The following is a 56,760-nucleotide window of genomic DNA, read 5'->3' as shown; positions in this document are numbered from 1 at the left end:
GGCCAACAGGCCGCCGACCGCCCAGCCGGCCGGTCCGACAGCCGTCGAGAGCGCGGCGGCAGTCCCGCCCAAGAGGGCGCCCAAGGCCGAGACGGCCAGAGTGCCGAACTTTGACAGCGGCGACAGAGCCTGCTGAACTAACTTGCCGGCCAGAGACTGGAGCCCCGCCCCGGCGCCTGCCCCGCCCAAGTCGATCGGCTTGTCAAGTCGGGGCGACGAGACGACGCCGTTTTCGGCGAACCACTCTTTGAGGAGCAGCGACAGCACGTTGGCCGCCTCGCCGGTCCATCGGCCCAGCGCCGCGTGGGCCATTTCGTCGGCCTGCCCGCGGAGGCCCTCCACCCGATCGTTCAGTTTTTTCTCAAGCTCCGCCAGCGGTCCGCCTTCCGTTCGGTACTCTTCGACCGCCGGACGGACCGCTTCGCGGATCATCAGACCGGACAGGCTGGCTCCCAGCTGATGAGACGCCTCCTGCCGAACCTGCGCCAGCGGGCCGCGAAGGGTGCGGCTGACGAAGGCCGCCGATCCGGCGGTAAGCTGACGGCGGCTCGACTCGTGCCGGGCTGTGAGGGCCGGAAGCAGGGACAGCCCGCGGGCGACGGCCCCGCCGGGCCGATCGCTGCGCAGCACTCGAGCGCTCGGGAAGCGAACTCGCACAGCGTCGTCCACGAACGGCCACTGGCTGGAACCGCCCGAAAGGAGCACCAGTTCCGGCTCGTCGGCGCCGTCGAGCAGCGCTTCAAACCGGCCGATCAAGTCGCACTCGCCGGCGCTCCCAGGACAACCGGGCACATCCCCAACAAGTGGCCCGGAAGCGGTAAACCGACGGCACCGGCCGATAAACTCGTCCCAGTCGAGCGACGGGATCGCCCCGTACTCGCCGGCCGAGCCGCTCCACCGTCTGGTCCTGTCGTCGGCCATCGCGGCAGAGAACCGCTCTTTCAGGATTTTGCTCCAGTACAGCCGGACGAACTCGAACGCGCCGCCGGCTTCCCACCGCTCGAACGCGCCTTCCGTCCGCTCGGCCAGCAAGCTGAAGAACAGGTCGTCGAACAGCCGGCCGCCTAAAAGCCAGTCCCCCCACGCCTTCTTCACCTGCAGGCCGCAGACCGACGCCATGTCGCACGTGCCGCCGCCGAAGTCGACGACCAGCACGTTTCTCCGCACCTCTGACGGGCTCAAGGCGCCGGCGGCCAAAGCCTCGGCCAGCGCGGCCAGCGGCTCTTCAAGCAGCGTGATCTCGCCAAATCCAGCGCTTCTGGCGACGTCTCTCAGCTCGCCGCGCCAGCTCTCCGACGCCTGACAGGGAAAGCCGAAAAAGACCTGCCGCCCCTCCGGGTCAATGTCCAAGTGCCGCTTCCGACCGCCGCTCAACAAGCCTTTCAGGAAATCGACCGCCCATTTTTTCACGTCGGCGCTTCGGTCGAGCTCGGGCTTGAACCGGCTGTGAAGTTCCCAGCGCTTTCGTTGGAGAGGCGACGCCTCGGCCCAGCCGAACGTGGCGGCCTCACCGATGACCGGATCTTCGCCGGGCCGGTACAAAATCGCCGTGTCCAAGCTACCCCGCTCGCCCCACAGCTCCACCGCGGACGGGCTCAGCTCGCTGTCCGGACACTTGCTGATGTACGTGTTGCTCGTGCCTAAATCGACTGCCAGCACGCCCCGCGTCATCGTTTCACCTTCCTCACCAGCCCGCGGCGAACGGCGCCGGACGGCTCCGTTTCGGGCGGACGCTCCTCTTTGACCCAATCGCCCGGCTCAACCAGTCCGAACGTCTCGTACAGATCTTCGCTCCCCGCTTCCCAGCAGAACGTTTTCGGACCGTCGAGCCCTTGAACGCCCTCGCTCCGCGCGGCGTCAAGCAGCGCGCCGACCGCCGCGTCCCGGTCCTGAGAGGAACTCCGGCTCAGGTCCCGAATCGACGACGTCAACTTCCCCGGTATGGTCTGGAAAACGCCCGCCAGTTCAGCGCTCATGATCGCTGTCAGCTCAGCGCGGATTGCCAGACAAATTCGCTGAACCGCGTCTTCCTCGTCGAACCGAACCATCGGGCGAGTGACCCAGAGCCGAGCGCCGCTGAAGGCCGCAAAAGCCGCCCTCATCAGCCGGCCCCGCCACGGCAGGACAACCGACGCGGCGCTGAGCGCGGCCGCGGCTTTGATTGATTTGCGGCTTCCCTCGGCGTGAGCCAGACAAACCCACGTGCCGAACGCGCCTCCTAAAACGGCTGCCGGCACGGCGAGAATCGACAAGTCGGCGCCGATTACCCGCCCCACGACGGAGAGCCCGCCCCGAAACGCCATGCTGCCCAAAACAGCCGACAGCGCGCCGCCGATTGGAGAGATGCCGCCGATCACTCGGTCTTCGCCCGGATCGACGGCCCGGAGCCCCCGCGCCATGGCGCCCCGCTGGGCCGGATCTTGGAGACGGCCCATCACCTCAGCCCGACAGGCCCGCCACGCGGCCCGCAGCCGGCCGTTCCCGTCCGGCGACTCCTGAAGGGCCTGACGGGCCAGCTCTTCAATATTCAGATCGGGCAGTTCTACCATATTCATCGCTCCTCACTTGACAGGAAGGGCGGCGGAAGGTCAGACTTCCGCCGCCCCGTCGCCTCCAGTTCGTGCCGGACTGCGGCCCGCTATATATCGCTTCTCCAAGACCTGAATCCGGTCCCTAGGACTTCGGCAGCTTCTGACAGCCTCATGAACGCCGTCGGGTCGTTCTGTTTGAGGAACTGCTTGAGGGCAAACGCCTGACGGTTGGACAGCAAGCTGATCATGACGGCCCGAGGCCGGCCGTCAAAGCCGCCCTTGCCCTCGAAAATCGTCACGCCTCGGTGCATGGTCTCAACGATGTATTTCCGCACCATTTCCACGTGCTGCGTGACGATCATGGCCTCCTTGCGGACGCCGAACGCCCGAAGGTCCGAGTTGGTCACCTGAGAGGACACATAGACCATCACCAGACCGTACAGGACCTTCTGTATCGGCACTTCGAAGATGAACAGCCCTAAAATGGCTATGTTGATGATCATGGAAATGCTGCCCACTTCTATGCCGGTTTTCCGCTTGACCGCCACAGTCACGATATCCATCCCGCCGGTGGACGCGCCGGTCGAAAACACCATGGCGAACGCCATGCCCTGAGTGACCCCGGCGGTGAGCACGAGAAGCATCGGGTCGTCGATGGCCAGCGGCGGAATCAGCGCCGTCAGCTCAAATGAAACGGAGATGAGCAGCGTCGCGTACACAGACCAAAAGAGAAAACGCTTGGAAAGAGCCTTCCACGCGTAGGCAAAGAGCGCCAAGTTCATCAGCGCCGTCGTGAGTCCGAGCGACCAGCCCCACCGATATTTTAAAAACAGGGCAATCCCGGTGACGCCTGTACTCGGCAGCTTCGCGGGAACCACAAAAAACGTCACTGACAGGGCAAAAAGAAGGCTGCCGAACGTGACGATGAAGAACGTCCGAAGTTCTTCCTTCAGCGTCTCGTTGGGCCATCCCTGCGCCACGCGTTGAAACACGTTCAAAAAAACCACTCCCGTCTCGGCAGGCAGCGGCCAGCCGTATTCAGCGTATAATATTATTTTTATCATACTCTGCCAAATCTGGCCTGTACAGGTTACAAAGCCCCTCTTGTCAGACGGCTGAGAATCTGATATAGTTTCTGTTCGTAAATTGGGGTTGTAGCTCAGTTGGTTAGAGCGTCGGCCTGTCACGCCGAAGGTCGCGAGTTCGAGTCTCGTCAGCCCCGCCACGCGGAAGTAGCTCAGGGGTAGAGCACGACCTTGCCAAGGTCGGGGTCGCGGGTTCAAATCCCGTCTTCCGCTCCATTCGTTCCCTTCCCGCTGCCGGACGGCAGCGGGTTTTTTATGTCGAAGAACGGCCGTCGAACAATTATGAGACAGCGCGGCGGTGTACAATAACGAAAGAGGGCGCTAGCCGGGGGAAGCCGGCGCGTCGGGAGGATAAGACGATGAGCGACCGCATTCAGGGGCTTGAGCTCAGCTACGACGAGTGGCTGACTCTGATTCAGGAGCAGTTCGGCGCCAAAAAATTTGTGGCCGACCAGATCTGCCAGTGGATTTACCAGAAAAAAGTTTTCGACTGGAACGGCATGACGAACCTGTCAAAGGACCTGCGCGCGGCGCTGGCCGAACGGGTTTCGATCGTCCCGCCGGTTCTGGTGGAACGTCAGATTTCCGCCGACGGGACGAAAAAATACCTGTGGGAGCTGTCAGACGGCGCGCGGGTCGAGTCGGTGCTGATGGATCACGGCAACCACCTGACCGCCTGTCTGTCCAGCCAGGTCGGCTGCCCCCTGAAGTGCGCCTTCTGCGCCACCGGACGAGACGGCTTTGAGCGCAACATGACGGCTGGAGAAATCGTCGGGCACTTCTTAGCCATGGAAGCCGACTTGGGCAAACCGATCGGCAACGTGGTGTTCATGGGCATGGGGGAGCCGCTGCTCAACTTCGTCAACGTCGAACGGGCGATTCGCTGCCTGCTGGAGCCCAAAATGCGCGGCATGGGAGTGCGGCACGTTACCATTTCAACAGCCGGCGTCGCCGACGGCATCAGGAAACTTGCCGACAGCGGGCTGGGCGTTTACCTGTGCCTGTCGCTGCACGCGCCAAACGACGAGCTGAGAAGCCGACTGATGCCGATCAACGAGCGGTACCCTCTGCCGCAGGTGCTGGACGCGCTCAAGTACTGGCAGGGGAAGACCGGCGTCCGGCTGACCGTCGAATACGTCCTCATCAAGGGAGTGACGGACCTGCCCGAATTGGCGTACGAGCTGCCGACGCTTTTCTCAGACCTGCAGACGTACGTGAACCTTATCCCCTACAACCCGGTGATCCCTAGCTTCTCCCGGCCTTCGGCCAGCCGAATTGAGCCGTTCGCCAAGATTCTCCGGGAGCTGGGCATGGAAGTCGAGGTCCGTCGGGAAAAAGGGACCGATATCGACGCGGCCTGCGGTCAGCTGAGGGCAAAGAAGGATCGCCCTGGCGAACGCGAAACGCGCAAAAGATAACGGCAGACGCAAAAGCGGCGGTTTGGGACGAACGTCCCAGACCGCCGCTTTTTTCGGCCTTTATTTTCGCCCGCCGAGGCGGAACGTGACGGGAATCCGCACGACGCCGGCCACTTCCGGCCTGAAACGCCACCGCCCCAAAGCCTCGCAGGCCGCCCGGTCGAGACGAGGCGAACCGGAGCTGCGCTCCAGCGCCACCGACGTGACCTCGCCGGACTGAACCGACAGCAGCACCCGGGCTGTGCCTTCCTCGCCCCAGAGGCGGGAAATCAGCGGGTAGTCGGGCGTCGTCTTGACGACGACCATGCCGGCATTGTACCCCTCGGCCGCGCCGGAGACCTGCGGCGACACGACCATGGAAATGGAAATGGCGAGCGGCCGACCCCGGCCGCCGCGCCCCGCCGCCGTACTCTCCTTTTCGTCCTCGTCCTGGGGCGAAGGAGCCGACTCCTCGAGCGCCGTTTCACCAGCCGATCCGGACGGCGCGGACATCCAAAGTCCCAGACAGCCCAGCGCAGCCCCATGAAGGCACAGGGAAACGGCGACGGCGACCAGCCAGTCCCGCCTCATGACCCAAAGCCGCGCAGCGCCAGAGCCACCGACGTCACGCCGGCTCGGCGGAGCATCTCAAGGAGCTCGGCGACCTGCCGGTACGGCAGGTTCTCGTCCGCGGCGACGAGCAGGTCTCCCGCGTCTTTCGGACGCGATGCCGCCTGAGCCACGGCGCCTTCCAGCGTCGTCTTTGAACCGTCGTAGAGAACCGTCCCGTCCTGCCGCACCGTGAGGACGACCGACGGCTTATCCGGCGCGGCGCCTGCCCCTTCGGGCAGTTCGACGGCCACCTGTCCGGGAATCATCGCCGTCGACAGGGCAAAAAAGAGGATCAGAATGAACAGGACGTCGATCAGCGACGTCAGGTCGGCCTCCGGCGCGGTCCGGCGGTTAATCCTCATGGGAGCCTCGGCCGGCCATGTGACAGCGAAGCAGCAGGTCGCTGGTCCGCGACAGGGTCTCCTCAAGCCTGTCCACCCGGGAACTGCACCAGCTGTGGGCTAAAAGGGCCGGAATGGCGATGATCAGACCGGCGACGGTCGTGAAAAGCGCCTTGTAAATGCCGCCCGCCAACGCGGTCATCGGCGACGAGGAGACTTCCGGCAGGGCCTGAAAAATATCCACCATGCCAACCACCGTGCCCAGAAGCCCGAGCAGCGGCGCGACCCGAGCCGTGACTGACAAAAAGCCGAGCCCCCAGCTCCAGCGAAACGCCTCCCGGCGAATTTCCTGCTGGAGCAGATCCCGAAGGTCTGCGCCGGACAGCTTCCAGTGGGACAGACCGGCGCGAAGCACCCGGCGCAGCGACGTGTCCGGCCCGTCGGAAACGGAGGCCAACGCCTCAGCCGGCCGGCCAGCGGCCAGCATGTCGGCCGCAATCCCTTCCGCCTCTTCCGGGTCCTCCCAGGCGCGGCGGGCAAACAGAAGTCTCTGGACGAAGACGGCAGCGGCGGCCAGGGACAGGACCAGAAGGATCAGCATGATCGGGCCGCCCAGCATGAAAGTCTTATACGCTTGAATCACAGGAACAACTCCTCTCGTTTGTCAAAACGGCAACGTCTGAGCCGTCAGCTTATGATAATCTCCCGCCGGCCGAAACGCCATAAAAAAGCGGAGCCTCTTAGGGCTCCGCTCTCCGCTCCTTTTTTTCGCTTAGCAGGCCAACTCGACGATGGCCGCCGCGATGATTTTAGTCGTCAGGATGATTCGGTCGATCTCCCAGCACTCGTCGATCTCGTGAATGTGCTGATTTTCGTCCTGGAAGCAGATGCCGAACGCCAACATGTTGGGAATTTCCTTCGCGTACGTTCCGCCGCCGATGGAGAACGGCCGGTCGTCCATGCGCCCCGTCTCCTGCCGGTAGGCTTTCATCAGGCTCACGACCAGCGGATCGTCCTCGGGCTTGTAAAGCGGCGTCGCGCAGCTGATCGTCTCAATGACGAACCCGGCATCGGCCGCGGCCTGACGGAAATCCGCCTCGGTCTTGGCTGGATCTAGCGTGACCGGGTACCGATAGTTCAAGCTGAACTTGACCCGGTCGCCGTCCATCTTCATGAGTCCCCAGCACATGGACGTGAAGCCCGACACGTCGTCGTAGCGAAGCAGTCCCAAGTTTTCGCCCCGGCTCTGAGCTCCCACCAGCCGGTCGAATTTCTCCAGCGCCTTCGCCTGCTCGCCGTCGGTCAGAACGAGGCGCAGGAGCGCGACCAGATGAGCGACCGCGTTGGAGCCGTACTGCGGCTTGGACCCGTGGAACGCCAGACCTTTCATGGACAGGCGGAACTTTCCGCCGCCCAGCTCTTCCATCTCAAGCGCCGCGTCCTTGGGCGCGGCAAATTCGGCCACGGCCCGGCGAAGCCGAGGCAAAGCGGCGTCGGCAACTTCCAGATCAACTGTCGCCTTGTCGGGAACGGCGTTGCTGGCCACGCCGCCGTCGAAGGCGACGATCTTCACGTCCCCCGAGGGAGCGAATGGCGCGCTCAGGTGGGCGGTAATGATCCCCTTTTCGCCGTTGATCAGCGGGTACTCGGCATCAGGCGTGAAGCCGCATACCGGCAGCTCCTGTCCCGATTCGACGTAGTGAGCCACCGCGGCCGAGCCCATTTCCTCGTTGGTCCCTACCATGACCCGGACGCGCCGGCGAAGCTTGACGCCCGCTTCCTTCAGGGCCGCCAAGGCGTACAGCGAGCACACGGCCGGGCCCTTGTCGTCGGCCACGCCGCGGCCGTATAGGAAACCGTCCTTAATCATGCCCTCGAAGGGATCGCAGCTCCAGCCTTCGCCGACCGGCACGACGTCCACGTGAGCCAGAATAGTCACCAGCTCCTGAGAAGCGTCGCCTTCCTCGGCCCAGCCGACCTGATTTTCAAAGACGCCGGTGGAAAATCCCATCCGGTCGGAAATCTCGATGAACTTCTCAAGAGCCGCCTTCGGCCCGGGGCCGAACGGCGCGTCCGGCAGAGGCGCCTCGCCGCCGACGCTTTTCACCGCCACCAGTTCGCGAATTGTGGAAATGATCTCGTCCCGTTTTCCGTCAATGACCTTGCGTACCTGCTCCATCATCGTTGCGTTCGCTCCTTTCGCGCGGCCCCCAGACCGCCGTAACTGACTGTCTGATTGTACTCGATAAACCGCCGGCCGTGCAGGTTTTTCTATGATTCGTTTTTTCGGCTTATTTTTCTCATAGGCCGCGACGTTTCGTCAGCAGTGCGGCCCTCAACGCCGTTCGATAAAAAGGCTATAATAATAAAATCTCTCTGAGGAGGTTTTTCATGACCCGACGAGTTGTCCTCGCCTTCGGCACGCGGCCTGAGGCAATCAAAATGGCGCCGGTATACCGCGCCCTGTCCGAGACGGGCGGGCTTGAGCCGCTCGTGCTCCTGACCGGCCAGCACCGCACCCAGCTGGCTCAAGCGCTCCAAATTTTCGACGTCCCGGCGGCCCGCAACTTGGACGTGATGACCGACCGGCAGACGCTGCCCGAGCTGGCGGCCCGGATGCTGCCTGCGGCAGCCCACGCTTTGACCGAGATGAAGCCCGACTACGTGCTGGTTCACGGCGACACCATCACCACCTTCGTGGCGGCTTGGGCGGCGTTTTTGTGCGGTTTCCCGGTCGGGCACGTGGAAGCGGGGCTGCGGAGCTTCTCCTTGGCCGAGCCGTTTCCCGAAGAGGCCAATCGGCTGCTCACCGACGACCTCAGCGACCTGATGTTCGCCCCCACGGAGGGCGCTCAGGCCAACCTGCTGGCCGAAGGGCGAAAGGCGTCGAACATTCTGGTGACCGGACAGACCGCCGTGGACGCGATTTTGTACGCCGCCCAAAAGGGGAGGTGGCCCGACGGGGTTCCGGCCAAAAAGCCGCTCGTGACGGTCACGCTCCACCGGCGGGAGAACTGGCCCGTCATGGCTAACCTAGGGAAAGCGGTCGCCCGGTTGGCCCGCGCGTTTTCCGACTGGCACTTCGTCGTGCCGCTGCACCTGAACCCGATCGTCCGCGACGCCCTGCGTCCCCAGCTCGCAGGCCTTTCAAACGTCACCTTGACCGACCCGCTGGACTACGGCGCGATGGCGAAGCTCATGAGCGAAAGCCGACTGCTCCTCACCGACTCGGGCGGCCTGCAGGAAGAGGGCGCCTCTCTCGGCGTCCCTGTGGCGGTGGTCCGCAACGTGACAGAGCGCCCAGAAGGCGTTGCCTCCGGCTCGGTGGTCCTAGTGACGAACGACCCGAACGCCGTCTTTGAAAAAACATCGGCCCTGATGAGCGATAACGCTCGGCTGAAAGCCATGAGCGCCGCGCCCAACCCGTACGGGGACGGGCACGCCTCCCGTCGAATCGCCGAGGCCCTGACCGCCCGGCTGTCCTAAAAAAACAAAGAACCCCGGCTTCTCCATAGAGAAGCCGGGGTTCTTTTTTATATGACCCGGAAGCCGCCCTCGAGGGACAGCCGCTTCATGGCCGCCACGCCGGCGACCGAGTTGCCCCGCTCGTCCAGCGACGGGCCGTAGACTGCCAGCCCCGCCCGGCCCGGCTCGGCGTGTCGATGCCGCCGCCCACGCCGCTCTTGGCCGGAATCCCCACGTCCACGGCGAACTCCCCCGAACCGTCGTACATGCCGCAGGTCATCATGAGCGCCCGAACGGTTCGGACAACGGTCGGGCTGACTACATCCCGCCCGGTCAGAGGGTTGCGGCCGTCGCAGGCCAGAGTCGCTCCCAAGACGGAAAGCTGCTTGGCTGTGGTGCCGATAGAACACATTCGGAAGTACACGTCCAGCGTGTCTTCCACGTCCCCTTCCAAACTGCCGACGCTGCGGAGAAAATACGCCAAAGCCCGGTTTCTGTCGCTGGTAAACTTCTCCGACAGGTAGACCCGCTCGACCACATCGGCGGTCTTCTGCACCGAAAGGGCGGCGCACAGCTCCAGAACGGCCCCGATTTTTGCCCCTACCCCCTCCTGTGGAAGGAGGGAGACCACCACGATGGCTCCCGAGTTGATCATCGGGTTGTGAGACCGGTGCGGGCTGTCCATTTCCAGCCGCATGATCGAGTTGAACGGATCCGCGATGGCGCTCCTGCCGACTCGGTCAAACACGTCGTCGAAGCCCCGAAGCTGAGGGGCCAGCGCCAAGCTCACCACTTTAGCGATCGATTCAAGACAGAACGTCTCGTCCGCGTCCCCGCTCGCCCACTGTTTCCCGTTCTTGTCGGTCACCGCCGCCCCGAAGGACTTCGGGTTCGCCTTCGCCAGTTCGGGAATGTAATCGGCCACGTGTCCGGCCTCGCTCAGCGGCGCGCACTCCTTGACGATTTGATCCAATAGCTGCTGCATGACAGACCTCCCCCGCGCAGCCTGCCGCGGATAAAAATCCGAGGGCCCCTTCCGGAGCCCTCGTGGAATTAGAAACGGACGTTATTCAGGAAGCTCGACCTTGATGGTCGTGATCTTCATCTGAGAACGGTCAATGTACGGGTCAAGCTCGCCGAGGCTCCGGCGTCTGTCGTAGTCCTTTTTCACAGCCGAGGCGATGCCGGCCAAAAGGATCACGCCAATCAGGTTGAGCATGGCCATGATGCCGTTGAAGAAGTCAGCCATGTCCCAAACGATCGGCACGCTGTGAGTAGCGCCGAAGTAAATCATGCCGAGCACGCAGAGCCGGAAGACCGTGACGCAGCCCTTGTTCTCGCCGAACAGGTACATGATGTTGCTCTCGCCGTAATAGTAGTTGCCCAGAATGGACGTCCAAGCGAAGAAGCACAGCGCGATCGCGACGAAGCTCACGCCCCACTGGCCGACTTCGCCCATAATAGCCATCTGAGTGGCCTCGACGCCGGTCTTGCCGCTGGTCAGAACGTCCGGGTTCAGCAGCAGAATGACGGCGGTGCAGGAGCAGATGATGATCGTATCGACGAATACGCCCATCATGGCCGCGTAGCCCTGACGGCCCGGGTGCCGCACGTCGGCCACAGCGTTAGCGTTAGGCGTCGAACCCATACCGGCCTCGTTGGAGAACAGGCCGCGGGCGATGCCGAATCGGGCTGCCTGAGCGACGGTGAATCCTAGGACGCCACCGGCAACCTGCTGAGCGCCAAAGGCGCACTTGAACACGCCGGCGATAACGCCCGGCAGCTCGGGAAGGTGAGTGAGAACGATGTAAACGGCCCCGAGGATGTACAGAATGGCCATGAACGGGACGACGATCTCGGCCACCTTGGCAATCCGGCGAAGTCCGCCGAAGATAACGATAGCCGTCAGGATAATAACGCCGATGCCGACTTTCTGCGTGTCAAAGCCCCAAGCGCCCTTGAGGCCGCTGACGATGGAGTTGGACTGAACGGCGTTGAAGATGAGCGGCATGGCGATGATGATAGAGATGGAGAACAACACGGCCAGCCACTTCTGTCCCAAACCGCGCTCCAAGTAGTACGCCGGGCCGCCGCGGTACAGACCGTCGGTGCCTTTGACCCGGTACACCTGCCCGAGGATGGCTTCGCCGTAAATGGTGGCCATGCCGACCAGAGCGGTTACCCACATCCAGAAGACCGCTCCGGGACCTCCGGAGACGATCGCCGTCGCCACGCCAGCCACGTTGCCCGTGCCGACCTGAGCCGCCAAGCTGGTGCAGAGAGCCTGGAAGGAGGTAATGCCGCCCTCTTCGCTCTTGCGCCCTTTGAGCGTCACGTGCCACATGTGCTTGAAGCCGGTAATCTGGGGGAACCCAAGTCTCAGGGTGTAGTAAATCCCCGTCCCGATGAGCAGATATGTCATCAAGTTTCCCCAAAGGATCGAGTTGCCGATGTTGATCCAATCGTGTAGAGTCGCGATGAAACCTGTCTCCATGGTTCTGCTGCCTCCTCTTCATTTGAAATGTCAGGTCTTCGCCTTGTTTTTAGCGTAGCCTGCGCTCCCGAAGAAACCTGATATTCTAAAGTGTACGAGAGCTATTTTCCTATTTCAAGTAGCAAAAGACTGGCGCGATCTTTTCCCTTCCCTTCAGCTTTTCTGTTCATTGATGCTTCGGCGAAGCCGGCCGCCTCTCTACAAAGGAACACCCTTGGCTGTACAATAAGGAAAATCTGACGATCGCCGGAGGGACGAACCATGCCGAACGAGACGAACATGCCCCAGTTGGCTGGGGACAAAAACGCCGAACGGGCGCGCATGGGAACGACCCCGGAGTTGCGGTTGATCTTCCAGTTCTCCGCGCCGGCCATGATGGGTTTTCTGTCCAACGCCCTGTACAACATCGTCGACCGAATGTTCATCGGCCACTGGGTGGGCTCTCCCGGCCTGGCGGCCCTGTCGGTCGCGTTTCCCATCGCCCTGTTTCAGGGCGCCTTGGCCACGCTGATCTGCGCGGGCGGCACGTCCCTTCTGTCCCGAAAGCTCGGTGCCGGCGACTTGGAAGAAGCAAAGCAGGCCATGGGCAACATGATGACCCTCTCGGCCGCGACCACGCTCCTTTTGTGTTTTGGCATAGAGTTTTTCCTCGACCCGGTCGTGAAGCTCTGCGGCGCCACGCCCGACATCTTGGACCTGTCCAAGACGTACCTGCGGATCGTCCTTTGGGGCATGGCGCTCCAGTTCGGGACAATCGTCCAGAACGAGACCATCCGGGCCTTGGGACGCCCGCGGCGGGCGATGGAGTCGGTGATCATCGGCACGATGAGCAACGTGGCTCTGGACTGGCTGTTCATCGCCGTCTTCAACTGGGGCGTCGCCGGCGCCGCCGTCGCGACGGTTATCGGCCAGGGACTGTCCCTCGCGTGGGTATCGATTGACCTGTGGGGCAAGCGTGCCCCGATGAACCTCGAGCCGTCCTGCTGGCGGATCCGCTGGGCCATGGTCCGGCAGATCGCCGCCGTCGGGTTTTCTCCCTTCATTGGCACGCTGTTTTTCAGCATCCTGATGGTGCTGTTCAATTTGGTTCTCTCCGAGTACGGCGGCTCGCTGGCCCTGTCCGCCCAAGGAATTTTCTTCTCGCTGGACAGCCTGCTGTTCCTGCCGGTCATGGGACTCGGCGACGGCGTTCTGCCGCTGGTCGGCTTCAACTACGGCGCGGGGAACCTGCGGCGGGTCAAGCGGCTGGTGTCCATCGCCCTCTGGTCGTCGGGAATTTTTCTGACAGTCACCACGGTCATCACCGAAATTTGGGCCGAGAGCATGGTAGCCATGTTCTCTTCCGGCAACCCAGCTCTGACGGCCGCGGCCGCTCGGGCGATGCGGATCGGCTATTCGGCCATGCCTCTGGCGGCCGTCTCCATCACCGCGTCCTACGTCCTTCAGGGACTGGGGAGGGCAAAAGAGTCGCTGATCCTCACCCTAGGACGTCAGCTGATCATTCTGCCGCCGGTGCTGATTTTGCCGCGCTTTTTGGGCACCGACGGGCTGTGGGTCAGCTTTCCAATCACCGATATTCTCGGCGGCGTGATCGCCGCTTGGCTGCTTCATGGCGAATCAAAGCGCTGGGTCGAGCCTGCTCCTCGACCTGCCTCACAGGAGGAATGACGTTGAAGTTTTCTACCTTTTTAACCGCCTGCGCCGCCGCGGTCCTCTTTGCCGGGCCAGGCCTGTCGTCGCCCAGAAAGGATCCGGGAGACTCTCCGACTCCGCCCGTTTCGGTTTCCGAGGCGGCGAAGGCGTTCCGCGACGAAAAATTCGACGTGGCGTTTGATCTGTTCAAGAAACTGGCGGAGCAAAATGACCGGGCCGCGTGGGCCGCGCTCGGATACATGTACGACAAGGGGCTTGGAACGGGGAAAAAACCGGACGAAGCGGCGAAATGGTACAAAAAGGCGGCCCACGCGGGCAGCGCGGAGGCGGCCTACAACCTGTCGATCATGTTCCGGGCCGATCCGGCCCGGGATCCGGATAAGACGTGGCGGACGTACCTCAAAAAAAGCGCCGATGGGGGTATCGAGCGGGCCGCGCGGGACCTGTACGAGCTGTACAAGTCGGAAAACCGCCTGCTGGACGCTGAGGCGACGTTCCAAAGCGCCCTGAAACAGAAGATGGCTTGGGCTATGCTCCAGCGGGCGTTGGAAATTTACGATCGAACGGACAAGGCCTCCCGGGACGAGTACGCCCGCCTGATCGCCGCCGCCGCCGAAAAGGGCGACAACACGGCCCGGTACCTTCTGGCAGCAGACGCTGAAGAGCGGGGCGACACGGCTCAGGCCGAGACGCTGTACAAGCAGGCCGCCGACGAAGGCTCGCTGCCCTCGCTCATGGCGCTGGGGATTTTGAAGATGCAGAAGGACGCGCGCGCCGAGGGGCTTCGGCTGCTGAGCCAAGCGGCTGCCGGCGGGTACACGCCGGCGAAGAAGTTCCTCGCCCAGATCTACGAAAACGGGGGCGGCATGGGATTCACCCCTGAGCCGAAGAAAGCGTTCCAGCTTTACACGTCGGCAGCAACCTCGGGCGACAGCGAGGCGTACATCGACTTGGGCCGGCTGTACGAAACCGGCGTCGGAGTTGAGAAAAACAAGGCCAAAGCGGCCGAGATGTACAAGAAAGCGGCTTCTTTCGGGCTGCCTGAAGGAATGTACAACATGGGCCGAATCGCCATCATCGGCAAGGGCGTCGCCCAAGACCGCAAGGCCGGAGTCCAATGGCTTGAAAAAGCCGCCGCGGCTGGCAGCACAAACGCCCAACGGGACCTAGGGGTTCTCTGCGCTCGGGGTGACTGGGTTCCCAAGAACTTGGCGAAGGCGAAAAAACTGCTGAAGGAAGCATCCGCCTCTGGGGATACCGAGGCAACCCTCGCTTTGGCTAAGATCCTGATGGACGAAGGGGACAAGTCGTCCAACCAAGCCGTGGCCCTTTTAAAGGGCGCCGCGGGAGACGGCAGCGCGCAGGCCCAGCTTCTTCTCGGCCAGCTGTTCGAGTCGTCGTCCACCGGCAGCGATGACTCGATGGATCAGGCTCTCGTCTGGTACAAAAAGGCGGCCGCACAGGACTACCCGCCGGCCCTGTGCGCCTTGGCCCTCTTTTATCTGGAAAACCACGAGCACGCCGACCCGGCGGTCATTCAAAATCTCCTGACCAGATCCGCCCGCCTGGGGTACGCACCCGCCGGGTACAAGCTGAGCCAGTTCATTCAGCAGGGAGTGTTCGGCGAGCCCGACATGGAAAAGGCGTGGAAAGCCTGCAAAGCCTCCGCTCAGGCCGGAAACTCGGCAGCCCAGTGCCTGCTCGGAACCATGTACTTGGAAGGCGCCGGCGGACGGCGTCCCGATCCGGCTCAAGCGTTCGAGTGGTATTCCAAGGCCGCGGAAAGCGGCAACACCGTGGCGCAGTGCAACTTGGCGAAGCTGTATGCCACCGGCACGGGAACCGCCATGGACCTGAAAACCGCCGCCGAATGGTACCAGCGGGCGGCCTCCGGAGGCTCGCCGCAGGGCCAGTACAACTTGGGCCGAATGCTCCTCATCGGGCTGGGACAGTGGAAGAACGTCCCCGAGGCTCTCAAGCTGCTCCAGTCCGCGGCCGACCAGAGCTACGCGCCGGCGCTCAATCAGCTGGGCGTTCTCTACAGCCAAGGCGCCGAAGGCCTGCCCCATCAGCCGGAGAAGGCTTTGGAGTACTTCCTCCCGGCGGCGTCTCAGGGCTACCGCATCGCCCAGTACAATCTCGGCGTGCTGTGCGCCTCCGGCGACTTAGGTGATAAGAACAAGGCCGCCCGCCGGTGGTTCCGCAAAGCGATGAATCAGGACCACCCCGAAGCGGCCCGTCAGCTGGGCGTACTGTACGAGCACGGACTTGGCGGCCTAGTTAACCTGCCTCTGGCCCTTTTGTGCTATCAGATCGCCCAGCGGCTCGGCAGCGCCGGCGCAGCCGACGACGTTCGGCGGCTGGAAGGGAGCGTGCCGACGGCCGATCGGCTGTATAAAATGCCAGAAGACGGAGGCTCCTTCGAGCCCTCAGAAGACGAGGTCCAGCAAGACGAACCCGACCTGCCGAACGAAACGGGGGAGGATTCGCCCGCCCCTTCAAAGTGAGCTCCCGCCCTCTGAATGATATAATCGAAGCCGAACGCGGTATTTAAACCGAGTATCAAAAAGGGAGATGAGGGTGTGAAGAAGCTCGCGGCGCTATTTTTCCTGACGGCTTTGGCGGTTCCGGCATTTGCCGCCGATTTCCCCACGTCAACGATTCGTTTCAGCCACAATCAGCCCGTCGGCAGCCCGGAGGACATGGGCGCTCAGAAGTTCAAAGAGCTGGTTGAGAAGGGGTCGGGCGGAGCGATCACGGTCGAGATTTTCCCTCACGGACAGATGGGGTCCATGCGGGAACAGACCGAGATGGTTCAGATGGGCACCCTGGAAATGTCCCTTCAGCCGTCAGCCGTGCTGACCCCGTTCGTCGAAGAGCTGAAGCTGATCGACTTCCCGTTCCTGTGGCCCAGCAACGAGGCCCTGTATCGGGTCATGGACGGCCCGGTGGGACAGGAGCTCTTCGACTGCGCGCTGGACAAAGGGTTCCACGTGGCCGGGCTGTGGTCTGGCGGCTTCAAGCAGTTCACCACCAAGAAAATTAAGATCGAGCACCCGAGCGACTTCAAGGGGCTCAAGATGCGCGTCATGCCCAGCCCGCTGCTGATCGCCCAGTACAAGTCCTGGGGCGCCAACCCGGTGCCGATCGAGTACGCCGAGCTCTACAACGCGCTCCAGCAGGACATCGTCGACGGAGAGGAAAACCCGATTCAGTCCATCGCCCTCAACAAGTTCTACGAGGTCCAGGGCCACCTGATCCTGAGCAACCACGGGTTCTTCCCCTACATTCTGGTCACCAACCGGGCGTGGTTCGACGGCCTAGACGACACGACGCGGAAGCTGGTCGTCGACGCCGAGCGTCAGGCCAGAGACTATGAGCGAGCTCTCCAGAAGGAGACGGAAAACGGCTACCTAGACATGATCCGCCAAAAGAGCAACATCGAAATTTCGTCCCTGTCGGAAGAGGGCCGCAAGGAGTTTGCCGAGGCCAGCCGAGCCGTTCACAGCGAGTTCGCCTCTACGCCTAAGCAGAAAGAGCTCTTGGAGAAGATCTACGCCGCGCTGGAAGAGAAATAACCTCTCGTTCGTATGGCCCCCGGCTTCGCCTGGGGGCCTTTTCTTAAACCTTTAAAGGAACGGTGAGATCGCGTTATGTCGTTTTTGGAACGGTTTGAACGGCTTTTCTGCTCCTTGGCGCTGCTCGTCACGGCTCTCGTCCTGTTCATCAACGTGGCGCTCCGGTACCTGTTCAACAGCAGCACGAGCTGGGCTGAAGAGCTCATTCGCTACCTGATGGTCTGGATAACCTTTATCGGCGCGTCGCTCTGCGTCCGGCAAAGCGCCCATATCCGAATGGACTTTCTGCTGGGACGCTTTTCCGAGCGGACGAAAAGAGCGGTCGGCCGGGTCGTCTTCGGCCTGTCGGCCCTTTTCTGCCTCGCGCTGACGTGGTACGGCGTTCGGCTCACCGCGTTCAGCTACCGAATGGGACAGACGTCTCCTGCGCTGGGAATTCCGATTTGGGCTGTTTACCTGTGCGTCCCGGTCGGCAGCTTCATGGCGGCGTGGCAGTTCGCCCGGCTCGCGCTGGGCCTTCGGGAGGACCGAGCATGACCGCGTTCCTGATGCCCCTGCTCATCACGGCCCTTCTCGGCAGCGTGCCGATCTTCGTCGCGCTGGGCGGCGCCGTGCTGTGCAGCATGCTCCTTTTTACGCCTCTTGACCCGATGGTGCTCGTCCAGCGGGCGTTCGCCGGCATCGACAAGTTCGCCCTCATGTCCATGCCCTTTTTCATCTTCGCAGCCAACGTGATGGACCGGGGCGGCCTGTCGACCCGAATCCTGAAATGGACGAAAAGCCTCGTCGGCGCCCGGTCCGGCGGTCTGGCCTACACGACCCAGTTCACCTGCATGGTGTTCGGTTCGCTCTGCGGCTCGAGCCCGGCAACCGTGGTCGCCATGGGCCGGCTTCTCTACCCGGAACTGAGAGCCGAAGGGTACGGCCAGTCGTTCGCCGCCGGCCTCGTGACGTCCGCCGGATCGGTGTCGCTGATCATCCCGCCGTCGATCACCCTGATCATGTACGCGGCCGTCACCGGCGTCTCGGTGGGCAGCCTCTTCATGGCCGGAATCAGCGCCGGGATCGTCTACGGGCTGGCCAACGTCGTCTACATTTGGTTTTACCTGCGCCGCCACCCGGCCAAGACGTCCGCCCCGTCGACGTGGGCTCAGGTGTGGCGTCAGACCGTCGAGTCGGCTTGGTCGCTGCTGACGCCGGTCATCATTCTGGGCGGCATTTACTGCGGCGTGTTCACCCCGACGGAAGCGGCCGGTGTCTCGGTCGTCTACTGTCTGTTCGTCGGCATGTTCATCTACCGGGAGATCAACCTCAAGGACCTGATGGACGTGTGTCTCCGCTCGGCAGTGACCTGCGCCCAGGTGCTGATTCTGGTGGCAATGGCTCAGAGCTTCGGCTGGTTTTTGACCGTGGCGCGGATTCCCCAGACCGTCACGGCGGCGGTCATCTCCAGCGTCAAGTCGCCGCTGGTCTTCATCGCGCTGGTGAACGCCATTCTGCTGATCGTCGGCATGTTCATGGAAGGGCTGGCGGCGATCGTCATCCTCGGACCGCTCTTTTTTACCATCGGCACGTCCTTGGGCATCGACCCGCTCCACCTGGGCATCATCATGGTTTCCAACTTGGCCCTTGGGAACTTCACCCCCCCGTTCGGCCTGAACCTGTTCGTGGCCAGCTCGGTCACCGGCCTGTCGCTGAGCGAGGTCATCGGCGCGTCGGCCAAGTTCATTCTGGTGGCCATTGGCGGCCTGCTGGTCATCTCCTACTGCCCGCCGCTTTCCACGTTCTTGGCCGGCTGGGTCTACGGCTCCTGATATGAACGCCGGACTTCAATTCGCCCGCCGGCTGGTGGAAGAGGTCGCCCAAATCGGCCGAACCGATCAGGGCGTGACCCGGCTGGGCTTTTCGCCTGCCGACCGGCAGGCCCGGGAGCTCTTAATCGAACGAATGACGTCCGTCGGCGCGTCGGTCCGCGCCGACTCGGTAGGGAACCTGTGGTTCAGCCTGCCGGGGACGAACCCAAACCACCCGGGGATCCTGATGGGCTCTCACCTCGACTCGGTCCCTCAGGGCGGCGACTTCGACGGCGTGCTGGGCGTGGCATGCGCCGCGGCCGTGATGGACCAAGCGTCGCGCCGCGAGCCTTTAACGAGGTCGCTGAACTGCGTCGTCTTCGCCTGCGAGGAGTCAAGCCGATTTCGGCTCTCCTGCGTCGGCAGCCGGGCCGTGGCCGGCCAGCTGTCCCTGTCCCAGATGATTCGCTTTAAGGACTCGGGCGGCGTCTCCCTGCTGAACGCCATTCGCGGCTTTGGCTGCGAGCCGGTGACGCTCGACAGGGATCTGCTCGTCCCCGGCTCGTACGAAGCGTTTTTAGAGCTGCACATCGAGCAGGGCCCCGCCCTCGACTCGTCAGACGACCAGCTGGGCGTGGTGGAGGCCATCGCCGCGCCGACCCGATTTTCCGTCACGATTTTCGGCCGAGCGGACCACTCGGGAGCGTGCCCGATGGAGCTTCGGCACGACGCTCTGGCCGCCGCTTCGGAGGTCGTTCTGGTGGTGGAGCGGGTCGGCCGGGCCTATTCGCCGCGCCGAGTCGTCGCCGCCGTGACAACCTGCCGGGTGTTTCCCAACGCCATCAACGTGGTGCCGGGACGGGTCGAACTGGCCGTCGACCTGCGGGGGATCGACCGGCGGGCCATCGACGAGGCCTATCAGGCGATCGTTCAGGAAATCGACCGGGTCGCGGGCGAGCGGCAGATCCGAATCGACCGGGAGCTTCTCGGCTCGTCCGAGCCGGTCGTCTTGGACGCCCTGCTGGTTCACCGGCTGAAGGCGTTCGCCCAGAACAAAGGCTACAAGGTCCGCGTCATGCCCAGCGGCGCGGGACACGATTCGATGTACGTGGCCCCGCTCATTCCGACGGCGATGATCTTCGTCCCCTGCCGGGACGGCCGAAGCCACTGTCCGGAAGAATCGATCGACTGGGACCGGGTCGAGCCGGGCTACGACGTCCTCGAGTCGGCTGCCCTGACGCTGGCCGCCAGACCGTAACGAAAGACAAAAGAAGCGGCGCGGGAGTTTGAGAACTCCCGCGCCGCTTCTTTTGCGCCTATTCGCTCGGATAAGCGACGACCCACGGCTGGAGCCGCTCGTGGGGCTCCATGACGAAGATGTCGTACCACGTGTGAAAGAACTTCTCCAAGTGCTCCACCACAAAGCCGTCCTGACAGTGGTCGGCCGTGTCGTGCGGGTCAACCAAGATCAGGACGTCGTCGGCCAAAGTTTCGGTTCCCATGGTGTCGTACCCCACGATCAGGCGCCAGTGACCGCCCCAGTCGATGTTCTCCACCATCATCGGCCAGTTGTGGCGCAGACACCACCGACAGAACCGGGAAAAGTGCCGTTCCGACGGGAATGACGCGTAGGGCGACAGAAGCCACGGCCGCGTCAGCTCCTCGGCATCGAACGGCTTCGTGTACTCCACGTTGCTGGACACTTTCCAGCCCAAATCCAGAAAGAACCTCGCCAGGTCGCTCACCGGCACGGGCCGCCGGGTCTCCGGCGGCAAGCCGTGATACGACGCCATGACGTCGGCGATCTCCAGTTCCTCCCAGTCGGACCGGCCGAAGTGCTCCAGTACCATGAGAGCCACTGCCGACGCGCAGCTGTACGGCCGGGTCTGCTGGTACGTCCGAAAGCGCGGCAGAATGGTCAACCGATCCGTGCTGACCGCGTTGAAAAAGTCCAGATGACAGAAGTACGGCGACCCCTCGGCGTCGCCCGCCCCCGGATCGGCCGCCGCGTCCGACTCAAGCCGGTACCCTTCGGGAACTGGAATATGCCGCTGCTCGTCAGCCCAGTTTTCCACCCTCGTCGCCTCTTTCCGTCCAGAAAGCTTCACTCGTCCCCGCGTCGGCAGGCCCCGTACCCTATCAGAGCCGCCACGAGGACGGCGGCGAGCAGGCCGCCCATGACGCGCTCGCCGCGCCAAAAAGCGTCGGCAACCGCCAGCGCCAAGACGACCAGCGCCACCCGGCGATACCATCGGCGCGCCGTGCTTTCGCCGCGCCGGCCGCTTTTTATTTCCTCTCCCTGCCCGTCAAAATCGGTCATCCTTTTCTCCTTTGCCGCCGGCCTTTCGCCTCAAGGCCCGGCCGAACGCTCCCTATTATAGCGAACCGTCGTCCCCGAGCGCCTCACTCTTTCTGAGCCGGGCCGTCGTACTCGTCAATCACCAGCGCCAAGTAAAGCTCCAGCATGGCGCGGAAGTCCCGGGTCTTTCGGCCGGTCAGCCGCTCGATCTTCTCCTGCCGGTACAGCAGCGTGTTGCGGTGCACCGCCAAGCGCTTGGACGCGTCAACCAACGAAAAACCGCTGTCGCACCAGACCCGCACCGTGTTTTTCAGGTCCTCCCAGTCGGACTGAGCCCGAAGGGGCGACGTGATCGGCGCGGCAAACCGGGAGCGGTTGCGCCGGTCGACTAGCGACAAAAGCTCTTCGATGCGGAACTCGTTGATCCGATACACCCCCGGGCCGCGGCGGAGCTTTTTGCCCATCGCCAGAGCCCGGCCGGCGTCCCGGTACGACTGGGCCACAGCCCGAATCCCCCGAGCCGGGTTGCCGAACCCTATGGCTATCTTATGTCCGCGGCTTCCCAGCCGATCTACAAGCTGACGCCCTCGGTTCACCGCTTCCTCGATGGCTTCCTCGTCCGGCTCGGACCCCAGCGGCCAGAAGACCGCGAACCGACCGGCCACCGTGCCGGTGCACAGGGCCCGCCGGTCGCCGAACGCCGCCCGAATCTCGACCAACACGTCAGCCTTGAGACGATAAATCTCCTGCTCGGCGACCTCCCGCCCCATGCCGGTCGCGCCGGCGGCGATGCGCCCCAGCTGGTACAGCTCGGCCGACAGCGGCAGGTAATACCACCGCGCGTCGATGCCGTACGACCCAGCCCGGGCGGCCAACGCTTCCTCGTCCCCGTCTCCCTTGGCGAACGAGACCATTTCCTGCACCAGATCCTGTAGGGAACTCTCCCGGTTCACCGTCAGGGCGAACCGCTCCTGCTCCCGCAGGAGAATTTCTATCTGCTTTCGCACGATCAAGGCGAACGGCTGAACCGCCTCCGGCTCGCCGGTAATCGCCATGGTCCCTACCACCGTTCCGTTGAGCGAGGCGATCGGGTGCGTCACCCCCGGCAGCGTGCCGGACATCGTTGCAGCCACTTCGGCGCTGGTGGCCGACGAATGGCCGGTCCGAATGACCTCGTCGGACGCCTCGTGGTGGCAGCCAAGGCGTTCCGCACGACTCGCGCCGATAATGATCCCTTTCATATCGGTAATGATGACGTCATACCCTACGATTCCAGCTGTCGACCGTGCTATTTCCTGTGCACAGCCAGACAGGACTTTCTCGCTCTCGCTTTTCCAACTGGCCACAGCAGCGCCCTCCCCTTTCGATAGGCCTTTAAAATACAGCGTTTTATTTTCTATCTCAAAAGATTTTGCAGTTTTTTTAATAGTATCCCCCGAGGGGGAACTGGGCAAGAGTCACTTTTTTGTGCAAAAAATACATTTTTCAGCGGAGCTTTTACTGCACTTCTGTTTCTTTAGACCGATGAAGCATCGCTCACCTTTTTTTATACTAGTCAAAACGCAGAAGAAATGTTGCGTAAGCTGTTTATTTTCATTCTTATAAGTTATAAGAAGGAGGCGCGAGACATGAGACTGGAACTTCGGAAGGCTAAGATCTCCGGTCTGCAGTGGGGGAGCCCGACGCGCGTCGAAGACCACGTCCTGTACGTGGACAAGGCCGCGCTGCTCGAAGCTCTTGCCGACGATCGGATTACGAAGTGGGACGCCGATCTGGCCCGTCCCGGCGAATCGGTCCGGATTATTCCTGTCAAGGACGTGATCGAACCGCGGGTCAAGCTGGAGGGCGGAGAAAGCTATTACGCTTCGGTGATCGGGCCAAATGAAACGGTCGGGAACGGCGTCACTCTCGCTCTGGACGGCGCAGCCGTCGTGACGGTCGGTCCCATCATGGCGTTCCAGGAGGGCTTCATCGACATGACCGGCCCGGCGGCCAAGTTCAGCCCGTTCGCCGGACTGTACAACGTGGTCCTGCTGGCCGCGCCGGTCGAAAACCTCGAAAAGCACCAGTATGAGGAAGCCATGCGGGTCGCCGGACTGAAGGCGGCCGAGTGGATCGCCGAGCAGTGCAAGGGCGCGGCGGTGGACGAGACAGAGGTGTACGAGAAGGGCACAGTGGCCGAAGAGCTAGCCAAGTACCCGGATCTTCCGCCGGTCGTTCACCTGTGCATGTGCATCACTCAAGGGCTGCTGCACGACACCTACGTGTACGGCGTGGACCTGAAGCACTGCCTGCCGACGCTGCTCCACCCGAACGAGGTGCTGGACGGCGCCATGGTGTCGGGCAACTGCGTGTCCGCCTGCGACAAGACGACGACGTGGCACCACGTTCACGACCCGGTGATCTCCCAGCTGTACAAGGCTCACGGCAAGACGATCAACTTCTTGGGCATGATCCCCACTCAGGAGTCGGTCGTTCTGGCCGGCAAGGAGCGGGCCTCGTCCTTTAACGCCCGCTTGGCCAAGGAGCTGGGCGCCAAGGGCGTCATCATCACCGAGGAAGGCTACGGCAACCCTGACACGGACCTGTGCATGAACGTGGACAAATGCGAGGCTCTGGGCATGCGCACGGTGGTCATCGCCGACGAGGCGTCGGGAACCGACGGCGCGAGCCAAGGCCTGGCCGACGCGACGCCCAACCTGACGGCGTTCGTCTCCTGCGGCAACGTGAACGAGATGATCGAAGTTCCGGCCATGGACAAGGTCATCGGCTACATCGAGTCGATCGCCCACGTTTCCGGCGGCGCGGCCGAAAGCCTGCGTCCCGACGGATCCATGTACGTGGAGCTTCAGTCGATCATCGCCTCCACCGTGGAGACGGGCTACAACAGATCCGGTTCTCTGTGGGTCTAAGGGCGAAGCGAGGAGGTTTCAGCCATGACATTCCGTATCGTCCACTATATTAACCAGTTCTACGCCGGCATCGGCGGAGAGGAAATGGCGCACGTCGCCCCCGAGTTCCGCCAGGGCAAGGTCGGCCCCGGCGCGGCCCTTCAGGCCGCCTTCGGCGCCGAAGCCGAGATCGTCGGCACGGTGATCTGCGGCGACAACTACTTTAACGAGCACAACGACGAGGCAAAGGCGACGATCCTCAAGATGGTCTCCGACTGCAAGCCCGACGCCCTCGTGGCGGGCCCCGGCTTCTTCGCCGGCCGTTACGGCATGGCCTGCGGCGATGTCTGCGTGACCGTGAAGGAAAAACTGGGCATCCCGGCCGTCACGGCCCTGTACCCGGAAAACCCCGGCGCCGAGTCGTTCAGCAAACAGGTGTACATCGTCAAGGCCGCCGACAGCGCCCGGGGCATGAAGGAAGCCGCCCAGGGCATCGCCCGGTTGACCCTCAAGCTGCTCAAGAAAGAGACTCTCGGCCCGGCCGCCGAAGAAGGGTACATCCATCAGGGCCGCCGCCGGGTGTTCTTCCACGAGAAGAACGGCGCCACCCGCGGGCTTGAAATGCTTCTGGCGAAAATCGAAGGCCGGCCGTTCCAGACCGAGTACGAGATGCCCACGTTCAAGAAGATCCCGCCCTGCCCGCCGGTCAAAGACATTACCAAGGCGACGATCGCCCTCATCACCTCCGGCGGCATCGTCCCGAAGGGCAACCCGGACAAGATCCGCGTGTCCTCCGCCGAGAGCTTCGGCCGGTACGATATTTCCGGCTTGGACGACCTGACGAGCGAGAACTACGAGTCCATTCACGGCGGCTACGACACCGTCTGGGCCAACGCCGACCCGGACGTGGTCCTTCCGCTCGACGTGATGAGAGAGCTGGAAAAAGAGGGCAAGATCGGCAAGCTGTACAAGTACGTGTACTGCACCACCGGCACCGGCACGGCCGTCGCCTGGGCTGAGAAGTTCGGGCAGGAGATCGGCCCGGAGCTGAAAGCCGCAGGGGTCGACGCCGCCATTCTGACCTCCACCTGAGGATCCTGCACTCGATGCGGCGCATCGATGTCACGCGAAATCGAAAAGGCAGCAGGGATCCCGGTGGTTCAGATCGCCACGATCGTCCCGATTATGAAGACCGTCGGCAGCAACCGAATCGTCCCCGGCATCGCCATTCCTCACCCGGTAGGCTCGCCGGAAATCAGCCCGGAAGCCGACAAGAAGACCCGTCGCCGTCTGCTTGAAAAAGCACTCGAAGCGATGACGACGCCGATCTCGCAACAGACGATTTTTAAAGCGTAACGCCTCAAGCCCAACCGGAAGCGGGGCCAGCCCCCTTCGGCTCCGCTTCCTTCTCCTCCCTCTGAAAGGACTGAAACGCCGTGATCCTGATTCTTACAAACAACCCGGACGCCGCGGAGGCCGCGCTTGCCCCGACGGAGCTGGTAAAAGGCACCCCGCTGGACGTGCTGACCCGGGCTCGCGAACTGATCGATCAGGGATACTTCCTCGTCACAGCCCCACTGGCGGCCAACAACCGGCTCAACAGAAGCCCGTACCGGTCGGTGATCCTGTCCCGGGAAAAGAGCTGGTCGGGAGACGACGCGGCGCTGCTTGACATGGGCATCAGCCATATGGCTCTTCAGGGCTTTTCAGCCGTGAAGGACGCCGATTCGGACTACCGCTGGATGGACCTTTCCCACCTGAAGACGGCGCTCGAAGAGTCGGCGGCGTTGGGCGAGCGGTAGGCTTGAAAGGCTTTTTTCTATCCTCGACTTGTGAAAATATCCACATCTAGCTTCAGAAAGACAGAAAAACGTCGCTTCACGCGCTTCTTTCCCGCCATTTCGCTCTGGTTGGCCTAGACCGACGGGGCGAACAATCGATTTCACAGAAAGGATGTTTTGCATGTCGGACACCAAGCGAGAAAGTTGGGGCAGTCGAATTGGTTTCATCTTCGCCGCGGCAGGATTTGCCATCGGCTTAGGAAACATCTGGCGCTTCCCGTATCTGGTCGGGACGTACGGCGGCGGCGCGTTCGTTCTGGTATACGTGATCATCTGCGCGTTGATCGGTTGGCCTCTGCTCACCGCCGAGTTCGCCCTCGGCCGGCGGACTAAGCTCACGCCGATCCTCGCGATGCGCAAGCTGGAAGGCGGCAAACCGACCCTGTGGTCACTGATCGGCTGGGTTGGCTGCATCGCCTGCGTGATCCTGTTGTCGTACTATCTGGTCATCATCGGCTGGATGGTTCGCTACTCCGTTCTGGCCGTGTGCGGCAAGTTCACCGGCGTTCAGCCTGCCGACACGAAGGCGATTTTCAACGCCTTCATGGCTAACCCGCTGGAGCTGGCGTTCTACACCCTGATCGTCATCGCCGTGTTGGGCATCACCATCGCCCGCGGGCTGAAAAAAGGCGTCGAGGCGGTCTGCACGTGGCTGCTCCCGATTCTGGCCGTCCTGATCGTCATTTTGGCGATCCGCTCGCTCACCATGACGCCGCAGGTCGAAGGCGGACGCACGGCGCTTGACGCCATCAAGTGGTACCTGACGCCCGACTTCTCCAAGCTGTCCGGCAAGGCTATTCTTGCCGCTCTGGGTCAGTCGTTCTTCTCCATCGGTATCGGCATTGCCACGGCCATCGTCTACGGATCGTACCTGCACGACGACAGCGATATTCCGCAGGACAGCATTATGATCATCACCTTGGATACCGGCTTCGCCCTTCTGGCCGGCGTCGTCATTTTCCCCGCCCTCTTCTGCTACGGCATGGACGTGGGCAGCGGCCCGAGCCTTCTGATGGAAACCATGCCGGTGATCTTCGGCCAGATGGCCGGCGGCACCCTGTGGGGCGCCCTGTTCTTCTTCCTCGTCGCCGTCGCCGGCTTTACCTCGGCGATCGGCTACCTTGAGGCCCCTGTGGCGAGCTTTGCCGAGTATTTCCACGTGGACCGCAAGAAGATGACCTGGATCGTTTTGGCGATCATCTTCGTCCTGTCGATCCCGTCGATCCTCTCCCAGAGCGTCTGGGGCGGCGTGAAGCTGCACGGCAAGATCATTTTCGACTTCGCCGACTGGCTGTCCGGCGACATCATGATGCCGGTTGACGCGCTGCTGATCTCCCTGTACGTGGCGTTCGTCTGGAAGTTCCGCGAATACCAGCTGGAAGCCAACCAGGGCGCGAAGACGTTCGCCCGGGTGCCGAGCATCCTTCAGCCTTGGATGTACGTCCTGCCCTTCGTGCTGGCGTTCATCCTCTACCGGGGCATCTAAGGCGCTGCAAAAAAAAGGCCGAACCGCGTCCTGCGGTTCGGCCTTTTTATATTGATTACCGGTCCGTCAGCCGGGCCAGCTGGTCCGTCTTTTCGGCGAAGACGGCCAGAGCGCGGTCGACCGCGTCCCGCTCCATGTCCACGCCGGCGCGGCGGAGAAGCGTTACCGGGTCGGCGCTGCAGCCGCCGCGAAGTAGGGTGAAGTAGTCTTCCGCCCCATGAGGGTCGTGAAGGATCCGATCAGCCAAGGCGACGGCGGCGGCCATGCCTGTGGCGTACTGGTACACGTAGAAGCTGCCGTAAAAATGAGGGATACGGCTCCACTCGACCGACAGGCCCTCGGTGCTCCCGACTTCCGCGCCGTAGTAGGCCGTGTTCAGTTCCGTCCAGATTGAGCCCAGCAGTTCGGGCGTGAGGGCCTGACCGGCCGCGTCGGCGTCGTGGGCCCGCTCCTCGAACTCGGCGAACAGCGCTTGACGGTAGATCGTCTGGCGCATGGCTTCCAGCTGGTTGGACAGCAGGAAGACCTGCTCGGACGGGTCGGACGTGCGAGCCAGCATGTGCTCGCACAGCAGCGTCTCGTTGACCGTGCTGGCCACTTCGGCCACGAAGATGACGTAATCGGAGTAGACCTGCGGCTGACTTTTGTGGGAGAACCAGCTGTGCATCGAGTGGCCCGCCTCGTGGGCCAAGGTGCTCACGTCCCGGAAAGTTCCGCCGTAGTTGAGCAGCATGAACGGGTGGCAGCCCCAGCTGCCCCAGCTGTACGCGCCGCTTCGCTTACCCTTGTTCTCGTACCGGTCGATCCACCGGTCGGTCAGGGCGGTGTGCAGCGCCGCGCCGTACTCGGGCCCAAGGGGCGCCAGAGCCTCTTCGACGAGGCTGACCGCCTGATCGAAGCTCCACTCTCTGGCGAGCGTCCCCTCGACCGGCGCGTACAGGTCCCACATCCGAATCGGCTCGACGCCCAGCAGGCGCTTTTTCAGGCTCACGTACCCGGCGAGCGCCGGCAGGCCGCGATGAACCGCGTCAATCAGTCCCCGGTAGACCGTCACCGGGACTTCTGAGTCGAACAGCGCCGCTTCCAGCGGGCTTTTGTACCGCCGGAGCCGGGCAAAGACCCGATCGGACTTGACGTGAGACCCGTAAGCCGCCGCCAAGGCGTTGCCGTACTTGGCGAAGGTGCCGTGCAGGCCGGTGAACGCCGCCTGGCGGACGGACCGCGACGGCGACTGAATGTACCGGCCGTAGCTTTCTTGGGTGAGCGCGGCCGTCCGGCCTTCCTCGTCCTGAACCGAAGGGAACGTCAAGTCCGCGTCGGTCAGCTGGGAAAAAATTTCTTCCGGGCCGCCGGCCACCTCGCCCATCGCCGCCAGAATGGCCTCCTGCTCGGACGGCAGGACGTGGCTTTCCGCCCGCCAGAGCCGGAGGAACGACAGCCGATAGACCGACAGCTCGGGCTCGTCCAGCCACCGTTCGACCTGCTCTCTAGGAGCGGCCAGCATCTCGGGTTCGAGGAACGAAGTGGCCTCGGCGGCCCGGACAGCCAACGCGGTCGCCTTCTGGGACAGGTCCTTCCCTTTCGGGTCCGACATGTCCTCGTGGCTGCGGCAATGAGCGTACTGGTACACCCGGGCCAGCAGGCCGTCCATTTCCTCTTCCAGCTTCAGCGTCTCAAGCAGCGATCGGGACGACTCCATCACCCGGCCACGCCGGGCCGCCAGCTCTTTTGAAAGCTCTTCGACCCGGGCGGCCGCTTTTTCCCAGTCGGCCGGAGCCGCAAACAGGTCTTCCAGCCGCCAACAAAATTCCTGCGGCACGTCGCTTCGCCGGTCAAACGCCGGCGCGATCTTCTTTTTGCTATCCTCCATACGTCTCGCCTCCCCGGGCGGCACGGCCGCCCGACGGGTTTCATCATGCCAGCCGCGGGGGGCCCTGTCAATCTGGGTGAAACTGCCGGGCTGAGGCCTGAGTGTGGTAAGATAAAAAAAAGCACCGCAGGGCGGCGCTCTCTCTGGCCTGAAAAGCTTTTCCGCCTGAACGCGATGCCAAAGGAGACATAAAACACATGGCCAATAAAGCAGGAGACCCCGAAAAAACTTCCCCAAATCAGCAGTCAAACGTCTCGACGTGGCTTTACGCCGCCGCTGCCGTCGTCATCACAGTCCTAGTCATATACTTTATCTGCTCCGTCGTGATCAAGCTGGCGACGAGCCGTCTGGTGCGGACAATCGTTCTGGTTCTTTTGCTGTGCTTCTTCGCTTGGTGGGTCTGGGGCGTCTACCAAAAGTCAAAGGACGGCTCCGCCGATTCGTAGCCCCTCTCGGCCGGTTTTGTTCCGACCGCTCGGCTCTTCGGACAAAAAAGCGCCTTCGCCCGCTGGGCGAAGGCGCTTTATTTTAGTCTGCCTGAACCGTTAAAACAGGTCGACCACAACCGTTCCGACCAGCACGCCGACGACTCCGACCCACTGCCTGACGCTCAGTCGGTCGCCGAACAGCAGGCGGGCCAACAGGACGGCCCACAGGGGCGTGGTGGCTCCCAGAGCCGACGCGACGGCGGCCGAAACGGTCCTCATCGCCAGGTTGACCAGATAATTGCCCAGTCCCAGCGAGCAGACGCCGGACGTCACGAGCAAGGCGGCGTCCGCGGGCCTGACCGGCTCGGCCCTAACCTGCCGACGCCCTAAAACTAGCCACAGAGACGTCGTCACCGCTCCGACTACCAGCGACTTCCAGAAGATCAGGGCCGTTGATGTGATCACCCCCGTCGCCATGGCCAGCCGGCTGGTCGCCAAGCTCACTCCGGACATGGCAGCACAGGTCAGGGCGCAGATGAACCCGCGGCGAGAAAAACCGACGGCTCCCTGAGTTCTCAAGAACCACAGCCCGGCGATCACTAGGGCCGTGCCGACGGCCGTCCCGACCGTGACCCGCTCGCCCATGAAGAGGAACGCCGCCAGACCGGCGAATATCGGATAGGTGGAGGACACCGCAGCCGCCAGCCCGGGGCCTAAATCCCGAACAGCCACCACGTAGAGCCACTCGCCGCCGCCCATGCTGAGAATCGTGACGGCCACGGAGAACCACAGCTCCCACCGCGACAGAAGGAGCGGGGAATCGGTCAACAGGGCCGAGACGACGCCGAAGAGCACAAATCCCGCGCCCCGAAGGGCCACCATGGCCAAAGACGGCAGCCGGGACTGACACGCCCGGAACACCAGCGGAGACGAAGCCCATATCAGCGCCGCCATCAAGCAATACGACAGGTTCAACGAAGACACGCCCGTCCCCTCCTAATTCTCCGCCGTCGGGGCGAAGCCGATACGTTCAATATATCACGGCTCGGGCGATGAACCGGCCCTGAGCGTCCAAGCCGCCGTTGATAGTTTTCGATATTGTTCATTGACTTTCGCCGAGGGGCGGCCCGTTGACGGCGGCCAAACCGTCCTTTATGCTGGCACTATCCCAAAGGAACCAGAGGAGACGTGCCATGGAACTTCACGAAAAGGACGTTATCAGCGCGATTTTAGGTCGGCGGAGCTGCCGAGCCTTTGACGGGGCTCCCGTCTCGGAAGAGGAGATTCAGACCCTTCTTGCCTGCGGCTGTGCGGCCCCCAGCGCGAAGAACCTGAAAAGCTGTCATTTCGTCACGGTGGAGGACAAACCGACCCTAACGGCCCTTCAGGAGGCCTACGGCCCGGGAATTGCCGTGGCCGACGCCTCTTTGGCCGTGGCGGTCTGCGTCGACGTGCCGGACTACGAGAGCCGATCCGGGTTCCGGGACGGCACGTGGATGGAAGACGGCGCGGCGGCCATGCAGAACCTGCTTCTGGCGGCCCGCGCGCTCGGGCTTGAGGGCGTCTGGCTTCAGGTTGCCAACCGGTCGCCCCGGGAAGAGCGAATAACGCCGATTCTCCGGCTCCCCGACGGCGTCCGAGTGCTGGCGGTAGCCGTTTTAGGGCGCTGCGCGGCCGGGAAAGCCCGGACCGGCGCCGACGAGTCGCGGGTTCACCGCGGCCCCGGAAGCTGGATTAAAGGGTAATTCCCGCCGGCCTAAGAAACCCGCGAAGGACCTGACAGAAGGCACGTTATCCACAGAAATCTTGTGGATAACGTGCCTTTGCTGTGGATATTTCTCCTCGTTCCTCGGTAAAACGCTTGGCTGCGGGACCCATTTTCCAGCCCGATGTGAATAACTTCTCCCCGTCAGCTCCCGTCAGTTCTTCCGGCCCCAACCGAGCCCCAGCTCAGCCATGACGCGGATCCCCAGCGGAATGACCTCCGGATCGACCCGAAATTCGGGGCTGTGGTGCGGGTGCTTCGTCCCCATGCCCAAGAAGCAGAAGTTGGCCGGGATCTTTTGGCCGTAGTAGCTGAAGTCCTCCGAGCCGAGGATAATCGGCGTCTCACTCAAGCGATCGCCCAGCCCGGCGTCGGTCAGGCAGGAGACGAAGAACCGGCAGGCGTCCGGGTCGTTGACCGTCACAGGGTAAATCGGCGTCCACTTCAGCTGAACCTTGCAGCGGTACGCTTCCGCTAAGCCGTTCAAGATCCGGCGGAACTTCTCTTCCATCGCTTCCCGCAGCTCCCGGGTCGTGGTCCTCACGTTGCCGGCCATGAAGCAGTCCTGCGGGATAATATTGATCGCCGTGCCGCCGTTCAGACGGCCGATGCTCACGACCGCCGCTTCCCGTGGGTCAATCTCCCGGCTCACGATGGACTGAAGCGCGCCGATCATCGCGCCGGCTGCCACAGTCGGGTCAATTGCCGTCTGCGGCTCGCTGCCGTGGCCGCCCTTGCCCGTGACCGTGACCTCCCAGATATCGGCCGACGCCATGATCGCGCCGCTCCGCCAGCCGATCGTCCCCATCGGCAGGAGCGCCCAGACGTGAAGCCCGAAGATCGCGCTCACGCCGTCCAGCGCGCCGGCCTGGATCATCGGGACCGCGCCCGACTCGTATCCCGACTCCTCCGCCGGCTGGAAAATCAGCCGGACGCTGCCGGTCAGGTCATGCCTCATGCTTTGAAGAACCGCCGCGGCGCCGGTCAGGATTGACGTGTGAGCGTCGTGGCCGCAGGCGTGCATGACGCCGTCCCGCTCGGACGGGTACGGGACGCCGGAGTTTTCCCTCACCGGCAGAGCGTCGATATCGGCCCGCAGGGCCACCACCGGGCCGGGACGCTCCCCGTCAATCTGAGCAATCAGCCCTGTACCAGCCTTGCCGACGCCCCGACGGAGAATCCGAATCCCCAAGGCGTTCATCTGAGCGCACAGCCTGTCGGTTGTCTCGACCTCCCCCCACGACAGCTCAGGGTGACGGTGCAAATGACAGAACAGCTCCTTTGCGCTGACCGCCGCCTTGTCGATGACGTTCTGACTGATCATTCCGCCGCCTCCTTACATGAACCGAACGAGGAATCCCGCCAAGATAACCGACGCGATCGTGACCGACACGAAGCCCGAGATGAGCATTTTGGGCAACAGAGCGGACAGGATCATCGCCTTTTCTTCCTCGGTCTTTCCCTCTTCGCTGGCCACCTCGTGAGCCACGATGTACGTGGCCGGGAAGCCGAACAGACACGGCACGCCGAGCGCCACGGTCAGCGCCATCGACTGGCCCGTCAGCCGGCTCATCGGCCATGAGATGGCCACGATGCCGGCCACGGCGGCGGCAAACGCCACGACGATCGGGACGATGAGGTGCGCCACCATCGCCGGCGTGGCCTTGTCAAGGCTCATGAAGATCGGGACCATGATGACGAACAGGAGCAGCCCGCCAGCGTTCGCCCGGTCCATCACCTTCGGCTCCACGATGCCCAGCTCGCGGCACAGGATCCCGGCCAAAAGCGCCATCACGAACGGGTGCACGACCCCGCCGGTCAGTCCGGCCAGCTTCACGGCAGCCCACGCGACGGAGAACGTAATTGCCATCAGGATATTGGGCGTCTGAAGCGGCTTGGGCAAGGGCGGCACGAGTCGACGGACCGCGGCGGCCTCGCTCGTCTCCTCAACCGGCATGGCGCCGGACGCCTTGAGCCGGCGGGCCTCCCGAATCAAGCACCAGGACGCGATCGGAATGCCGACGAAATTTTGAAGCACCAGAAGCATGGTGAGGAACACGCTGATCACCTCAAGGCCCTTCGCCTTGGCCGCCTCGCTCATGATGAGGGTCGCCACGACGCCGCCCGATACCGGGCCGGCGGCAGCCAGGGCGTATTCCCGGCCGATGATCGGAGCCGCCAAGAAGTACAGGGCCGCGGCAGCCGCGCAGATGGCCGCCAGCGCGATAATCACCGTCTTCCACTGGGCGACCAGCTCCTTCAGGTTCATCAGGCTGCCCATGTGAACCATCAGGACGGAGATGAACGCCATGGCCACAGGGATCAGCTGGGAGTCCTGAAACAGCGTTTTTGGAAGGCCCACCCAGAACCCGACCATGAAAATAATCCCGGACACGAAGATCATGGAACAGACCGCCCGGGTCTTGTGGGAGACGTAGTCTCCCGCCGCGTAAATGATCCCGATAATCGCCATGGCGCTGAGCGCTGACATAAGACGCACTTCCTTTCAAATTTTTGTTTTCTCTATCTGCCCCGTGCCGCGGACACGCTGACAGCCCACATAAAAAAGAGACCGCTTCCCGTAGGAAGCGGTCTCTTAAGAGCGCGACTCATCAAACGTCGGTCTCAGGAGAGAGTCCCACGGTATGACAGCCGTACCAAAAATAAAAGGAACCACAGAAAACTGTCATTAACCCGGAACCCCTTTCTGAATAGTCTTTCGTTTCCGATACTTTGACACAGTAAAGGCCGTTTGTCAAGGCCGACCGCATTTTTATCCCAGGCCAGCCGGATGAACCGGCCGGCCGCTTGAGCCGGCTGAAAGCAAGGGAAGAAACGTATGTTCACTTCGCCTCTCCCATGTACAATGATGACATCTCTTGAGTCACCCGATCTGCGGCGAAAGGAGGCGCTTTTGTGAATTTCGACTGGCTGGCTGATCTGTCGCTGCTCGCGGTCCAGTTTTACACTCTATTGTCGATTGTCATCCGAGTCGCGAGCCTTCTGTCAATTCCGCTGCGGCACCCGCCGGCTGTGGCAACCGCGTGGCTTTTAGTCATTCTCCTGTGGCCGTGGCCCGGGTTTCTCGCCTACGCCCTGTTGGGAAGCCGAATGCTCCCGGCCGTCAGACTCCAGCGCCACAGGCGAATGGCTCAGCACCTGCAGGACATCCGGCAGCAGCTGTCCCACGGCCGCCGCCGGGCACCTCAGCTGCCGCCGACGCTTCAGCTCACCGTCCGACTGGCCGAGTCGCTGGGGAACATGGGGATCACGTCGGGCAACCTGTGCCGGTATCTGGACACCAGCGAGTCGTTTTTCTCCCATCTGGTGAGCCTAATCGACGGCGCCAAGCAGGAAGTCAACATGATCTTCTACATCTTCTCCGACGTTGGGCCGGGCCGGGCCGTCGTCTCCGCTCTCGGGCGGGCCGCCGCCCGGGGCGTGACCTGCCGGCTCATCGTGGACAGCGTCGGCTCGTCCGAGTTCATCCGAAGCGGCGGGGTCAGCCGGCTGAAAGAGCTGGGCGTCCAGGTCCGCGAAGCCCTGCCGGTGCGGCTGTTCCGGCGGAAAGCCGAACGGTACGACCTGCGCAACCACCGCAAGCTGGTTATCGTCGACCGACGCTACGCCGTGACCGGCTCCCACAACCTGTGCGACCCGACATTCGGCCGGCGAGGACTCGTCTGGCAGGACTTGAGCGTCACAGTCGAGGGCCCGGTGGTCCACCAGCTGGAGTACGTCTTTCTGGAGGACTGGCACGTTGAAACCGGCGAGCTCCTCGACGTGTCCCACCTGCTGGCTGCGCCGGAGACGCCGGGGAACTGGTCGCTCCAGACCGTCCCGAGCGGCCCGTCGTACGACACGGAGAACTACCTCATGTTGGTGCTGTCGGCCATCATGGGAGCGCGCCGTCAGGTAACCATCACGACGCCGTACTTGATCCCGACGGTCAGCCTGATTCAGGCCATGCAGACGGCCTCGCGCCGAGGGGTCCGGATTCGGCTGCTCGTCCCGGCGAAGACCGATCACTTTATCGTTGGAAACGCGGCGAAGGCCTATTACAGCGACCTTTTGGCCGCAGGTGTGAAGATTTTCCTGTACCACGGCGGCATGCTTCACGCCAAGACTATCACGGTGGACGACGATCTGGCGTTCGTCGGCAGCAGCAACTTTGACACCCGGTCGTTCGCGCTCAACTTTGAAATCAGTTTGGTGCTCTACGGCACCCAAGAGGCCCATTCGCTGCTGCACATTCAGAACCGCTATCTGCGCTCCTGCGTCCCTCTGAACCCTCGCCGGTGGTCGCTGCGGGGACGTCCCGCCCGGGCCGTTCAAGCGCTCACCCGGCTGCTCAGCCCTCTTCTATAGCCCTCAAAAAGGAGAGCGATCCGATGAAAAAGTTCTTTGCCGCGCTGTGCGCCATCGCCGCGGCCTGCGTCTTCCAGCCGCTGCCGGCCGAGGCCTTCAGCTTGGGCACGTTCAACATCGAGTACTTCGCCGTGACGGGGCAGAAGCGCTACACGCCGGAAGACTGCGCCCATCTGGCTCAAACGATTCAAGACAGCCGAGCCGACCTGCTGTCGCTGCAGGAAATCGAAGGCGACGGCGCGATGACCTACTTGGTCGCCCGCCACCTGCCGGGCTGGCGGTTTGCGGGCAACGACACGGCGAGCAGCCAAGACCTGTACTTTCTCTGGAAGGACTCGGCAGTTCAAATGCTGTCAGGCCCGGACGTCTACTTCGCCAACGCGTCGTTTCAGCACGACGGCTCGACGTTTCGGCTCTTCGACCGGCCGCCGCTGGTCGCGACCTTTAAGGACAAGGCGAGCGGCTTTCAGTTCACGCTGGTGAACGTCCACCTGAAAAGCCAGAGCACCCGGGGCAAGAGCGACGTCGTATCGGCCAAGGCGTACAACGACGCCAAGCGGGCTGCCCAGCTGGAAGCGCTGGACCGGTTGGTCTCGTCGCTCAACGGTCCGATCTTTATCACCGGCGACTTCAATTACGAGTCGCCGAAGACGGCCTTTCGCCTGCTGACCCTGCCCGACGGCCTGTACAGCTACGACGCGACCCGCTCGTCGCTGGACCATATCGGCTACGCCAGCCTGACGTTCTCCCGCCCGCCGGCTCTTCGAGAGGCCGAGTCGTCGATTCCCCGCCGCTCGCCGGGCCGAAGCCAGCACCCGGATCACGACATCGTGCTGTTGGACTTCATTTTGGCCGGCGGAGCCAAGAAGTAAAAAAACCGCAAACGCCCGGAGCTGCTTTTCTGCGGCGCCGGGCGTTTTTTATCCGCGGCAGGACGGGTGAATCACCCTTGACGCGCTGAAGCGATCCGAGTATCGTAAAATTACAAAGAAACCTCGCTGGGTGATCGGGAAGTCCGGTAAAAAGCCGGCGCGGACCCGCCACTGTATGCTTGACTGCGGAACAGCAAACCACTGGAAGTTTTCCGGGAAGGTGTTCCAAAGAGCGATAGCAAGCCAGGAGACCGGCCTAGCGAGGCGCGCAAAAATCCCCGCGTGGACTCGGAGCGATTTCTGACTTGCGTCTTCGTCCTTACTGACGACAGGCGCTGTCGTTGACGTATTCGGCCGTCCCGCTGGGACGGCCTTTTTTGTCGGCAACACAATCTTTCGTGAAGGAGTCCTGATCATGAACCTTTCCGAACACCCGCTTCACCGGCTTTTCTGTCCCCGCCGCGTCGCCGTCGTCGGCGCGTCCGCCAACCTTGACAGCCTGACCGGCCGCACGATCAAGGTGATGAAACGATTTGGCTTTTCCGGCGACCTGTTCCCGGTCAACCCTAAGTACGACCAAGTCGGCGGGTACCAGTGCTATAAAAACCTAGCTGATATTCCCGGCTCAGCGGACGTGGCGGTGATCAGCGTCAAGGCGAACATCGTCCCGTCGGTGCTGGAGACCTGCATCGCCAAGAGCATTCCTAACGCGGTCATCTACTCGTCGGGCTTTGCCGAAACGGGCAACAAAAAACTGCAGGAACAGATTCTGTCGATCGCCCGAAGCGGCAAAATCCGCATTCTGGGGCCCAACTGCCAAGGGCTGCTCAACTTGGCCGAAAAGACGCCGCTCACCTTTACCGGCGCCCTGCTGGACGTGGATCCGCCCAAGGCCGGACACGTGGCGTTCGTCTCCCAGAGCGGCGCGTTCGGTTTCTCGTCGTTCGGCGTCGGACTCGATCACGGGGTGAACTACCGCTACGTGGTGACCACCGGCAACCAAGCGGACGTCGACGCGGTGGAGTGCGCCAGCTACGTCATCTGCGACCCGCAGGTGCGCCTCCTGATGATGTACCTTGAAGGCATTGGCGACGGCCAGCGGTTCCTCCAGATGGTCAAGGACGCCCGCGAGAGGAATATCGCCGTGGCCGTCCTGAAGGCCGGCCGGTCGCCGATCTCCCAGAAGGCGGCCCAGAGCCACACCGCCGCTCTGACCGGCGACGAAGCCGTATGGGACGCGATCTTCGACCAGTACGGCATCATTCCAATGGAAGACATGGACGACATCACCGGCATCGGCCAGATGTTCGGCGCCCGCCAGCGGGCGACCGGCGACCGGGTCGCCATTCTCACCACGTCCGGCGGCGCGGGCATCGTGATGGCCGACAGCCTGACGGACCTGAAAATTCAGGTCCCCGAGCTCTCGGCGGACACGCAGAAGAAGATGGCCGAGAACATCCCGTCGTTCGGCTCGCCCCGCAACCCGGTGGACATGACGATTCAGGTTTCCGAGACGCCGGAGAAGTTCCAGCAGGTCCTGAAAACGGCCATGGACGACCCGGACGTTCACATGGTCGTCACGGCCCTGTCGATGGTTATCGGCAAGGCCGGCGACGTGATGGCTGACGAGCTGATCCGCAACTATCAGACGGCGGAAAAGCCCCAAGCGGTAGTCTGGATGATCGACCAGGCCCACGGCGGCTCGTTCATTCAGCGGCTGAAGGACGCGGGCATCCCGATTTTCCAGAGCTTCCGCCAGTGCGCCCGCTCCCTTCGCGCGATGGTGAACTGGCACCAGCTGCGGGCACTCCCGAAGGACGAGCCGGTGACCGGGACGCCCATCCTGCAGAACTACCCGCCGCTGATGTCCGAGTACGACGCCAAGTGCCTTCTGAGCAAGTACGGCATTCCGGTGACCCGCGAAGCGCTCTGCACGAACATGGAGGAAGCGTTTGACGCTGCCGACGATATCGGCTTCCCTCTGGTGCTCAAGGGCATGTCGGGAAAGATCATGCACAAGACCGAAGCGGACGTCGTCCGGCTGGATATCAGGACGCTGGAAGAGCTTCGCCAGGACTTCAAAAAGATGCGGACCAACATGCAGGCCCAGGTCGCCGACGCCGATATTCAAGGGTTCTTGGTCGGCGAAATGGTCAAGGGCGGCATGGAGTGCATCGTCGGCATCAAGCGCGACCCGGTGTTCGGCCCCGTTGTGGCCGTCGGCTTGGGCGGCATTTACGTCGAGGTGCTGGGCGACGTTTCGCTGCGCCACGCGCCGGTCGACGAGGCCGAGGCGCTGCGGATGATTCAGGAGCTCAAGGGCTTCGGCTTCCTGTCCGGCGCCAGAGGACAGAAGCGCAAGGACACAGCTGCGCTCGCCCGAATCGTCAGCCAGGTGTCCAAGCTGGCCTGCGTGGAACCGGACCTTCTGGAACTGGATATCAACCCGGTGTTCGTCATGCCCGAAGGCCAAGGAGCCGTCGCGGCTGACGCGCTCATCGTCCGAAACGGTCAGTCCCATAACCATTGATTTTCGTCACAAAAAGAGCCGGCGCGCAAAAGCGCGCCGGCTCTTTTTTCGCTTTTAACGCGTTAATGCCCGGGCCACGTGGCGGACGAAGTCCTGGCTGTTGGTCACCAGCGACGTGGCGGTCAGAGTGCCCCGGTCGGACAGCTTGTTGACCGCGAACTCCTGAATATCCACCGTGTAGATGTACACCGGCCGGATCTTGCCGCCGAACCGGTTGTACGACGGCGTCATGTTGCCAGTCGCTACCGTGAAGAGGATCGTCGAGGCCATCACGACTGTTGAGCTCTTTCGGCTCAAAGCCCGCATGGCGTCCTGAGCCCTATAAACGTTATCGTACGTGCCGGGCAGGAGCAGCTTGTCCCGAATCGTCCCGGCCAAGACGTAGGGAACATGGCAGTCCACCAGCGCCTTAGTGATGCCGCCGGTGATGCCCGACGAGGCGAGAAACGCCTCGATCGAGCCGGCAGCCCGCACGTCGTTGACGACCTGGAACATGTTGTCCCGGGTGTTCTGCTCCCGGCGGAAGACCTTTTGTCCCCAGGTCGTGCCGCACCGCTCCCGCTCCAAGTCGAAGGCCACTAGCCCCTGCCCGGAGATGAGCCCGTTCACGAAGCCGGCCCGAATCAGACGCTCCAAGGCCTGTCGAGCCTCCCTGTCAAGGGCCAGCGACGTGCCGAGCACCCACGTGATGAAGCCGCCGTTCGCCTTCTCATGGCGCAGCACGTCGTACAGCCTGTCGTAGTCGATGGAGAACGCCGTCTCCCGCGACCGGCCGGAGCGGAACGCGAACCGGTCCGCCTCCCGGCCCTCCGGCTCCCTAAAACCGTCGGTGTAAAGGAATATGCCCTCGCTGCCGTCCTCGGTCCGGCCGAGGACGACCTTGTCGCCGGCCTTTAAGTTGCGGAACTCTACCACGTCAACTTTCTCATGCCCCGGCTCGTCCCGAACGACGGCCACCGTGTCCATGCGGCTCTCCTCCGCCAAGAACCACGAGCCGTTGACCTTGAAATACTCGGGGAAAATCGACATGGCGTGATATCCCCGCGGCGATATGCCGTCCCGCTCGACGACGCCGAGCGACGCGTTGGGAGCTTCGACAAATCGAGCTTCCGAAAAGTCAGGCGGCGTGTATATGGGTAGCTTCAGCATGATGCCGCCTCCCCGTTCGTCGGAGTCAGGGCCCGCCGGAGGTTCACCACGAAGTCCTGAACGTTGGTCACAAACGTCTCCACGGCGAGTCCCTCTCGGGCCGAGGCCACCTTGCCGTCCACGTTTTCAGTCACGTCTACGGCAGCAAAATAAACCGGCCGGACCCTGCCGTCCGCGTCCTTTCGGTACCCCGACGCCAAGTCGGCGGCAGCCACCGAGTGGAGCATGGTCGCCAAGCCGATGATCAGCCCGGCGCGGTCGGTCAGGCCTTTCATGGCGCGCAGGCTCTCGGTGACCCGGGCGTGAACCTCAGGGAGCGGCCCGTCGTCCCTGACCGAGCCGGCCAGCACGAACGGCACGTTCAGCTCCACCAGCGTCCGTATCAGGCCGTTTTTCACGTTTCCCTGAGCGATGAACCGGCTGATCGAGCCGGCCGAGCGGACGTCGTTCAGCAGATCCAGGTGGTTGTAGTGCCCCATCGGCGCCGACTTCTGGGTGTAGATGTCCTGTCCCAGAGCCGTGCCCAGATAGCCGCCCTCCAAGTCGTGAGTGGCCAGCGCGTTGCCCGCCAGCAGGCCGTTGATGTACCCGGCCTTCGCCAGAGCCGACAGGGCCTCCCGGGTGTCCGAGTCGAACACGACCGACGGCCCGAGGACCCAGACGATCGGTACGCCCTCGGACTTGATTTGGTTCATCAGCGCGGCAAGAAACGCGTAGTCGCCGCTGAGCGCCGACTCGACTGACAGCCCGGGCGTCCGCCACGCTTCCGGCCCAAATCCCTCTTTCCAGATGAGAATGCCCTCTTCGCCCCGGACGCTGTCGCCGGTCACGACCCGATCTCCGGCTTTGAGGTCGCAGACTTCCTTGACGACTACGCCGCCCCGGTCAACTACCGCCGCGGCGTCCTGAAAGCTCCTGTCCGGCATGACCCAGCGCCCTTCGACCAGATAATAGGTCGGCAGGTGACTGGTGAGGAAAAATCCCCGCGGCGCCACGCCGTCCCGAGGGGCCGGAGACGTTGCGGCCTCCGGCGCGCCGGCCAGAGCCCCGAAGTCCGGCAGACGGTATTCAGGATATCGAAACTCCATGTTCATGCTCCTCTCGCGCTCCTTGCCGTCTTGGTGAACAGACCGGATGTTTATCCACACGAACTTTCCGCCGCGTCCCCTAGAGACGCGCCAAAGCGGTCACAGCAGGGGTTGATTTATTCACATTATCCACAACAACTTCGTGTATAACATGAAAGAATTTGACTTTTTCCGGGCAAGATCGCCTCAATACGGCCTGAAACCCTTTTCGTCCTGTGGATAAGTTTTATTCTCGAACTGGTCTGTAACCTTTTTGTAACTGTCCCGCCGCTAACACAAAATCATGTAGAAAAAATGGGCTGCCACGCCGGCGCAGAGCCCGCCAACCGTGTGGCTGAAAATCGCCTTGCCGGTCAAGTTCGGCACGCCCAACGCGCTCATCATGGCGATATGAGTCGACAAGTACCCGCTCCAGCACATGCAGATCGCGGTGAAAACCGCCACGTCGTTGCCGGTCACAAGCCCCTCGACTGCCATGGTGGACACCACGCCAAGCGCGGCGCCGGCCGAGCCTAAAGCCGTGATCGGCACGGCGATCGCCTTGGCGGACGAGAAGCCAAACAGAGGCCGCAGGACGAACGACAGCTTGTCCCCCAGCCAGGGCAGGAACCGCACGCCCTCGTTGGCCGCGCCGGTGTAGACGCCGTCAGGCCCGGGGCCGTTGGTTAACAACAGCACCAAGCTGCAGATAACCAGCACGCCGGGTATGATGGCCATGCCCACGTCAATTCCCAGCCGTCCGCCGTCGAGCAGCGACTGAATCAGCCGACCGCCAGGCGTCCCGTCCCGAATCGTGCGCATGTTTTTCGGCACCGAGTCGGTGTACTTGGTCCGCACCGTCTCGTCCGTCCCGTAAACGGCCTTGGTGAAGTGAAGCATCAGCCGCACCGACACGACGCTGCCCACCACCGCTCCCAAGTTGCCCAACAAAGCACCCTTCACGGCTCCGGCCACAGGCAGACCCATCATGGCCGTCGTGACGATGAGCCCCATGCCGAACGACGTGCCGAGGTTCGTCAGAGCCGGGAGCTGATAGGTTTTGAAGTACTGACGGAAGTTGTCCTCGTAGGCCAGAGGCAGGATCGACGGGTTGTCCGACAGATAACAGTTCAAAATGCCGAGGGACGTCGCGCCCGGCAGGCCGTAAATCGGCATCATGATCCGGGAGAGAAGCCGGTTAATCAACGCGATGACTCCGAACTCGGAGAAGACGCCGGCCATCGCGCCAGCTAAAACGGCGATCGCCATGATGTAGAAACACACGTCGATCAGCAGCCGATGGCTTGAGTTCATCAGGGTCTGGACCATCCGGGTGCCGCCCATCCTGCTGCCGATGACGCCGAAGCACAGGGCGAAAAACGCCATAAACACGAACGTCTCGATGCCGAAATCCGGCTTCAGCCGGGGTTTCTTCTCCATAGCCAACGTCTCCTTCGCCCGGCAGTCCTCCGAGCGCGAAAATAAACTTCTCCCGCGTTTCAGTTTATATCTTATCACGGCCGGACGAGAGCCGGAAAGGCTTTCATCGCCGCGCCCAAATCTTTTTCGGCAAAGCCCCGACGGACCGTCCCGTTGTTATAATAAAGCTGTTTATCATACCAGCGCACTGCGGAGGAACTCTCATGAAACGACTGCTCGTTCTGTTCACCGGCGGGACCATTGCCAGCGGCCAAGGAGACGGCGGCAAGGCGCCGTCTAAAAAACGCGTTGACGAATTAAGCGTTCGACTGCACGAGGCTCTGGCCGGCCTGCCGGACGTGGAGCTCGTCACGGCCGCCCCGTGGGGAATCCCCGGCCTCGACAGCTCGTCGCTTCGGCCCAGCCATTGGATGGAGATGACCCGCCTGATCGCCGCCGAGCTGGAAACCGGCCTGTCGGGCGTCTTGGTCCTGCACGGCACCGACACGATGGCCAACACGGCCAGCTGGATGGACCTGTGCTTCGGCTCCCTGCCGATCCCAATGATCCTGACCGGCAGCCAGCTGACGCTGGACTACGTGCCGGAAGACGCGCTGGTCAACCTGAGAGGCGCCGCCCGAGCCTGCTGCTTTGCCCCGGGAGGCGTGTGGGTCTATTTCAACTGGAAACTCTTCCCCGGCCGGTCGGCCCACAAGAGAAACAGCATGAACCCTGACGCGTTCGTCTCTTTGGGCGAGCCACCGCTCCACTTTGAACCGGCATGGGGCCTGTCGGGCCAAGCAAGCGCCGGGAAGCGCACCCTGGCCGTCGGCTACCCCCGCGAGCTGGACCGGCTGTTCAACAACCCCCAGCGGCTGAACTTGGTGGGCGAACGGATCCGGCCGGTGCTCTGCCTGCCGGGCTGTCAGCCGGCATTTCTCGGGACGGAAGAGTTTTTGATTCTGGTCGGGTACGGCGCGGGGAACGCCGACCCGGCGGTGCTGCGCCAAGTGGCCGAAACGTACCGGGACTGCCAGGTCAAACCTCAGATCATCGCCTGCAGCCAAGCCGAAGAGGGGCGCAAGGAGCCCGACGGGTACGCCGACGTGGGCTTGGCCGGGCTGAAATCCGAAGGGTTCACCGTGTGGGGACAGCAGTCCTACTCGCTCGAATTTGTCCACGCGCTCTGCTGCTATGCCCTCGCCACCGGCCTTCCGCCTGGGCCGGTGCTCGGCCGGTTCCTCGCTCCCTGCTAAACGTCAAAAAGCCCGCCTTCGGCAATCGCCGAGGGCGGGCTCGTTTTTTTTCAGCTTTTCTCGCCGGCGTTAAGCCACAGGCCCAGCAGAATAAGAACCGTACATCCGATCTGAAGGAGCGTCACTGTCTCTCCGGCGACCAGCCAAGCGGTCAGCATGCCGATCACCGGCACGCAGCTGGCGAACGCCATCGTGGCCGACGCCCCGATGGTCACGGCGGAAATCTGCTGACAGCCATAGGCCAGACAGCTGCTGAAAACGCCTAAATACGCCACCGAAAGGACGCCCCGAAGGCTCAGGTGAGCCGGCAGGTGAAACCCCAGAACCGAGCCGATCAAGACCGCGCCGGTTAACCCGGAAAGCATCGTGTGGGTCAACGCGATGCCGGCAGGAGTCTGACGAACCTTCACCGCCGCCACGGCCATCAGGGCGGCGAGAAACACGCCGGTCAGCTCCCACAGGTCGCCGGCGTTGAAGGATATGTCCATCACCCGCCCCAGCTGTCCGCCGGTCAACAGGGTCATGACGCCGCCGACGGCCAGCAGGACGCCGACGATCCGCCGCAGGCTCAGCCTCTCACCCAAGAACAGGTGGGCCAAGAGAATAGTAACCACCGGCGACACGGCGTAAATGACCACCACGTTCGTCTTGCTGGTCAGGTTCAGCGCCCAGAAGTAGCAGAGGTTGTTCCCTGTCACGCCGGCCAGCCCCATGAAGATCAGCCAGAACCACTCGCCCGGCGCCGGGCGCAGCGTCCGATGCCGCCACAAGGAATAGCAAGCCGCGATCAGCCCGCCCAATGCCGTGCGGGCGATCAAAAGGACCACCGGGTCCAGCTCCTCCAGCGCCCAACTGGAGGGCATCACCATGACGCCCCAGATGACTGAGGCCAGCGTCATTGGGAGATACGGCTTAACCCGGGCTAACAGCGCTGTTTCGTTTTCCGTCGTACTCATACTGCCCTCCGCGCGTTCATCAAGAACTCCTCTTCTCCGCCCCACGGCTCAATCGCCGGGCCGGGACGCTGGGGCCTGCCAAGCAGCGGGTAGACCCAGTCGCCGACTTCAAGACAAAAGTCCGGCAGTTCGCCGACGGGCCCACCGAGGACGACCGACTGGACGCCGAAGAGCGACGCCAGCGACGCGATCGCGCAGGCAAGTCCCGTCATGGCCTCGCCCCAAATCGGAGCCAACCCGGACTCCTCCCGGTTTTCCCACAGGCTCGCCAAACTCTCCTCGCTTCCAAACCGCCGTTTGAGGGAACTCAGCGCCCACAGCCCGGCTAAATGCCGCCGGCCGCCGCAGGGACACGAACAGTCGGCCGGCACGGTCAGGTGAGCCAGCCTCACAGGTTGACCACCCGAAAGGCCGGGGCTGACGGCGCCGTCTACCTCTTCGCCCAAGAAGATGAACGCCCCCAGGCGAGTTAGACCGGCCGCGCCGATGAGACCGACTGGGCGAACCTGATCTTGGGCCCCCACAAGCTCAGGGACCCGCCCCTCAGCGGTCAGCCAACAAACAGGGCCCCGCAGAGAAACCTGACCTGCCGGAAAGGTCTGAAGCCCCTCTCTCCCGAGGGCGTAAGCCGTCAGGCCGTCAACGTGAACCGGGATCATTTTCAGCACAAAAGCTTCTGCCACTTGGTCCGGCCGCGGCAGAAAACCCGCCCCGACTCGTCCGTCAGCTCGTGGCAGAACTCGAGGCCGTCCCGCCCGCTCCGACAGACCAGCCGGCTCTGCCGGGTGACCTCGTGAAGGAACTCGATCGTCATTCCCACGAGGCCGCAGGAGGCGAAAACGTCGTCCGGCACGCCTTCGGTCATCCATGCGGCATAGCTCGTGTTGTTCACGTGTCCGTTCATGTCCAAGTCGCACAGCCGAACGTGAACTGGCTCTTCGCTGTCAATTCGGGAAAGCGGCGGCAGGTGCCCGCGAATGAGCCGAGCCGGCCGGCTCGAGTAGGTTATAAACTGTTCCGGCACGTGACGGCTCAGCCGAACCGGCCGCCGTCGGGCAACGTCCACCAGAATCCACGAGCTGACGGCCGTGCCGACGGTCTTTCCCTCCCCGTCCAGCAGGCAGAACTCCCGCACCGTAAAAAGGTCATCGACCGCCTTGTGCCACGTCTCCACGGTGATCGGGGCCTTGTCCATCAAGGGTCGGGCCAGCTCCACGTCGTACCGGTGCACCATCCACGACACGCCAAGTTTGAGCATGTCGGTCATCGTCAGATGCAAATCTTCTACCACCCGATCGGCTGCCATTTGGAGCACGTCCAGCAGGCACGGCGGCTTGATGGTCAGGGCCGGAGAAACCCACGCCCCTCGGACAGATGCCGAAACGCGGAATACCTTGTCGTCCACCACATCATCTCCCACCCGCCGCCCCGCGGCGGCTCAATTGGCTTTCGTCCATTATAGCGGTTCTCCTCCTTGGCAGAATCTGCCGATTTGATACAATGAAGCGGTACCGCGCTGTCTTCACTGGAGGAGGGGGTTTGAATCGACGATCTGACCATGCTGGCCCGCGAGCTTGCGGGCTGTTCGCGCTGCGGGCTCAGGGCCGGCGCGAAAGCGCCGGTGTTCGGTTCGGGCCCCCGAGAAAGCCGCGTCGTCCTCGTGGGAGAGGCCCCCGGCGCGGCGGAGGACGAATCGGGCATTCCGTTCGTCGGGGCGTCGGGCCGGCTGCTCTCCCAGCTTTTGGAGGAAAGCGGCCTTCGGCGCGACGAGCTGTTCATCACCAACGCGGTCAAGTGCCGACCGCCGGACAACCGCACCCCACAAAAGGACGAGCTTTCCTGCTGTCTGTGCTGGCTCCGCCGACAGCTTGAAATGATCCGCCCCGACGGCATTATCACCGTGGGCAACGTCCCGTCTCGGGCGCTGCTTGGGCGGCGGGAGGGCGTCACAGCCCTGCGGGGAAGGTTTTATTCGCTGGAAATCGGCGGCCGGACGGCCTGGGTCCGCCCCATTTTTCACCCCGCCTATCTGCTGCGCAACCGGACGCGGCGTCCAGGCTCGCCGATTCTGCTGACACTGGAGGACCTGAAGGACGTGGCCTGCCGCGTCAGCGCTCCAGCGCAATCGAAAGGAGATCTCTCATGAAGTCTTTTAAAAACGCGCTCACCGCTCGGAGGACACGATGAAATCGTTGCCCCAGATGGCTCAAGCCGCCGCCGCGCTGGCCCAAGCGAGAGGAACCGAACCGGCCCGTCAGGCGTTCCTCCTTGGAATTTTAGCCGGCGGTTACGTCGGCATCGCCGGACTTGCCATGCTTACCCTGACGGCCCGGCTGTCGGGCGTCCCCGGCGGCTTGGCTGGCCTGCTGTCCGGCCTTGTGTTCACCACAGGCCTCGTGCTGGTGGTCACGGCTGGCGGCGAGCTGTTCACGGGAAACTGTCTGATGCCGGTGGGACTTTTTACCGGCAGCTGCTCTTGGGGACAGATTCTGCGAAACTGGATCATCGTTTACCTTGGGAACCTCGTCGGCTCCCTCTTGGTCGTGGGACTGCTGGCCTTCAGCGGCCTGCTGGGCGGTGACGGCGCCGTCGCCGAGCGTGCCAGAGCCGTGGCCGCCGCAAAGATGGCCCTGCCGTTCGGCGCCGCGTTCGTCCGAGGCATTTTGTGCAACTGGCTCGTCACGTTGGCCGTGTGGGTCACCTTGGCCGCCGACTCTATTTCCGACAAAGTCGCCGGAGTCCTTTTCCCCATCACAGCCTTCGTGCTGTCCGGCTACGAACACTGCGTGGCCAACATGTTTTTCCTGCCGGCCGGAATTTTGGCCGGCTCCTCGGGCCAGCTGGAGGCCCTGCCTTGGTCCGGCCTGTCCAGCAACTTAATTCCTGTCACGCTGGGCAACGCCGTCGGCGGTGCCGTTCTCGTCGCCGTCTTTTACTCTGTCGCCCTCGGAGTGACAAAGGAAAAACAGTAGGAGGCGATCCCCCATGAACGAGACGATCCAAGCGATTCTGAGCCGCCGGTCGATTCGCAAGTTCACGTCCGAACCGATCAAGCCGGAGGATTTAAAGCTGATACTGGCCGCGGCGCTGTCCGGGCCGAGCGCGTGCAACTTCAGGCCCGTCCATCTGGTCGTCATGGACGATCGAGCCGTTATCGACCAGTTCGCCGAGATCCATAAGTTCGCCGGCATGGCCAAGGGGGCGCCTCTGGTGATCGCCGTCTGCGCCGAGACGAATCTGTCGACCATTTCGAGCCACTACTGGCGGGACGACGCCGCGGCAGCGATGGAAAACCTCCTGTTGGCCGCCCACTCGTTAGGGTACGGGGCGGTCTGGTGCGGCGGCATCATTCACTGTTCGGACCACGAGGAACGGCACGAGGGGATCCGTCGCCTGCTCGGCCTGCCTGAGACGGTTTCGCCGCTGGGATACGCGGTCATCGGCCGACCGGCGGAGAAGCACCCGTCCTACCCGGAAACTGGCGACGCGGAAAAGGTTCATCACAACGTCTGGTAGACGCAAAGACACCTGCTTTCTTCCCGAAAGCCGGTGTCTTTATTTTTGTTCATTCCCCCCGAATCGCTTCTCAAACGTCGCTCGAAGGCGGGCCAGGGCAAGAGCCACGTTCTTATTGGAAAATTTCTCGGCGTTTTCCTCAAAGTACTGGGTCACAGTTTTCGCGTCCGGGTTGATCGCCCGTCCTCTCGGCTCCTGAGGCCTTGAAACCCGCCGGGACAGCTGACGGACCACCACCGTCCGAATCCCCGGGAACGCCTGTCCCCATCGCTTTTCAATCGCCTTGAGGATTGACCGGCTCGACATGGCAATCAGCTGAGCCGCGGCCGGTGAGACGCACTCGACGACCAAGCCGGTTCGGTCAAAGCTGACTGGCTTGGTTTTTCCGGCCAGCTGAGGACTGACGACCTGATCCCATTCCTTTTCAATTTTCATCAGCCGAAGAGCGACTTGAAAGGCCGGCGGCATGTACTTGGCAAGAAGAGTGCCTAACGACAGCGGTTCAGGGCTTGGCATGGCCGGCAACTCCAGATCGAAGAATCATAGCCAAGTGCTGAAGGTCCGCCGGCGTCACCCCCGAGATCCGGCTCGCCTGACCCAGCGTCCGGGGCCGAACCCGTTCCAGCTTTTCAACGCTCTCGGACAGCGCGCCGTTCAGGAGCTTAAAGTCAAAGTCCTGCGGAATTTCCAGTCCTTCCAAGCGGAGCATCGACTGGGCGGCCAGCTCTTGGCGCTTCACGTACCCTTCGTACTTCACCCGCACGGCTACCGCGTCCGCCTCGTCCCCGGTCAGTTCTCCCGCGCCGACGGCAGCCAACGCCTGATAGGTGACTTCCGGCCGGCGCAAAAGGGCGGCGGCTGTCATGCCCTGACCCGTCGGGCGCGACTGGCAGGCCGTCAACACGCCGTCGACCTGCTGAGCCGTGAGCTTGAGCGAACCCAGCCTGTCGAACTCCCTGTCCTCCCGGTCCCACCGGTGGCGCAGCTCGTCCCACTTGGACTGGGAGACCAAGCCGAGGGCCGCGCCCTTGGCGGCCAAACGCCGGTCCGCGTTGTCATGCCGAAGCAGAAGCCGGTACTCGCACCGGCTCGTCAACATTCGGTAGGGTTCGTCGGTTCCCTTCGTCACCAAGTCGTCCACTAAAACGCCGAGGTAGGCTTCGTGACGGCCAAGCACCAACGGTTCCTCTCCTCTCAGGCTTAAAACGGCGTTGATACCCGCTAAAAGCCCCTGAGCAGCCGCCTCTTCGTACCCCGACGTCCCGTTGATCTGACCGGCGCAGAAGAGCCCGGGAACTTCCTTTCGCTCCAGCCACGGCGTCAGACCCAGCGGGTTTAGGGCGTCGTACTCGATAGCGTACCCAGGCTTTAAGATCTTCGCCCTGCCGCAGCCCGGCAGGCTGTGAACCATCGGCCACTGGACGGACGCCGGCAGGCTGGTGGAAAAGTTTTGCACGTAAATTTCCTTCCCCAGCCGGTCAACCGGCTCGAGGAACAGCGGGTGGCTGTCCTTATTCGGAAAGGCGATGACTTTTGATTCAATCGAAGGACAGTACCTCGGGCCGACGCCGGTAATCACCCGTTGGACGATCGGCGACTCGTCCAAGTGGTCCGTCACGATGCGGTGAGTCTCCTTGTTGGTTCTCAGCACAGCGCAGAACGCCTCTTTGTGAACGGCAGGCGTTCCCCAAAAATCAAAACACTCCGGCGTGTCTTCCCCTTCCTGCCGTTCCAGAACCGACCAGTCGATCGAATCGGCGTGAAGCCGCGGTGGCGTCCCGGTCTTCAGGCGAAAAGTCGGCAGTCCCATCTTAGCCAGCTCGTCGGCCAGCCTGACGCTCGCCTGCTGTCCCACGGGGCCGGACGGGTAATTCACCAAACCGACGTGAATCAGCCCCCGTAGGTGCGTTCCAGTGGTCAGAATTACCCGTTTCGCCGGGATCTCCAAGCCAAAACGAGTTCTGACGCCTAAAACGGCCCAATCGTCATAGATCAGGCCCGTCACTTCATCTTGGAGCAGTTCAAGTCCCGGCGTTTCAGTCAGCCGGGCGAAGTAATACCTGCCGTAGTCGTTCAGGTCGCACTGACACCGAAGCGCGCGAACCGCCGCGCCTTTCGACGTGTTGAGCCATCGGGTCATAATAGCCGACGCGTCGGCCGCCCGAGCCTGTTCGCCCCCCAGAGCCGAAATCTCCCGGACCAAGTGGCCTTTTGCCGGGCCGCCGATCGACGGGTTGCAGGGCATAAAAGCCACGCGGCTTAGATCCTGAGCGACGAGAAGAACGGAGGCGCCCATCCGAGCGGCGGCTAACGCCGCCTCACAGCCCGCATGACCTCCTCCGACGACAACGACGTCAAAACCGCCCAACGGCTGAGTTATTCTCTCCAAGAGCCCCGCCTACCACATGTAACGGCGCCGGTCCGTGTAGGTCAGCACCGTGGTGTAATTCGACTCCGACCGGTTGTCCGCCGTCAGCTCGATCATCTGGTCCTCGTCCTTCCACTGACGGGCTTCGCCGTGACTGGTGGTGATCGTCTTCGGACTGCCGTATTTATCCGTCAACAGCTTGCTCAGCTCAAAGTAGTTTCCCTTCTGACCTGAACCGGCCTGAATTTCCGGACGCTTGAAGCTCATCTGAACCCTCCACAGTCCCCGATCGTTCGTAAAGAGCTGAGCAAAGCAAGAGCGCCCGAAAAACTCTCCCTGATACAGCGACGTGACCCCAATTCGATACGCGAACGTGTCAAACACGAGCGAGGCGCCGTTCTCCTTCATCTGAGCGGCGCTCTCTTCCGCCTTCTGACCAAATTTCAGCCCCCACGGGCCAAAGATCGCCCTGTCGGCTCCCCAGCACGAGCCGCAGGCCAAGCACGCGGCAACGATCACTCCCACAGCAAGCCGTCTGTTCATCTTCCGCTCTCCCTTCAGCTTTTCAACAGAACTTCAGCTCAGAGCTTTTCAGCGCTCCCCTGCCTCATGACGAACCGATCGCCAGGCCAGTCCAGCGACTGGGGCTCGGCGGTCGCGGCGAAGACCTGACAGCCGCTTTGCCCTAACGCTTGAACGACCTTCTGACGTCCCAACTCGTCTAACTCGGACGCCACCTCGTCGATCAAAAGAATCGGCGAACGGCCGAGCTGGGACTTGACCGCTCCTCCTGCAGCTAAAATCAGCGCCAATGCGGCCCGACGGCGCTGACCTCGGCTGAAATAATCAATTGCCCGTCGCTCGGAAACCGTCAGAGTCAAATCGTCCCTGTGAGGCCCTACAAGCGGCAGGCCGCTCTTTCTCTCCGCCGGTCCAAGACGCTCCAACCCGGCGGCAAAATCCTCTTCCGGGTCAAAACACGCCCCGCCGCCGCCCCGGTGCAGTCCAATCTGAACCGGACAGGAAAGCAAGTCCGCCTGAGCGTCAAGTTCTCTCTGCAGGGCGCCGACAAATTCTTCCCGCTTCAGCCACAGCCACCCGGCCAATGGCTTCATGATCCGGTCAGCTACGTCGCCAGGTTTCCCCAAACGCAACAAGTACCGCTTGTGCCTCACGAGCCGCCGCCAGTCGGACAGCCGGCGGGCATAAAGAGGATACAAAAGCGCCGTCCCAACGTCGAGAAAACGCCGCCGAACAACCGGCCCTCCCTCAATGAGGGCCATATGGGCCGGCAGAAAAGAAAGACAGGGGGCGAACAACCTGACGTCGGTCCAAGTAGCCCGGTCGCCGTCGAGACGAAGAGACGGCCGGGAAGCGCAAAGTACCTGAACCGTCCCGCCCGACTCGCCGTCAAACGACCCGACCAGCTCAAACGCGCCGTTTTCCTCCCAGCAGGTCAGTTCGCTCCATCGACCTGCGGAAAACGGCCCCCAGCCGCACAAACAGTTCAGAGCTTCGAGGAAATTCGTCTTTCCCGACCCGTTTTCCCCAGTAATCAGGTTCATCTCCGAACTGAACGAAACTTTCTGAGCGGCCAAGTTCCTGAATCGGCGGGTCCTCAATCCGACGACCCGCATTCAAGCTAGTCCTCGTATTCGCTCTGCTGCAAGTTGACGGGCATGAGCATGTACAGGAACGTATCGCTACCGGGACGCATCATGTTCATCTGCCCGTTGCTCCCGTTGAACGTCATGTACACCTCGTCGCCGTGAAACGCCCTGAGACCGTCCAACATGTAATTGGCGTTAAAGGCGGCCTTCAAAGACTCTCCGGTGATCATGCCGCTCAAGTGCTCGCAAGCTTTGCCCACCTCTGGCGATCGACCGACCAAGGTCATTTCGCCGGACGGCGACAGAGTAACCACCACGAGGTGATTGTTCTCCCGAACGAGCAGATCAACCCGTTCAAGAGCTCCAATGAACAGCCCCCGATTCACCGTCAGGGTGGACGTGAAGTCCTTTCTCAGGACCTTTTCATAGTTGGGGAAACTTGATTCAATTCGGCGAACCGAGTATTCCAGCCCAGGCAGACAGAAGTGAACTAACGCCTGATCGGTAAAGACCCGGACCGTCGCGTCCGATTCGACCGACTGAAGGAACCGCTGAAACTCCTTCATCGGCGCTAACGGCACGAGGACAGAGCCGTCCGTCCCGCTCTCGCACAGACACTTAGAGAGGGAAAGGCGACGGCCGTCGGTGGAAACGGCGCGAAGTTCCCCTTTCTGGCACTGGAGCTGACAGGCTCCGATGTAACGGGGAAATTCCTCAGAAACACTGCCGGCTACAATTCCCTCGTCCAGCACTCGAATCAGCTCGCCGGACGGCACGAGGGCAAAAGGTTCATCGGACGACGGACGGGGCATATCAGGGAACAGGTCGGTCGGAAACACCGCCACGTCGTACTGGTTTTTCCCTGCCACCAACATTCCGCGCTCTTGGGTGACCGACAGCTCGACGACTTCGCTGTCAATTTTTTTGAGAAGCTCACCAATCACTCGGACGGGAAGGAGGGCTGCCCCTTCTTCAACGACCTGAACCCCTTCGGCCGCCACGGAAATGGACGTTTTCAGATCCGTTGCCTCAAGAAAAGTCCCATCTTGGCCGCAGCGAATATGAACGCTGTACAAAGAAGTCTGAGGAACGCGGGAGTTCGTCGTCCGTTCGGCCATCTGCCATGCTTTAAGAAATTGGAGCCGGTTTAATTGAAGTTTCACAGGGATAACCTCTCTTTCTCTTCTTGTTCTTCTTTTAGAGAATGAAAAACCTAGTATTAGTCGTATTAGGCTCTGTGGGAACTGCGAATATCGTCATCGAGGCCTTGATAGAAGTGACTTTTTCTCCTGTGGAAGGCTCATGGAAATTCTGTGGACGGAGAACCACATATTCGCACCGGTTTGAGAAATTCCCCGAGAGGGATGACTTATTCGCCAGTTCATTCGCCGGTTTTCACAGTTTTTTTTCTATGTTTTCCACAAGGGCTTTCACGCGCAGGTTTTCCATTAACAGGGACGAAATTTTCCTGTGAGCGTGGAGAACCGTCGTGTGGTCTTTTTTCCTAAAGGCCGTGCTGATTTGCTGAAGACTGCACTCGGTGTGAGTTCGGCAGAGGAACATGGCAATCTGGCGAGAAAGGGCGATGTCATTGGTCCTCTTTCGGCTCACGAGGTCTTCGACCGTAAAGCCGCACTCCTCAGCGACGATCTGCTGAATCGTCTCAATCGTGATGACTCCCCGCCGCCTGGAACCGATCATGTCCTTGAGCCACTCGACGGCCCGTTCAACAGTGATCTGTTCGCTGCTCAGCTCGGCGCAGGCGATGACCCGGTTCAAAGACCCTTCAAGCTCTCGGATATTGCTTGGGATATTTTGAGCCAAGTACGCGGCAACCTCGTCGGGCAGCGGGTAGTTTCGGGATTCGGCTTTCTTCTTTAAGATGGCGATCCGCGTCTCGTAATCGGGCTGCTGAATGTCGGTGACGAGCCCCCACTCGAACCGGCTGACGAGCCGCTCTTCGATGTCACTGATCTCCTTCGGCGGCCGGTCGGAACTCAGGACGATCTGTTTTTTGTTGTCGTGCAGCGTGTTGAACGTGTGGAAGAACTCTTCCTGAGTGCTTTCCTTGCCGGCGATAAACTGAATGTCGTCGATCAGCAACAGATCCATGTGGCGATACTTGGACCTGAACTCGGCCGTCTTGTTGTTCTTGATGGCTGTGATCAGCTCGTTGGTGAATTTTTCTGAGCTCACGTAGGTAACCCGCAGCCGCGGATTCTGGGCTAAAGCGTGGTGGCCGATCGCGTGCATTAGGTGCGTTTTCCCCAGTCCGACGCCGCCCCAGATGAAAAGAGGACTGTACGCCGAGCCGGGATTGTCGGCCACGGCAAGGCTCGCGGCGTGGGCCAGCCGGTTTGACCGGCCGACGACGAACGACGAAAACTTGTAGTTTGGATTCAGTCCAGTGGGCGACGGGTTTTTCGGCTCGGCAACCCGTTGGGGCTGTTCGGGTTTGCCGGAAGAAGAGTCTTTTTCCTGCGGAACGGTCAGACAAATGGACTGGCCGAGTCCCGCCCGGGACATAAGCTCTTCCAGTGTTTTTAGGTACCGGTTGCGGATCGTGTTTTCGATAAAGACGTTCGCTGCGTCAACGGTCAAAGTGTCGTCGACGTACGACAAAGGAACGCAGCTTTTCAGCCACGTTTCCACCGTGCCGGCAGGAAGCAGCGGCTCGGCGAGGGCGAGCAAATTTTCCCAGAGGTCCTTCAGTTCTTGATCTGACACACCATTCACCTCTCTGGCTTCTTGACGATGATCGCTTATATCATACCGTAAAGGGAGTTCGTTGGGGAGTTATCCACAAAAGAGGGAGTATTTTTCGTTTAAGTGAAACTTTTGACAGTTTTTCTGCAGGACGATATGATAAATCTGCATAGAAAAAAATAACGACATAAGATTATGAATTAAAGGTCGTGATGCATCGTGGGGATATACCTGAACAACGGCGCGACGAGTTGGCCGAAACCGAAAGAAGTCTGCGAGGCAATTTCTCAGTTCATATCGTTGGGCGGGGCAAATTTGGGAAGAGGGAGCGCGTCGTCTCGGGACATGAAGACGGCGTCGTCTGTGTTGGAGTGTCGGGAAACGCTGGTTTCGTTCTTTAACGGCCACTCACATCGGCTGCCGACGCTTGTGACGTTCACAGCGAATATCACCGAGTCGCTGAACACGGTCCTGAACGGCTTGTTGGAGCCGGGCTGCCGGGTCGTCACCACGTCGATGGAACACAACGCGGTGATCCGTCCGCTCTGTTCCCTTCGCGAGAAGGGCGTCCAGGTGGACGTCGTTGAATGCGACTCTGAAGGTCGGCTCGACTTGGACGACCTGAAAAAGGAATTGGATAAGAAGAAAACCGACTTGGTCGTGATGAGTCACGCCAGCAACATCTGCGGCACGGTTCAGGACTTGAAGGGCGTCGCTGAGATTTGCAGGCAGAGGGGAATTAACTTGGTAGCCGACACGGCTCAGACTGCCGGGCACATAGCGCTTGACGCGACGGAATTAGGGTTGGCAGCTCTTTGCTTTACCGGCCATAAGGGCCTTTTAGGCCCTCAGGGCATCGGCGGGATTATTTGGAGGGGCGACATCGCACAACGCTGCCGTCCGATGATTCGCGGCGGGACAGGCAGCTTTTCCGACCAAGAGGTCCAGCCGTCGGTCATGCCGGATAAGTTCGAGTCCGGGACGCTGAATCTGCCGGGCATCGCCGGACTGAACGCGGCGGTCCAGTGGATCCAGTCCGAGACGGTTCAAAAAATTGCGGCCCAAGAAAGGGCCGTTGGCGGACGGATGCTCGACGGGCTTCTGGCCCTTCCTGGGGTTCACCTGTACGGCCGGCAGGGAATGGAAGGCCGCGTCTCGGTGTTCTTGTTGAACTTCGACGGGGTGGACAACGCCGAGTTGGCTGCCGAGCTCTCCGAGCACGGAATTGAAACTCGTCCGGGGCTTCACTGCTCGCCGTGGGGACACAGGACGCTGGGGACGTTTCCGGCTGGCGGCCTGAGGCTGAGTCCGGGGTACTTCACGACTGCCGAAGAGGTCGATCAGGCTTTGGAGATCATCGGCCGCTGTGCGGCGAAGTTAAAGCGATAAAAAAGCGGCCTCCTACGATAAGTAC

General features: G+C 62.2%; 50 protein-coding genes, 2 tRNA genes, 1 pseudogene and 1 riboswitch (1 of these 54 only partly in view). Of the genes and pseudogenes, 24 read left to right on the top strand and 29 right to left on the bottom strand.

Annotation, left to right across the window (positions count from 1 at the left end):
- From HMPREF1249_RS00670 to HMPREF1249_RS00660, 3 genes are all read right to left on the bottom strand, one after another.
- Positions 1-1,671: the 5' portion of an Hsp70 family protein gene (locus HMPREF1249_RS00670; protein ID WP_008522296.1), read on the bottom strand. 282 nt of this gene lie to the left of the window's left edge; only the first 1,671 of its 1,953 coding nucleotides appear in the window; its start codon is at positions 1,669-1,671; its stop codon lies beyond the left edge, outside the window.
- On the bottom strand, positions 1,668-2,549 hold the full coding sequence (locus HMPREF1249_RS00665; protein WP_008522295.1) for a hypothetical protein: 882 nt from the start codon (positions 2,547-2,549) through the stop codon (positions 1,668-1,670). The genes HMPREF1249_RS00670 and HMPREF1249_RS00665 overlap by 4 nt, the downstream gene beginning before the upstream one ends.
- Before the next feature lie 89 nt (positions 2,550-2,638).
- On the bottom strand, positions 2,639-3,523 hold the full coding sequence (locus HMPREF1249_RS00660; RefSeq protein ID WP_231286759.1) for a YitT family protein: 885 nt from the start codon (positions 3,521-3,523) through the stop codon (positions 2,639-2,641).
- Positions 3,524-3,679: 156 nt separating this feature from the next.
- On the opposite strand from HMPREF1249_RS00660, the gene HMPREF1249_RS00655 reads away from it, so the two are divergent.
- From HMPREF1249_RS00655 to rlmN, 3 genes are all read left to right on the top strand, one after another.
- Positions 3,680-3,756, top strand: a tRNA-Asp gene (locus tag HMPREF1249_RS00655).
- Between the two features lies 1 nt (position 3,757).
- Positions 3,758-3,832, top strand: a tRNA-Gly gene (locus tag HMPREF1249_RS00650).
- Between the two features lie 143 nt (positions 3,833-3,975).
- The gene (rlmN, locus tag HMPREF1249_RS00645; RefSeq protein ID WP_008522294.1) at positions 3,976-5,034 is read left to right on the top strand and encodes a 23S rRNA (adenine(2503)-C(2))-methyltransferase RlmN; all 1,059 of its coding nucleotides are present in this window, start codon (positions 3,976-3,978) and stop codon (positions 5,032-5,034) included.
- A gap of 60 nt (positions 5,035-5,094) precedes the next feature.
- Here the strand turns inward: rlmN and HMPREF1249_RS00640 are convergent, their stop codons facing one another.
- From HMPREF1249_RS00640 to HMPREF1249_RS00625, 4 genes are all read right to left on the bottom strand, one after another.
- Positions 5,095-5,604 (bottom strand): energy transducer TonB, encoded by a 510-nt coding sequence (locus HMPREF1249_RS00640; RefSeq protein ID WP_008519972.1) that lies wholly within the window; start codon positions 5,602-5,604, stop codon positions 5,095-5,097.
- Positions 5,601-5,987: an ExbD/TolR family protein gene (locus HMPREF1249_RS00635; RefSeq protein WP_008519970.1), complete on the bottom strand. Its 387-nt coding sequence runs from the start codon at positions 5,985-5,987 to the stop codon at positions 5,601-5,603. Before HMPREF1249_RS00635 ends, HMPREF1249_RS00640 begins: the two co-directional genes overlap by 4 nt.
- On the bottom strand, positions 5,977-6,609 hold the full coding sequence (locus HMPREF1249_RS00630; RefSeq protein WP_008519968.1) for a MotA/TolQ/ExbB proton channel family protein: 633 nt from the start codon (positions 6,607-6,609) through the stop codon (positions 5,977-5,979). Before HMPREF1249_RS00630 ends, HMPREF1249_RS00635 begins: the two co-directional genes overlap by 11 nt.
- Positions 6,610-6,738: 129 nt before the next feature.
- Positions 6,739-8,148 (bottom strand): Sapep family Mn(2+)-dependent dipeptidase, encoded by a 1,410-nt coding sequence (locus HMPREF1249_RS00625; RefSeq protein WP_008522293.1) that lies wholly within the window; start codon positions 8,146-8,148, stop codon positions 6,739-6,741.
- Positions 8,149-8,357: 209 nt separating this feature from the next.
- Here HMPREF1249_RS00625 and wecB point away from each other — a divergent pair, with 209 nt between their 5' ends.
- A complete protein-coding gene (gene wecB, locus HMPREF1249_RS00620; RefSeq protein WP_008519961.1) occupies positions 8,358-9,452 on the top strand; it encodes a non-hydrolyzing UDP-N-acetylglucosamine 2-epimerase in 1,095 nt (364 codons plus the stop codon).
- A gap of 47 nt (positions 9,453-9,499) precedes the next feature.
- Here the strand turns inward: wecB and HMPREF1249_RS08140 are convergent, their stop codons facing one another.
- The 3 genes and pseudogenes from HMPREF1249_RS08140 to HMPREF1249_RS00610 all read right to left on the bottom strand — a co-directional run bounded on the left by HMPREF1249_RS08140 (position 9,500) and on the right by HMPREF1249_RS00610 (position 11,925).
- A complete protein-coding gene (locus HMPREF1249_RS08140; protein ID WP_255348307.1) occupies positions 9,500-9,580 on the bottom strand; it encodes a hypothetical protein in 81 nt (26 codons plus the stop codon).
- Between the two features lie 107 nt (positions 9,581-9,687).
- Positions 9,688-10,416 (bottom strand): annotated as a pseudogene (locus tag HMPREF1249_RS00615) (glutaminase); the annotation flags it as partial.
- An 81-nt stretch (positions 10,417-10,497) separates the two neighbouring features.
- Positions 10,498-11,925, bottom strand: coding sequence for an alanine/glycine:cation symporter family protein (locus HMPREF1249_RS00610; RefSeq protein ID WP_008522289.1), 1,428 nt, complete (start codon positions 11,923-11,925; stop codon positions 10,498-10,500).
- Between the two features lie 261 nt (positions 11,926-12,186).
- Between HMPREF1249_RS00610 and HMPREF1249_RS00605 the strand changes: the two genes are divergently transcribed.
- From HMPREF1249_RS00605 to HMPREF1249_RS00580, 6 genes are all read left to right on the top strand, one after another.
- The gene (locus tag HMPREF1249_RS00605; protein WP_008522287.1) at positions 12,187-13,593 is read left to right on the top strand and encodes an MATE family efflux transporter; all 1,407 of its coding nucleotides are present in this window, start codon (positions 12,187-12,189) and stop codon (positions 13,591-13,593) included.
- Complete coding sequence (locus HMPREF1249_RS00600) at positions 13,590-16,085, top strand: tetratricopeptide repeat protein (protein WP_039872991.1); 2,496 nt, start codon at positions 13,590-13,592, stop codon at positions 16,083-16,085. Before HMPREF1249_RS00605 ends, HMPREF1249_RS00600 begins: the two co-directional genes overlap by 4 nt.
- Positions 16,086-16,160: 75 nt before the next feature.
- Positions 16,161-17,156, top strand: coding sequence for a TRAP transporter substrate-binding protein (locus HMPREF1249_RS00595; protein ID WP_021775650.1), 996 nt, complete (start codon positions 16,161-16,163; stop codon positions 17,154-17,156).
- Between the two features lie 75 nt (positions 17,157-17,231).
- Positions 17,232-17,693: a TRAP transporter small permease gene (locus tag HMPREF1249_RS00590; RefSeq protein ID WP_008519949.1), complete on the top strand. Its 462-nt coding sequence runs from the start codon at positions 17,232-17,234 to the stop codon at positions 17,691-17,693.
- Positions 17,690-18,970, top strand: a complete 1,281-nt coding sequence (locus tag HMPREF1249_RS00585; protein ID WP_021775649.1) for a TRAP transporter large permease — start codon at positions 17,690-17,692, stop codon at positions 18,968-18,970. The genes HMPREF1249_RS00590 and HMPREF1249_RS00585 overlap by 4 nt, the downstream gene beginning before the upstream one ends.
- Before the next feature lies 1 nt (position 18,971).
- Positions 18,972-20,207, top strand: coding sequence for a Zn-dependent hydrolase (locus HMPREF1249_RS00580; RefSeq protein ID WP_008519945.1), 1,236 nt, complete (start codon positions 18,972-18,974; stop codon positions 20,205-20,207).
- A 58-nt stretch (positions 20,208-20,265) separates the two neighbouring features.
- On the opposite strand, the gene HMPREF1249_RS00575 is transcribed toward HMPREF1249_RS00580, so the two are convergent.
- From HMPREF1249_RS00575 to HMPREF1249_RS00565, 3 genes are all read right to left on the bottom strand, one after another.
- Positions 20,266-21,024 carry a papain-like cysteine protease family protein gene (locus HMPREF1249_RS00575; RefSeq protein ID WP_008522283.1) on the bottom strand — a complete coding sequence of 253 codons (759 nt, stop codon included), beginning with the start codon at positions 21,022-21,024 and terminating at the stop codon, positions 20,266-20,268.
- A 29-nt stretch (positions 21,025-21,053) separates the two neighbouring features.
- Positions 21,054-21,269, bottom strand: coding sequence for a hypothetical protein (locus HMPREF1249_RS00570; RefSeq protein ID WP_008519942.1), 216 nt, complete (start codon positions 21,267-21,269; stop codon positions 21,054-21,056).
- A gap of 83 nt (positions 21,270-21,352) precedes the next feature.
- Positions 21,353-22,594: a CdaR family transcriptional regulator gene (locus tag HMPREF1249_RS00565; protein ID WP_021775645.1), complete on the bottom strand. Its 1,242-nt coding sequence runs from the start codon at positions 22,592-22,594 to the stop codon at positions 21,353-21,355.
- A 282-nt stretch (positions 22,595-22,876) separates the two neighbouring features.
- Between HMPREF1249_RS00565 and HMPREF1249_RS00560 the strand changes: the two genes are divergently transcribed.
- The 4 genes from HMPREF1249_RS00560 to HMPREF1249_RS00540 all read left to right on the top strand — a co-directional run bounded on the left by HMPREF1249_RS00560 (position 22,877) and on the right by HMPREF1249_RS00540 (position 27,466).
- Entirely contained in the window at positions 22,877-24,160 is a 1,284-nt protein-coding gene (locus tag HMPREF1249_RS00560; RefSeq protein WP_008522280.1) for a glycine/sarcosine/betaine reductase component B subunit, read from the top strand.
- A gap of 24 nt (positions 24,161-24,184) precedes the next feature.
- Positions 24,185-25,495, top strand: a complete 1,311-nt coding sequence (locus HMPREF1249_RS00555) for a glycine/betaine/sarcosine/D-proline family reductase selenoprotein B (protein ID WP_021775637.1) — start codon at positions 24,185-24,187, stop codon at positions 25,493-25,495.
- Between the two features lie 80 nt (positions 25,496-25,575).
- On the top strand, positions 25,576-25,941 hold the full coding sequence (locus tag HMPREF1249_RS00545) for a GrdX family protein (protein WP_008519932.1): 366 nt from the start codon (positions 25,576-25,578) through the stop codon (positions 25,939-25,941).
- A 160-nt stretch (positions 25,942-26,101) separates the two neighbouring features.
- Positions 26,102-27,466: a sodium-dependent transporter gene (locus HMPREF1249_RS00540; RefSeq protein WP_008522274.1), complete on the top strand. Its 1,365-nt coding sequence runs from the start codon at positions 26,102-26,104 to the stop codon at positions 27,464-27,466.
- Positions 27,467-27,521: 55 nt separating this feature from the next.
- Here the strand turns inward: HMPREF1249_RS00540 and pepF are convergent, their stop codons facing one another.
- Positions 27,522-29,336 (bottom strand): oligoendopeptidase F, encoded by a 1,815-nt coding sequence (gene pepF, locus HMPREF1249_RS00535; RefSeq protein ID WP_008522271.1) that lies wholly within the window; start codon positions 29,334-29,336, stop codon positions 27,522-27,524.
- 197 nt (positions 29,337-29,533) lie between these two features.
- Between pepF and HMPREF1249_RS00530 the strand changes: the two genes are divergently transcribed.
- On the top strand, positions 29,534-29,782 hold the full coding sequence (locus tag HMPREF1249_RS00530) for a hypothetical protein (protein ID WP_008519926.1): 249 nt from the start codon (positions 29,534-29,536) through the stop codon (positions 29,780-29,782).
- Between the two features lie 99 nt (positions 29,783-29,881).
- Here HMPREF1249_RS00530 and HMPREF1249_RS00525 read toward each other — a convergent pair whose 3' ends face one another.
- A complete protein-coding gene (locus HMPREF1249_RS00525; RefSeq protein WP_021775654.1) occupies positions 29,882-30,748 on the bottom strand; it encodes a DMT family transporter in 867 nt (288 codons plus the stop codon).
- A 209-nt stretch (positions 30,749-30,957) separates the two neighbouring features.
- Here HMPREF1249_RS00525 and HMPREF1249_RS00520 point away from each other — a divergent pair, with 209 nt between their 5' ends.
- Entirely contained in the window at positions 30,958-31,509 is a 552-nt protein-coding gene (locus HMPREF1249_RS00520) for a nitroreductase family protein (RefSeq protein ID WP_008522267.1), read from the top strand.
- A gap of 174 nt (positions 31,510-31,683) precedes the next feature.
- Here the strand turns inward: HMPREF1249_RS00520 and HMPREF1249_RS00515 are convergent, their stop codons facing one another.
- Complete coding sequence (locus tag HMPREF1249_RS00515) at positions 31,684-32,853, bottom strand: M20 metallopeptidase family protein (RefSeq protein ID WP_008519917.1); 1,170 nt, start codon at positions 32,851-32,853, stop codon at positions 31,684-31,686.
- Positions 32,854-32,865: 12 nt separating this feature from the next.
- On the bottom strand, positions 32,866-34,020 hold the full coding sequence (locus tag HMPREF1249_RS00510; RefSeq protein WP_008519914.1) for a hypothetical protein: 1,155 nt from the start codon (positions 34,018-34,020) through the stop codon (positions 32,866-32,868).
- 425 nt (positions 34,021-34,445) lie between these two features.
- Between HMPREF1249_RS00510 and cls the strand changes: the two genes are divergently transcribed.
- From cls to HMPREF1249_RS00495, 3 genes are all read left to right on the top strand, one after another.
- A complete protein-coding gene (cls, locus tag HMPREF1249_RS00505) occupies positions 34,446-35,897 on the top strand; it encodes a cardiolipin synthase (protein ID WP_008519910.1) in 1,452 nt (483 codons plus the stop codon).
- 23 nt (positions 35,898-35,920) lie between these two features.
- Positions 35,921-36,769: an endonuclease/exonuclease/phosphatase family protein gene (locus tag HMPREF1249_RS00500; RefSeq protein WP_021775657.1), complete on the top strand. Its 849-nt coding sequence runs from the start codon at positions 35,921-35,923 to the stop codon at positions 36,767-36,769.
- Positions 36,770-36,880: 111 nt separating this feature from the next.
- A riboswitch (cobalamin riboswitch) is annotated at positions 36,881-37,043 on the top strand.
- A 141-nt stretch (positions 37,044-37,184) separates the two neighbouring features.
- Entirely contained in the window at positions 37,185-39,299 is a 2,115-nt protein-coding gene (locus tag HMPREF1249_RS00495) for an acetate--CoA ligase family protein (protein WP_021775651.1), read from the top strand.
- Positions 39,300-39,353: 54 nt separating this feature from the next.
- On the opposite strand, the gene HMPREF1249_RS00490 is transcribed toward HMPREF1249_RS00495, so the two are convergent.
- From HMPREF1249_RS00490 to HMPREF1249_RS00480, 3 genes are all read right to left on the bottom strand, one after another.
- Complete coding sequence (locus HMPREF1249_RS00490; RefSeq protein ID WP_021775660.1) at positions 39,354-40,448, bottom strand: ornithine cyclodeaminase family domain; 1,095 nt, start codon at positions 40,446-40,448, stop codon at positions 39,354-39,356.
- Complete coding sequence (locus HMPREF1249_RS00485) at positions 40,442-41,536, bottom strand: ornithine cyclodeaminase family domain (protein WP_021775656.1); 1,095 nt, start codon at positions 41,534-41,536, stop codon at positions 40,442-40,444. Before HMPREF1249_RS00485 ends, HMPREF1249_RS00490 begins: the two co-directional genes overlap by 7 nt.
- Positions 41,537-41,806: 270 nt before the next feature.
- Entirely contained in the window at positions 41,807-42,955 is a 1,149-nt protein-coding gene (locus HMPREF1249_RS00480) for a CD0519/CD1768 family membrane protein (RefSeq protein WP_008519899.1), read from the bottom strand.
- A 203-nt stretch (positions 42,956-43,158) separates the two neighbouring features.
- On the opposite strand from HMPREF1249_RS00480, the gene HMPREF1249_RS00475 reads away from it, so the two are divergent.
- Positions 43,159-44,190, top strand: a complete 1,032-nt coding sequence (locus HMPREF1249_RS00475; protein ID WP_008522256.1) for an asparaginase — start codon at positions 43,159-43,161, stop codon at positions 44,188-44,190.
- Between the two features lie 50 nt (positions 44,191-44,240).
- Here the strand turns inward: HMPREF1249_RS00475 and HMPREF1249_RS00470 are convergent, their stop codons facing one another.
- Genes HMPREF1249_RS00470 through HMPREF1249_RS00460 form a run of 3 tightly spaced genes read right to left on the bottom strand, consistent with a single transcriptional unit; the run spans position 44,241 to position 46,551 of the window.
- The gene (locus HMPREF1249_RS00470) at positions 44,241-45,146 is read right to left on the bottom strand and encodes a DMT family transporter (RefSeq protein ID WP_008522255.1); all 906 of its coding nucleotides are present in this window, start codon (positions 45,144-45,146) and stop codon (positions 44,241-44,243) included.
- Positions 45,143-45,805, bottom strand: a complete 663-nt coding sequence (locus tag HMPREF1249_RS00465; protein WP_008522254.1) for a hypothetical protein — start codon at positions 45,803-45,805, stop codon at positions 45,143-45,145. Before HMPREF1249_RS00465 ends, HMPREF1249_RS00470 begins: the two co-directional genes overlap by 4 nt.
- 2 nt (positions 45,806-45,807) lie before the next feature.
- Positions 45,808-46,551: an acyl-[acyl-carrier-protein] thioesterase gene (locus HMPREF1249_RS00460; protein WP_155801273.1), complete on the bottom strand. Its 744-nt coding sequence runs from the start codon at positions 46,549-46,551 to the stop codon at positions 45,808-45,810.
- A 153-nt stretch (positions 46,552-46,704) separates the two neighbouring features.
- Here HMPREF1249_RS00460 and HMPREF1249_RS00455 point away from each other — a divergent pair, with 153 nt between their 5' ends.
- Genes HMPREF1249_RS00455 through HMPREF1249_RS00445 form a run of 3 tightly spaced genes read left to right on the top strand, consistent with a single transcriptional unit; the run spans position 46,705 to position 48,662 of the window.
- Positions 46,705-47,292, top strand: a complete 588-nt coding sequence (locus tag HMPREF1249_RS00455) for a uracil-DNA glycosylase (RefSeq protein WP_008522252.1) — start codon at positions 46,705-46,707, stop codon at positions 47,290-47,292.
- Positions 47,293-47,329: 37 nt separating this feature from the next.
- Positions 47,330-48,118 carry a formate/nitrite transporter family protein gene (locus HMPREF1249_RS00450; protein WP_008522251.1) on the top strand — a complete coding sequence of 263 codons (789 nt, stop codon included), beginning with the start codon at positions 47,330-47,332 and terminating at the stop codon, positions 48,116-48,118.
- A gap of 13 nt (positions 48,119-48,131) precedes the next feature.
- Complete coding sequence (locus HMPREF1249_RS00445; RefSeq protein WP_008522250.1) at positions 48,132-48,662, top strand: nitroreductase family protein; 531 nt, start codon at positions 48,132-48,134, stop codon at positions 48,660-48,662.
- Between the two features lie 39 nt (positions 48,663-48,701).
- On the opposite strand, the gene HMPREF1249_RS00440 is transcribed toward HMPREF1249_RS00445, so the two are convergent.
- The 6 genes from HMPREF1249_RS00440 to dnaA all read right to left on the bottom strand — a co-directional run bounded on the left by HMPREF1249_RS00440 (position 48,702) and on the right by dnaA (position 55,367).
- The gene (locus HMPREF1249_RS00440; protein WP_008519881.1) at positions 48,702-49,178 is read right to left on the bottom strand and encodes a DUF721 domain-containing protein; all 477 of its coding nucleotides are present in this window, start codon (positions 49,176-49,178) and stop codon (positions 48,702-48,704) included.
- Positions 49,165-51,051 (bottom strand): tRNA uridine-5-carboxymethylaminomethyl(34) synthesis enzyme MnmG, encoded by a 1,887-nt coding sequence (gene mnmG / locus HMPREF1249_RS00435; protein ID WP_008522249.1) that lies wholly within the window; start codon positions 51,049-51,051, stop codon positions 49,165-49,167. The genes HMPREF1249_RS00440 and mnmG overlap by 14 nt, the downstream gene beginning before the upstream one ends.
- A gap of 9 nt (positions 51,052-51,060) precedes the next feature.
- Positions 51,061-51,573 carry a hypothetical protein gene (locus HMPREF1249_RS00430; protein ID WP_008519878.1) on the bottom strand — a complete coding sequence of 171 codons (513 nt, stop codon included), beginning with the start codon at positions 51,571-51,573 and terminating at the stop codon, positions 51,061-51,063.
- 38 nt (positions 51,574-51,611) lie between these two features.
- Positions 51,612-52,667 carry a DNA replication/repair protein RecF gene (gene recF, locus HMPREF1249_RS00425; protein WP_008519875.1) on the bottom strand — a complete coding sequence of 352 codons (1,056 nt, stop codon included), beginning with the start codon at positions 52,665-52,667 and terminating at the stop codon, positions 51,612-51,614.
- 5 nt (positions 52,668-52,672) lie between these two features.
- Complete coding sequence (dnaN, locus tag HMPREF1249_RS00420; RefSeq protein ID WP_008522246.1) at positions 52,673-53,803, bottom strand: DNA polymerase III subunit beta; 1,131 nt, start codon at positions 53,801-53,803, stop codon at positions 52,673-52,675.
- Positions 53,804-54,035: 232 nt separating this feature from the next.
- Entirely contained in the window at positions 54,036-55,367 is a 1,332-nt protein-coding gene (gene dnaA / locus HMPREF1249_RS00415; RefSeq protein WP_008522245.1) for a chromosomal replication initiator protein DnaA, read from the bottom strand.
- A 198-nt stretch (positions 55,368-55,565) separates the two neighbouring features.
- Between dnaA and HMPREF1249_RS00410 the strand changes: the two genes are divergently transcribed.
- Positions 55,566-56,735, top strand: a complete 1,170-nt coding sequence (locus tag HMPREF1249_RS00410) for an aminotransferase class V-fold PLP-dependent enzyme (RefSeq protein ID WP_021775655.1) — start codon at positions 55,566-55,568, stop codon at positions 56,733-56,735.
- The last annotated feature ends 25 nt before the right edge of the window (positions 56,736-56,760 follow it).

The sequence above is a fragment of the Jonquetella sp. BV3C21 genome, from assembly GCF_000468895.1.
Lineage (GTDB): Bacteria > Synergistota > Synergistia > Synergistales > Dethiosulfovibrionaceae > Jonquetella > Jonquetella anthropi.
The sequence above is the reverse complement of the archived record's forward strand: the minus strand, read 5'-3'. Positions and strand labels throughout refer to the sequence as shown.

Bases quoted from the DNA above. Each gene is read 5' to 3' on its own strand.
- HMPREF1249_RS00540 (WP_008522274.1), top strand. From the start codon at position 26,102: ATGTCGGACACCAAGCGAGAAAGTTGGGGCAGTCGAATTGGTTTCATC.
- HMPREF1249_RS00495 (WP_021775651.1), top strand. From the start codon at position 37,185: ATGAACCTTTCCGAACACCCGCTTCACCGGCTTTTCTGTCCCCGCCGC.
- HMPREF1249_RS00560 (WP_008522280.1), top strand. From the start codon at position 22,877: ATGAGACTGGAACTTCGGAAGGCTAAGATCTCCGGTCTGCAGTGGGGG.
- HMPREF1249_RS00515 (WP_008519917.1), bottom strand. From the start codon at position 32,853: ATGATCAGTCAGAACGTCATCGACAAGGCGGCGGTCAGCGCAAAGGAG.
- HMPREF1249_RS00590 (WP_008519949.1), top strand. From the start codon at position 17,232: ATGTCGTTTTTGGAACGGTTTGAACGGCTTTTCTGCTCCTTGGCGCTG.
- HMPREF1249_RS00610 (WP_008522289.1), bottom strand. From the start codon at position 11,925: ATGGAGACAGGTTTCATCGCGACTCTACACGATTGGATCAACATCGGC.
- HMPREF1249_RS00585 (WP_021775649.1), top strand. From the start codon at position 17,690: ATGACCGCGTTCCTGATGCCCCTGCTCATCACGGCCCTTCTCGGCAGC.
- HMPREF1249_RS00600 (WP_039872991.1), top strand. From the start codon at position 13,590: ATGACGTTGAAGTTTTCTACCTTTTTAACCGCCTGCGCCGCCGCGGTC.
- HMPREF1249_RS00455 (WP_008522252.1), top strand. From the start codon at position 46,705: ATGCTGGCCCGCGAGCTTGCGGGCTGTTCGCGCTGCGGGCTCAGGGCC.
- HMPREF1249_RS00520 (WP_008522267.1), top strand. From the start codon at position 30,958: ATGGAACTTCACGAAAAGGACGTTATCAGCGCGATTTTAGGTCGGCGG.
- HMPREF1249_RS00605 (WP_008522287.1), top strand. From the start codon at position 12,187: ATGCCGAACGAGACGAACATGCCCCAGTTGGCTGGGGACAAAAACGCC.
- HMPREF1249_RS00480 (WP_008519899.1), bottom strand. From the start codon at position 42,955: ATGGAGAAGAAACCCCGGCTGAAGCCGGATTTCGGCATCGAGACGTTC.
- HMPREF1249_RS00440 (WP_008519881.1), bottom strand. From the start codon at position 49,178: ATGCCAAGCCCTGAACCGCTGTCGTTAGGCACTCTTCTTGCCAAGTAC.
- HMPREF1249_RS00450 (WP_008522251.1), top strand. From the start codon at position 47,330: ATGAAATCGTTGCCCCAGATGGCTCAAGCCGCCGCCGCGCTGGCCCAA.
- HMPREF1249_RS00445 (WP_008522250.1), top strand. From the start codon at position 48,132: ATGAACGAGACGATCCAAGCGATTCTGAGCCGCCGGTCGATTCGCAAG.
- HMPREF1249_RS00665 (WP_008522295.1), bottom strand. From the start codon at position 2,549: ATGGTAGAACTGCCCGATCTGAATATTGAAGAGCTGGCCCGTCAGGCC.
- HMPREF1249_RS00530 (WP_008519926.1), top strand. From the start codon at position 29,534: ATGGCCAATAAAGCAGGAGACCCCGAAAAAACTTCCCCAAATCAGCAG.
- HMPREF1249_RS00500 (WP_021775657.1), top strand. From the start codon at position 35,921: ATGAAAAAGTTCTTTGCCGCGCTGTGCGCCATCGCCGCGGCCTGCGTC.
- HMPREF1249_RS00640 (WP_008519972.1), bottom strand. From the start codon at position 5,604: ATGAGGCGGGACTGGCTGGTCGCCGTCGCCGTTTCCCTGTGCCTTCAT.
- recF (WP_008519875.1), bottom strand. From the start codon at position 52,667: ATGCGGGTCGTCGGATTGAGGACCCGCCGATTCAGGAACTTGGCCGCT.
- HMPREF1249_RS00430 (WP_008519878.1), bottom strand. From the start codon at position 51,573: ATGAACAGACGGCTTGCTGTGGGAGTGATCGTTGCCGCGTGCTTGGCC.
- HMPREF1249_RS00510 (WP_008519914.1), bottom strand. From the start codon at position 34,020: ATGTCAGCGCTCAGCGCCATGGCGATTATCGGGATCATTTACGCGGCG.
- HMPREF1249_RS00465 (WP_008522254.1), bottom strand. From the start codon at position 45,805: ATGATCCCGGTTCACGTTGACGGCCTGACGGCTTACGCCCTCGGGAGA.
- HMPREF1249_RS00490 (WP_021775660.1), bottom strand. From the start codon at position 40,448: ATGCTGAAGCTACCCATATACACGCCGCCTGACTTTTCGGAAGCTCGA.
- pepF (WP_008522271.1), bottom strand. From the start codon at position 29,336: ATGGAGGATAGCAAAAAGAAGATCGCGCCGGCGTTTGACCGGCGAAGC.
- HMPREF1249_RS00580 (WP_008519945.1), top strand. From the start codon at position 18,972: ATGAACGCCGGACTTCAATTCGCCCGCCGGCTGGTGGAAGAGGTCGCC.
- HMPREF1249_RS00625 (WP_008522293.1), bottom strand. From the start codon at position 8,148: ATGATGGAGCAGGTACGCAAGGTCATTGACGGAAAACGGGACGAGATC.
- rlmN (WP_008522294.1), top strand. From the start codon at position 3,976: ATGAGCGACCGCATTCAGGGGCTTGAGCTCAGCTACGACGAGTGGCTG.
- HMPREF1249_RS00470 (WP_008522255.1), bottom strand. From the start codon at position 45,146: ATGAGTACGACGGAAAACGAAACAGCGCTGTTAGCCCGGGTTAAGCCG.
- HMPREF1249_RS00485 (WP_021775656.1), bottom strand. From the start codon at position 41,536: ATGGAGTTTCGATATCCTGAATACCGTCTGCCGGACTTCGGGGCTCTG.
- HMPREF1249_RS00635 (WP_008519970.1), bottom strand. From the start codon at position 5,987: ATGAGGATTAACCGCCGGACCGCGCCGGAGGCCGACCTGACGTCGCTG.
- wecB (WP_008519961.1), top strand. From the start codon at position 8,358: ATGACCCGACGAGTTGTCCTCGCCTTCGGCACGCGGCCTGAGGCAATC.
- HMPREF1249_RS00570 (WP_008519942.1), bottom strand. From the start codon at position 21,269: ATGACCGATTTTGACGGGCAGGGAGAGGAAATAAAAAGCGGCCGGCGC.
- HMPREF1249_RS00475 (WP_008522256.1), top strand. From the start codon at position 43,159: ATGAAACGACTGCTCGTTCTGTTCACCGGCGGGACCATTGCCAGCGGC.